49 protein-coding genes and 1 pseudogene are annotated in these 57,671 nt (G+C 53.4%); 10 read left to right on the top strand and 40 right to left on the bottom strand.

Going from position 1 to position 57,671, the window contains the following annotated elements:
* Positions 1-90 precede the first annotated feature (90 nt).
* Together WKI47_RS16420 and WKI47_RS16415 are read right to left on the bottom strand one after the other, a co-directional pair.
* Positions 91-1,470 carry a uracil/xanthine transporter gene (locus WKI47_RS16420; protein ID WP_340228244.1) on the bottom strand — a complete coding sequence of 460 codons (1,380 nt, stop codon included), beginning with the start codon at positions 1,468-1,470 and terminating at the stop codon, positions 91-93.
* A 131-nt stretch (positions 1,471-1,601) separates the two neighbouring features.
* Complete coding sequence (locus WKI47_RS16415; protein WP_340228243.1) at positions 1,602-2,849, bottom strand: alanine--glyoxylate aminotransferase family protein; 1,248 nt, start codon at positions 2,847-2,849, stop codon at positions 1,602-1,604.
* Positions 2,850-3,132: 283 nt separating this feature from the next.
* Between WKI47_RS16415 and WKI47_RS16410 the strand changes: the two genes are divergently transcribed.
* Positions 3,133-4,764, top strand: a complete 1,632-nt coding sequence (locus tag WKI47_RS16410) for a PucR family transcriptional regulator (protein ID WP_340228242.1) — start codon at positions 3,133-3,135, stop codon at positions 4,762-4,764.
* 78 nt (positions 4,765-4,842) lie between these two features.
* Here WKI47_RS16410 and WKI47_RS16405 read toward each other — a convergent pair whose 3' ends face one another.
* From WKI47_RS16405 to WKI47_RS16395, 3 genes are all read right to left on the bottom strand, one after another.
* On the bottom strand, positions 4,843-5,307 hold the full coding sequence (locus tag WKI47_RS16405) for an SMI1/KNR4 family protein (RefSeq protein WP_340228241.1): 465 nt from the start codon (positions 5,305-5,307) through the stop codon (positions 4,843-4,845).
* A gap of 100 nt (positions 5,308-5,407) precedes the next feature.
* Positions 5,408-5,809: a hypothetical protein gene (locus tag WKI47_RS16400; protein WP_340228240.1), complete on the bottom strand. Its 402-nt coding sequence runs from the start codon at positions 5,807-5,809 to the stop codon at positions 5,408-5,410.
* A complete protein-coding gene (locus WKI47_RS16395) occupies positions 5,806-6,306 on the bottom strand; it encodes a hypothetical protein (RefSeq protein WP_340228239.1) in 501 nt (166 codons plus the stop codon). Before WKI47_RS16395 ends, WKI47_RS16400 begins: the two co-directional genes overlap by 4 nt.
* Positions 6,307-6,498: 192 nt before the next feature.
* On the opposite strand from WKI47_RS16395, the gene WKI47_RS16390 reads away from it, so the two are divergent.
* Positions 6,499-6,903, top strand: a complete 405-nt coding sequence (locus WKI47_RS16390; RefSeq protein ID WP_037288880.1) for a CBS domain-containing protein — start codon at positions 6,499-6,501, stop codon at positions 6,901-6,903.
* Between the two features lie 39 nt (positions 6,904-6,942).
* On the opposite strand, the gene WKI47_RS16385 is transcribed toward WKI47_RS16390, so the two are convergent.
* Positions 6,943-7,848, bottom strand: coding sequence for a hypothetical protein (locus tag WKI47_RS16385; protein WP_340228238.1), 906 nt, complete (start codon positions 7,846-7,848; stop codon positions 6,943-6,945).
* 137 nt (positions 7,849-7,985) lie between these two features.
* On the opposite strand from WKI47_RS16385, the gene WKI47_RS16380 reads away from it, so the two are divergent.
* Positions 7,986-8,933: a zinc-binding dehydrogenase gene (locus tag WKI47_RS16380; protein ID WP_340228237.1), complete on the top strand. Its 948-nt coding sequence runs from the start codon at positions 7,986-7,988 to the stop codon at positions 8,931-8,933.
* Between the two features lie 104 nt (positions 8,934-9,037).
* Here the strand turns inward: WKI47_RS16380 and WKI47_RS16375 are convergent, their stop codons facing one another.
* From WKI47_RS16375 to WKI47_RS16355, 5 genes are all read right to left on the bottom strand, one after another.
* Positions 9,038-10,927: a bifunctional homocysteine S-methyltransferase/methylenetetrahydrofolate reductase gene (locus tag WKI47_RS16375; RefSeq protein WP_340228236.1), complete on the bottom strand. Its 1,890-nt coding sequence runs from the start codon at positions 10,925-10,927 to the stop codon at positions 9,038-9,040.
* Positions 10,927-13,365 (bottom strand): 5-methyltetrahydropteroyltriglutamate--homocysteine S-methyltransferase, encoded by a 2,439-nt coding sequence (metE, locus tag WKI47_RS16370; RefSeq protein ID WP_340228235.1) that lies wholly within the window; start codon positions 13,363-13,365, stop codon positions 10,927-10,929. The genes WKI47_RS16375 and metE overlap by 1 nt, the downstream gene beginning before the upstream one ends.
* A gap of 444 nt (positions 13,366-13,809) precedes the next feature.
* Positions 13,810-19,218 (bottom strand): diguanylate cyclase domain-containing protein, encoded by a 5,409-nt coding sequence (locus WKI47_RS16365; protein WP_340228234.1) that lies wholly within the window; start codon positions 19,216-19,218, stop codon positions 13,810-13,812.
* A 169-nt stretch (positions 19,219-19,387) separates the two neighbouring features.
* Complete coding sequence (locus WKI47_RS16360) at positions 19,388-20,290, bottom strand: DUF6612 family protein (protein WP_340228233.1); 903 nt, start codon at positions 20,288-20,290, stop codon at positions 19,388-19,390.
* A gap of 208 nt (positions 20,291-20,498) precedes the next feature.
* Complete coding sequence (locus tag WKI47_RS16355; RefSeq protein WP_340228232.1) at positions 20,499-20,849, bottom strand: immunity 51 family protein; 351 nt, start codon at positions 20,847-20,849, stop codon at positions 20,499-20,501.
* A 55-nt stretch (positions 20,850-20,904) separates the two neighbouring features.
* Here WKI47_RS16355 and WKI47_RS16350 point away from each other — a divergent pair.
* Positions 20,905-21,832 (top strand): annotated as a pseudogene (locus WKI47_RS16350) (DMT family transporter).
* Between the two features lie 102 nt (positions 21,833-21,934).
* On the opposite strand, the gene WKI47_RS16345 reads toward WKI47_RS16350, so the two are convergent.
* The 12 genes from WKI47_RS16345 to WKI47_RS16290 form a co-directional block, all read right to left on the bottom strand.
* Entirely contained in the window at positions 21,935-22,543 is a 609-nt protein-coding gene (locus WKI47_RS16345; protein WP_340228231.1) for a hypothetical protein, read from the bottom strand.
* Positions 22,544-22,648: 105 nt separating this feature from the next.
* Positions 22,649-23,287 carry a DUF4241 domain-containing protein gene (locus WKI47_RS16340; protein ID WP_340228230.1) on the bottom strand — a complete coding sequence of 213 codons (639 nt, stop codon included), beginning with the start codon at positions 23,285-23,287 and terminating at the stop codon, positions 22,649-22,651.
* A gap of 74 nt (positions 23,288-23,361) precedes the next feature.
* On the bottom strand, positions 23,362-24,207 hold the full coding sequence (locus WKI47_RS16335) for a cytochrome c oxidase assembly protein (protein WP_340228229.1): 846 nt from the start codon (positions 24,205-24,207) through the stop codon (positions 23,362-23,364).
* The gene (locus tag WKI47_RS16330; protein ID WP_425355473.1) at positions 24,197-24,715 is read right to left on the bottom strand and encodes a DUF2243 domain-containing protein; all 519 of its coding nucleotides are present in this window, start codon (positions 24,713-24,715) and stop codon (positions 24,197-24,199) included. Before WKI47_RS16330 ends, WKI47_RS16335 begins: the two co-directional genes overlap by 11 nt.
* A 36-nt stretch (positions 24,716-24,751) precedes the next feature.
* Positions 24,752-25,279, bottom strand: coding sequence for a GNAT family N-acetyltransferase (locus tag WKI47_RS16325; protein ID WP_340228228.1), 528 nt, complete (start codon positions 25,277-25,279; stop codon positions 24,752-24,754).
* A gap of 131 nt (positions 25,280-25,410) precedes the next feature.
* Positions 25,411-25,890 carry a hypothetical protein gene (locus WKI47_RS16320; protein ID WP_340228227.1) on the bottom strand — a complete coding sequence of 160 codons (480 nt, stop codon included), beginning with the start codon at positions 25,888-25,890 and terminating at the stop codon, positions 25,411-25,413.
* Positions 25,887-26,471 carry a nitroreductase family protein gene (locus WKI47_RS16315; RefSeq protein WP_340228226.1) on the bottom strand — a complete coding sequence of 195 codons (585 nt, stop codon included), beginning with the start codon at positions 26,469-26,471 and terminating at the stop codon, positions 25,887-25,889. Before WKI47_RS16315 ends, WKI47_RS16320 begins: the two co-directional genes overlap by 4 nt.
* Positions 26,468-26,986, bottom strand: a complete 519-nt coding sequence (locus WKI47_RS16310) for a MarR family transcriptional regulator (protein WP_340228225.1) — start codon at positions 26,984-26,986, stop codon at positions 26,468-26,470. The genes WKI47_RS16315 and WKI47_RS16310 overlap by 4 nt, the downstream gene beginning before the upstream one ends.
* Before the next feature lie 193 nt (positions 26,987-27,179).
* On the bottom strand, positions 27,180-28,205 hold the full coding sequence (locus tag WKI47_RS16305; protein ID WP_340228224.1) for a phosphotransferase enzyme family protein: 1,026 nt from the start codon (positions 28,203-28,205) through the stop codon (positions 27,180-27,182).
* Between the two features lie 32 nt (positions 28,206-28,237).
* A complete protein-coding gene (locus WKI47_RS16300; RefSeq protein WP_340228223.1) occupies positions 28,238-28,597 on the bottom strand; it encodes a hypothetical protein in 360 nt (119 codons plus the stop codon).
* Positions 28,598-28,639: 42 nt separating this feature from the next.
* Positions 28,640-28,981, bottom strand: a complete 342-nt coding sequence (locus tag WKI47_RS16295) for a YolD-like family protein (RefSeq protein ID WP_340228222.1) — start codon at positions 28,979-28,981, stop codon at positions 28,640-28,642.
* A complete protein-coding gene (locus WKI47_RS16290) occupies positions 28,978-30,225 on the bottom strand; it encodes a DNA polymerase IV (protein ID WP_340228221.1) in 1,248 nt (415 codons plus the stop codon). Before WKI47_RS16290 ends, WKI47_RS16295 begins: the two co-directional genes overlap by 4 nt.
* Before the next feature lie 286 nt (positions 30,226-30,511).
* On the opposite strand from WKI47_RS16290, the gene WKI47_RS16285 reads away from it, so the two are divergent.
* On the top strand, positions 30,512-31,312 hold the full coding sequence (locus WKI47_RS16285; protein WP_340228220.1) for an SDR family oxidoreductase: 801 nt from the start codon (positions 30,512-30,514) through the stop codon (positions 31,310-31,312).
* Between the two features lie 85 nt (positions 31,313-31,397).
* Here the strand turns inward: WKI47_RS16285 and WKI47_RS16280 are convergent, their stop codons facing one another.
* From WKI47_RS16280 to WKI47_RS16230, 11 genes are all read right to left on the bottom strand, one after another.
* Positions 31,398-32,627 carry a glycoside hydrolase family 88 protein gene (locus tag WKI47_RS16280; protein ID WP_340228219.1) on the bottom strand — a complete coding sequence of 410 codons (1,230 nt, stop codon included), beginning with the start codon at positions 32,625-32,627 and terminating at the stop codon, positions 31,398-31,400.
* Positions 32,620-35,946 (bottom strand): alpha-mannosidase, encoded by a 3,327-nt coding sequence (locus tag WKI47_RS16275; RefSeq protein ID WP_340228218.1) that lies wholly within the window; start codon positions 35,944-35,946, stop codon positions 32,620-32,622. The genes WKI47_RS16280 and WKI47_RS16275 overlap by 8 nt, the downstream gene beginning before the upstream one ends.
* A 19-nt stretch (positions 35,947-35,965) precedes the next feature.
* Entirely contained in the window at positions 35,966-38,260 is a 2,295-nt protein-coding gene (locus tag WKI47_RS16270) for a heparinase II/III domain-containing protein (RefSeq protein WP_340228217.1), read from the bottom strand.
* A gap of 83 nt (positions 38,261-38,343) precedes the next feature.
* Entirely contained in the window at positions 38,344-39,957 is a 1,614-nt protein-coding gene (locus tag WKI47_RS16265; protein ID WP_340228216.1) for an extracellular solute-binding protein, read from the bottom strand.
* A 38-nt stretch (positions 39,958-39,995) separates the two neighbouring features.
* Positions 39,996-40,871, bottom strand: coding sequence for a carbohydrate ABC transporter permease (locus WKI47_RS16260; RefSeq protein ID WP_340228215.1), 876 nt, complete (start codon positions 40,869-40,871; stop codon positions 39,996-39,998).
* A 34-nt stretch (positions 40,872-40,905) separates the two neighbouring features.
* On the bottom strand, positions 40,906-41,874 hold the full coding sequence (locus tag WKI47_RS16255; RefSeq protein WP_340228214.1) for an ABC transporter permease: 969 nt from the start codon (positions 41,872-41,874) through the stop codon (positions 40,906-40,908).
* 436 nt (positions 41,875-42,310) lie between these two features.
* The gene (locus WKI47_RS16250) at positions 42,311-43,087 is read right to left on the bottom strand and encodes an RNA ligase family protein (protein ID WP_340228213.1); all 777 of its coding nucleotides are present in this window, start codon (positions 43,085-43,087) and stop codon (positions 42,311-42,313) included.
* A 14-nt stretch (positions 43,088-43,101) separates the two neighbouring features.
* Positions 43,102-43,683 (bottom strand): TetR/AcrR family transcriptional regulator, encoded by a 582-nt coding sequence (locus WKI47_RS16245; RefSeq protein WP_340228212.1) that lies wholly within the window; start codon positions 43,681-43,683, stop codon positions 43,102-43,104.
* A 5-nt stretch (positions 43,684-43,688) separates the two neighbouring features.
* Positions 43,689-44,423 (bottom strand): MBL fold metallo-hydrolase, encoded by a 735-nt coding sequence (locus WKI47_RS16240; RefSeq protein WP_340228211.1) that lies wholly within the window; start codon positions 44,421-44,423, stop codon positions 43,689-43,691.
* Positions 44,424-44,576: 153 nt separating this feature from the next.
* Complete coding sequence (locus WKI47_RS16235; RefSeq protein WP_340228210.1) at positions 44,577-44,888, bottom strand: YtxH domain-containing protein; 312 nt, start codon at positions 44,886-44,888, stop codon at positions 44,577-44,579.
* 108 nt (positions 44,889-44,996) lie between these two features.
* On the bottom strand, positions 44,997-47,456 hold the full coding sequence (locus WKI47_RS16230) for an AraC family transcriptional regulator (RefSeq protein ID WP_340228209.1): 2,460 nt from the start codon (positions 47,454-47,456) through the stop codon (positions 44,997-44,999).
* Positions 47,457-47,649: 193 nt separating this feature from the next.
* Between WKI47_RS16230 and WKI47_RS16225 the strand changes: the two genes are divergently transcribed.
* Genes WKI47_RS16225 through msrB form a run of 3 tightly spaced genes read left to right on the top strand, consistent with a single transcriptional unit; the run spans position 47,650 to position 50,201 of the window.
* Positions 47,650-48,363 carry a cytochrome c biogenesis CcdA family protein gene (locus WKI47_RS16225; RefSeq protein ID WP_340228208.1) on the top strand — a complete coding sequence of 238 codons (714 nt, stop codon included), beginning with the start codon at positions 47,650-47,652 and terminating at the stop codon, positions 48,361-48,363.
* 27 nt (positions 48,364-48,390) lie between these two features.
* Complete coding sequence (locus WKI47_RS16220; protein WP_340228206.1) at positions 48,391-48,930, top strand: redoxin family protein; 540 nt, start codon at positions 48,391-48,393, stop codon at positions 48,928-48,930.
* A gap of 44 nt (positions 48,931-48,974) precedes the next feature.
* The gene (gene msrB / locus WKI47_RS16215) at positions 48,975-50,201 is read left to right on the top strand and encodes a peptide-methionine (R)-S-oxide reductase MsrB (protein WP_340228205.1); all 1,227 of its coding nucleotides are present in this window, start codon (positions 48,975-48,977) and stop codon (positions 50,199-50,201) included.
* Positions 50,202-50,287: 86 nt separating this feature from the next.
* Here the strand turns inward: msrB and WKI47_RS16210 are convergent, their stop codons facing one another.
* Together WKI47_RS16210 and WKI47_RS16205 are read right to left on the bottom strand one after the other, a co-directional pair.
* Positions 50,288-50,512 (bottom strand): DUF1450 domain-containing protein, encoded by a 225-nt coding sequence (locus WKI47_RS16210; protein ID WP_340228204.1) that lies wholly within the window; start codon positions 50,510-50,512, stop codon positions 50,288-50,290.
* Positions 50,509-51,954 (bottom strand): SMI1/KNR4 family protein, encoded by a 1,446-nt coding sequence (locus tag WKI47_RS16205; RefSeq protein ID WP_340228203.1) that lies wholly within the window; start codon positions 51,952-51,954, stop codon positions 50,509-50,511. Before WKI47_RS16205 ends, WKI47_RS16210 begins: the two co-directional genes overlap by 4 nt.
* Positions 51,955-52,088: 134 nt before the next feature.
* On the opposite strand from WKI47_RS16205, the gene WKI47_RS16200 reads away from it, so the two are divergent.
* Positions 52,089-53,645, top strand: coding sequence for an ABC-F family ATP-binding cassette domain-containing protein (locus tag WKI47_RS16200; protein ID WP_340228202.1), 1,557 nt, complete (start codon positions 52,089-52,091; stop codon positions 53,643-53,645).
* A 434-nt stretch (positions 53,646-54,079) separates the two neighbouring features.
* On the opposite strand, the gene WKI47_RS16195 is transcribed toward WKI47_RS16200, so the two are convergent.
* From WKI47_RS16195 to WKI47_RS16185, 3 genes are all read right to left on the bottom strand, one after another.
* Positions 54,080-54,970, bottom strand: a complete 891-nt coding sequence (locus tag WKI47_RS16195) for a fumarylacetoacetate hydrolase family protein (protein ID WP_340228201.1) — start codon at positions 54,968-54,970, stop codon at positions 54,080-54,082.
* Positions 54,971-55,078: 108 nt separating this feature from the next.
* A complete protein-coding gene (locus WKI47_RS16190) occupies positions 55,079-55,663 on the bottom strand; it encodes a VOC family protein (protein WP_340228200.1) in 585 nt (194 codons plus the stop codon).
* A 34-nt stretch (positions 55,664-55,697) separates the two neighbouring features.
* Complete coding sequence (locus WKI47_RS16185) at positions 55,698-56,150, bottom strand: MerR family transcriptional regulator (RefSeq protein ID WP_340228199.1); 453 nt, start codon at positions 56,148-56,150, stop codon at positions 55,698-55,700.
* 210 nt (positions 56,151-56,360) lie between these two features.
* Between WKI47_RS16185 and WKI47_RS16180 the strand changes: the two genes are divergently transcribed.
* On the top strand, positions 56,361-57,212 hold the full coding sequence (locus WKI47_RS16180; protein WP_340228198.1) for an aldo/keto reductase: 852 nt from the start codon (positions 56,361-56,363) through the stop codon (positions 57,210-57,212).
* An 87-nt stretch (positions 57,213-57,299) separates the two neighbouring features.
* Here WKI47_RS16180 and WKI47_RS16175 read toward each other — a convergent pair whose 3' ends face one another.
* Positions 57,300-57,584 carry a hypothetical protein gene (locus WKI47_RS16175; protein WP_340228197.1) on the bottom strand — a complete coding sequence of 95 codons (285 nt, stop codon included), beginning with the start codon at positions 57,582-57,584 and terminating at the stop codon, positions 57,300-57,302.
* Between the last annotated feature and the right edge of the window lie 87 nt (positions 57,585-57,671).

Genomic DNA, 57,671 nt, shown 5'->3' with positions numbered 1-57,671 from the left:
TTGACGCGGCAATTCATTAGCAAAAACGTAGATTATGAAGAAGAGCGACTGTTGATGTTGAACAAAAAAAGTTTACATGGTTCTTACAAATCAACCGAAGCCTTTGTTTTGTTCCTTGCCAAGCACTTCTTCGGGAGTCAGATTGGAGCCGCGCTCCGGCGCAGTTGCTTTTAAACGGTCCAATGCCAAAGCCAACAAAATACCGACTAGCAATCCGTTGCCCAGCAGCGGACGCAGCAGCGGGGGCAACGAAGAAAAATAAGTCGACGGGAAGCCCATGACGATAATGCCGATAAACAAAGGAGCGGACGTTCGATACAGGTTCGCCGTATTCATCCGAATCTGTCCGAAGTAATGCAGCGAAGAACCGATCAGGCGAAGGTACGTGACGAATAGCACCGCGCTGCCGATACTCAGCGGCAAATGGGTCAGCACGCCGCTGATCGGAGGAATCAGACCGATAAGCGCAAAAAGAAGGCCGCCCAGTACGAACGGAAGCCGTTCGCGTATCCGGGTTTGTTCCAGAAATCCGATCGACGAGACGTAAGGCGCGTAAGGTACCATCCCGAGCGGACCCGACAAGACCGCCAACGCGCCGCTGATCGTGAACGAACGCCGATACTGCTGGGCCGAGGCGGCTTGTCCGTAGATCAAATCCGTGCCTTTCAAAGCGCCGAACGTATTCGACGTATTGATCAGGCCCGCAATCACCGCAATCACGACGACGCCCAGATCGAGTCCGTTTTCCGGTCCGCCGAGCGGAAACAGATTCATACCCGGATTCGCCGCTCCCGTACCGTTCGTTTCCGCTCCCACGGCCGCATCCCATCCGAAAAACAACACATGCAGCGCCCAGCCGCCCAAGATGCCGATCAACAGCGCATACTGCGCGATCGAACGTTTGGCTTTGACCGACAGCACGGCTACGAAAAAAGCGACCGCCGAAGCCAAAAAGAACACGGGAGGTTGAATCTGAGAACCTACGGCGGAAGGGCCGGAAGTAATGCCGAGCATGCCTTGCAAAAAGATCGTATTCAACCGGCAGCCGAGCAAAAACATAAACACGGCCATAACGCCCGGGCTGAATAGCTTCGAGAGCAGGCCGGACAATCCGAACAGTCCGATCAATATCGTGAGCACGCCCGAAATCATGATGCCTGCGGCCAAACTCCAACCGAGCTGCGGAAGCGAGATCCCGAGCGAAGGCGCGGATGCGCACAGACTCAAAATAACGCCCCACCACAGACCCGACTGTCCTTCCATCACGGCCCGTTTATGCCCCAGGCCGGCTTGGACCATACAAGCCAGACCGGTCAGCACAAACGAACACTGGATCAAAAATCGAATGTTTTCCTGCGGGAGATCAAAAGCCACGCCTACCGTGATCGGAATGACCATCGTATTCGTGAACAGAAAAAACAACCACTGAAGCCCTGCCAATCCTGACTTTAACGTTAACCTGTTTCGCATGGCTTCACCTTCCGTTTAAAACTTCTCCGCAGTATCGCAGGAAAGCAGGAATATCCGAAAAATCCGAATCTCGTATTCTCACGCAAAAGGACTCCGTCAATGCTCGGAATCCTTTTTGTTGCGATATTTCTTTATAAAGCCAAAGCGCCCGCTTCTACCCGCTCGTACACGTCCAGCGCTTCTTGCACGCCGCGTCCTACCGTGATCGGCGCATGGTGGCGGATCAATACCGCTTCGAGAGCAGCCAATACGAACAACACGTTTTCTTTGCGACAGCTGTAGCCCATCGTGCCGATCCGCCAGATTTGTCCGTGCAGCGGCCCGAACGAACTTGCGATCTCGATCCCGAACTGGTTCAGCAGCATGCTGCGCACCGATTCGCCGTCCACGCCCGCTGGAATTTTCACGCAAGTCACGACCGGAAGTTTCCAGGCGACGTCGTTGAACAATTCGAGACCCATACCGCGAATTCCTGCCATCAAAGCTTTTTCATGCAATTTGTGACGTTCGAAGCGTTCTTCGAGTCCTTCTTCCAGCAAAATGCGCAACCCTTCGCGCAGCGCGTACAGCATCGACGTGGCTTCCGTATGGTGGTTCAGGCGACGCGGGCCCCAATAATCCTGAAGCTGGCTAAGATCGAAATAGTTGCTGCGGATCGGATGCGCCACGTAATGCAGATCGCTTTCCTGCGCGACGCCGCGCTCGACTTTTTTGCGGCTTTCCAAAATGCGTTCCACGCGTTCGTTGTACGTGACCGGCGCCATGCCCGAAGGAACGGAAATACATTTTTGCGTGCCGCCGATTACCGCATCGAGCTGCCATTCGTCCACTTTGACCGGAGTACCGCCGATCGAAGCCACCGCGTCCACTACGGTCAAAACGCCGAGTTCGCGGCAAGCCGGACCGATCTTGTCGAGCGGCTGCATACAGCCGGTGGACGTTTCTCCGTGCACGACAGCGAGAATTTTCGGTTGCACGCGCTCCACTTCGTCAATCACGGCTTGTTGGTCGAAGACTTCGCCCCATTTGCATTCCATCAGATGAACCTCGGCTCCGTTGCGCTCCGCAATCTCCGTAAGCAAATGGCCGAAACGGCCGAAGATCGGAATCAGCACTTTATCGCCCGGCTCGATCAGGCTGCACAGAACGGCTTCGATGCCCGAACGGGATGTGCCGTCTACCGGAAAAGCCCACTGGTTGGTCGTCTGGAACGTTTGCCGGAGCATGTCCATCGTCTCATTCATCATCCGTGTGAATTCGGGATCGAATTGTCCGAGAATCGGCGTCGCCATCGCGCGCAGCACTCTCGGATCGGCTTCTACAGGCCCCGGAGTCATAATCGTTCTCAAAGGTGCATGGATTTCGCGGTACTTCGTCATCTGTTAACGCCTCCTCGATTTGTCCGTCCGATACAGCGCATGTTCTCGACGACGTGCTTTTCGTTTCGACACATGTTTTGCAGGTCGGGTTGTTTCCTTCATGCATGTCATGCCTTTTATAGCCTTTATTCCAACTCTATACGATTTTTAACCGATGTTAGTTTAAATGACTTGGCAAATGCGATTGATTAATTGTAGAATAAAACCACATTGAAATCATTCACGGAATTGTAGAAGAATCAAAAGACTTGTTGTACATGTTAACCAAAGGGGCACGAAAACAATGAAACTCGACGACTTACTGAAACTGCCCGTATTCAACGAAACGATCATCACCGCGGGAGCAAAAGGATTGAATCGCGAAGTCTTTACCGTAAACATGATGGATGCTCCCGATATTATCCCTTATTTAAAACCAAACGAACTGCTGATTACAACCGCTTTTCATTTAAAAGACGATTTATCCGCGCTGCTTGAACTGATTCGGGTTATGAGCCTGCAAGGTTGCGCCGCGCTCGGTATCAAAAGCAAACGGTATCTAGGCAGTATGCCCGATTCCGCCGTGCAGCTGGCCAATGAGTTAAATCTTCCGCTCTTGGAGCTTCCTGCCAATACTTCGCTGGGGGATATCGTCAATAAATCACTCAGTCATATCCTCGACATGCGGACAACCGAGCTTCATAACGCCATGCAGACCCATCGCCAATTTACCCAACAAATTATGAGCGGCCAAGGCATTCCCAAACTTCTCGACCAACTGTCTTCTTTGCTGCACCTGCCCGTTCTGCTGCTCGGTCCTTATTTACAGCCGATTTCGGGACAGTTCTCACAAGCTTCCACAGCGGCCGGACTTGAAGCTTCCGTAGCCGGAGGCGGACATTTTCTGGAGACGCCTTCGATTTGTTCGACATTTTCCCTTTTGGACGAAAAGCGCGAGACATTGACTCTTTTCCCGGTCTATACCCATCGCCAGCTTCATTATCTGTGCATCGAAGGGTTTGTTCCGTTATCCGAAAGCTCTATCATTCTGACGGTCGAACAGGCAACCAACGTCATCGCGTTCGAGTTAATGAAGGAGAACGCGCTCAAGCAGAACCGGCGGCGTATCCAAAACGACTTTTTCGCCAACTTTATCGGAGGCGCATTTTCCGGCAGCGAAGAGATCGCCAGCCGCGGACGCGAATTCGGACTGTCCGGCGACCAACGTTACATATGCGCGGTCGCCAAGCTGGACGGTACGGAAAAAACGACTTCTTTCGTCCAATACAAAGCGGAACAGGATCGGATCGCCGAGCATCTCGAAGCCGAGCTGGCCAACTTCCGCTATCCTCTTCATCTGTTCACCCATGACCGCGCCTATGTGCTGCTCATGCCGCTGATCGACGATTGGAAAACGGTCGAGCCGTCTTTCGTGTCGCTGCTGGAGAGACTGCAAACCAAAATCTCCACGCATTACGGCTCCGATCTCTCGCTGGGCTTCAGCAGTTACGCTCAACCGCTTGCCCATGTTCCGATCTCTTATAAGGAAGCGAACGAAGCTCTCTATTTCGGCGGAATCGCAGGCAAGACCCGTTTTATCGAAATTTATCAGCCCAAAGAAGTGCCGGAAATCCTGCGCATGATCCCGTACGAGCATCTGCGCAAGTTTTACACGGATACGATGCAGGGCTTTACGGACGAGACGTTAAAAGACCACCATATGCTGCTTCAGACGCTGTCCGTGTATATGGAAACACACTGCCAGCTCGCCGAAACGGCCAAGCGGCTGTACATCCACCGCAACACGGTGATTTACCGCTTGGAAAAGTGCGAGGAGATCATCGGCCGCAGTCTGAAAGACCCGGAAGAAACGCTGCGGCTGCGGATGGCGTTTCGGATCAAAGCGTTGCTGCCGGAAGGCGCGACGTCGAAATGACCGATGCAAAAAGATCGCCGCTGATCCGCAAGGATGCAGCAGGCGATCTTTTTTCGTACATTTAACTTGGCCAAGCTACTAATGCCCTCTCTCTTGCAACAACCGATCCAAAAAAGAAACGAAGTCGGCCGCATATTCTTCGGCTTCCGCCCCAAAAGGTTCAAACAGCATAATCGGATATTCGACCGGAACGTCAGGTTCCCGAATCGGCTGCGAGACATCGAAAAAGAATTCCGCATCCGCGTCCGGCATGAATAGGTATAAACGGTCTTTGGGAATCCAATCCTGCTCGATATTCAAACGGTATTGATTAATAAGATCGTCAGGGGCTTCTTCTTGAAATTCCGGCGGCGCCAGCGTAAAGATCTCTGTCCCTCCCAGGCGGAGCATTCCGAATTCCTGAATCCACCATTTATAGGAATCCGGCAAGCGATAACCCAATTCTTTTTCCGCGGCTTCGATCCATTCCGGTTGAACTTTTTCCTTCACTCGGCGTTTGCTTCCGGCGAAGCCGTCGAGTCGTTGGCTTAATTCTTCGTACATGCAATCTGTCACCCTTTCCTTCTATTTAACTACTTCCTAGTTTCAACACTTCGCCCCGCCGATCCTTCTCTATCAGTTTATTTGCCGCTTTTGCTCAATTTCATGAATCCCAAGGCACTTCCGTTTTTCCGATTTCGATTGTTTTGCCGGACTCATTTTGGAAACGAACCAGACTGTCCGTGTTGATCGACTGTTCGTTATCCGCATGTTCGACGATCGCGTTCACCGTATAAAAGAATCCCTCGTCGATGACCTGAACGCGCACTTTTTCGTAGGCGTTGTCCGGTCTACCGTAATACGCGTACGTCCAACCCTCGTGTTCCAAAAGCATCAGACGGTCTTCCACGCCTTCCTGCTTGATCCGATCGGCAATGGCCGGCGGCGCCTCCGTTTCCTTAGCCTCTACATAGCGAACCGGCTCATGACGGATAAAAGAGAGGATAACCGCGATCGCAATCAGTCCCAGCAAAGAAAAAAGAGCCCAATGACGACGCAGACTCATACTTCAGCCTCCTCGTTATAGTCAGAATCGGCTTTAGGCCAATGAAAACCGTCTAATCCGTAAGTAGCACGAATGGTTTCCGCATAAGTTTCCTCTTCAAAGAAAAAAGGACCGATCTCGGGCAACGAAGTCACCCTTGGATTTGAATCCCCTTCACTTTCAATCCCAAAGTCGTACCAAACAACCATCCCCTCCTCCTGCTTGATCCGTAGAGACACGGCCCCGCAACCCAAATCGCCGCATGCCGGACAGATATAAAGAGCACGTCGGTCATCCGGAAAATCCGCAACTACGTTCAACAATAGTTTGTCGATCTGTTTATTTTGAAAAGCTTCGCTCCCGAATCCCAGGCAAGCGATATCATCCATGTTGGGATACAACCTTAGAATCGAATCATACAACCGCTGGCCATCGATCCAAAAATCCGCATGCTTAAAATTACAAGGGAAGCCTTCACGCCGTTGCTCCCTAATGCTCAATACCGATCGGTTCAACAAGTTGATCTCCGCCTTTCTTCCGCATAACCTTTTGTTCAGCCGCTTAAAAACCCTTCTAAATCAAAGACGGTCTGCCCGCTAAAATAGTTACGCTTTTGTCGTATAACTCGCTAAACGTTCAAAAAAGACCTCAACTATGTTTTAATAGGAATAAGGGTTCGGAAATTCGACGGTTAAGGAGTGTATATTTACATGGAAGTCTCGCGTTTTCTTCTGCCCAAAGATCAAGTCAAGCATATCCCCTCTTCCGCTACAATGCTGGAAGCAATGGATTTGCTGGAGAAGAATCATTATTCCGCAGTACCGATTATCGACGAGCAAGGCCGCTACGTAGGCACGTTGTCCGAAGGCGATCTGCTATGGAAGCTTAAAAACACGTTCAACTTCAATCTGGAGATGATGTCCGATATTTCGCTGAGCAGCATCAAGCGGTATCGGCATAATGAATCGGTCGTGATCGATGCGGATATGGAGGATATGCTGACTCTCGCCGCTGATCAGAACTTCGTGCCCGTAACGGATCATGACGGCGTATTCCTCGGGATTATCCGCCGCCGGGATATTATCAATTATTACAATGACGGGATCATGGACTAAGGCACGCCGATCGACAAAAGAGCTTTCCACCGCGCCGCATCAGCGAACGCATGGAAAGCTCTTTTTTTCATGAATAGCAGCCGATCCCGCCAACCGTTCAAACACACGACGTGCCGGATCATCCACCGAGAGAAACGCCACAACCTTCAGTCCATATCGGGTGCCGGTATCCATTCTCACATTACGATAACGAATACGGGTTAGCTCCTGATCGCCTTCCATGTTCGCAAGCCATAGCTTGGAACCCATCGATTCCACCGGAGGTTGTGTCTTATTCTCGCTCCAGTATCGATTGAACTCTGTATACTTGCGATGTCGATCGATCCAATGTCCACCATAACGGGACAGCAAGGGGTCTTGCTTCCACGCATGGACTTCACTTTGAATATGTGCTTCCCACAATGTAAACGACTCTGCATCGAATACCGAACGTCCTCGTACCGGAAGCTGCGGGTTAAAGTGTAAGTCGGCCATCGTTACCTCCTGCTGGGTAAATAGATCCGCAGAAAGGTCAAACAAGCGTATAAACGACTCATTGAAGCCTTTGATCCGCAGATCGTCGGTTGCTATCAAGGCCGGAACGGACAGCGTATCCATTAGCGAATGGGCAACCTCCAAGGCCTGCTCCAATTTCGGTCCAGTCAGCGGTTCATATTCAGGAATATAATCAGCAGCTAACAGCAGAGTATTCCGTTCCTCTCCGTCACATTCCAGATAAGCAGCAATTTCAAGCACCGTGTTGCGATCCGGCAAACGGGCGGAACGACCGATGAGCCAATTTTTATACGTGGGACAGGCTTCGTCATTCAACTCCTGTTGAGTGAATCGCTTGAAAGACGGATGCGACGGATTGGCAATGGCTTGTTGACGACGCATCCTGATTTGTTCAGACTCACGCAGAAAAGCTTGTAAAGTAGATCGAACGGGAATTTCGATTGGTTTCATTTTCAATAGCCTCCTCTACGCCCCATCTTGTTCTGTCAAGTGTAGGTCTACTCTTGGTTCCTTGCGTTGGCCCCAGTATACTCTTCCCTGTCAACCACAAGCAAGGCATCACCATTGAGGATGAGGAGGTCATACACATGATCCAGGCTGTTGTTTATGATTCATCGATTACCGGTAGATTTGCAATACGAAAGGTGGAAGCTCCAAAGGCTACCTTATTGGAAGCACTCGTACAAGTCGAAGCCTTTTCGCTTAATCAAGGCGAGGTTCGGGATGCTTCCGATTATGGTGACGGTTATCGCCCAGGCTGGGACTTTGCAGGGATCGTCATAGAACCTGCAACAAGCGGTATAGGTCCAAAAAAAGGGACTCGTGTCTTCGGACTGCTGACTGGAGGGGCATGGGCCGAGCAAATCGCTGTTCCTGTACCTAGCATGACCGAAATTCCGGAGGGTATTTCGGTCACTCAAGCCGCGACGCTTCCGGTTGCCGGACTTTCTGCGCTGTATACCCTTCGTAAAGGCGGCTTATTAATCGGCAAACGTCTACTGATTACAGGTTCATCTGGAGGCGTCGGGCTGATGCTTCATCAGTTGGCTTCACTGAGCGGTGCATGGACAGTCGGCACGGCTCGTTCTCAAGAAAAGGCAGGTTGGGTGCAAGATGCAGGAGCCGATCAAGTCATTGTCGGTGAATTCCCGCCTATCGGAGCCAAAGTTTCAGGTCCCTACGACCTCATCATCGACTCGGTAGGAGGCGATACCCTAACAGCGTTAGTACCAATGCTCAAGCCTGGCGCGACGCTGGTTTCTATGGGATATTCAGCTTCATCCACGGCTCATTTCGATATTCATGCGTTTACCGGGGCAGGCGGGCGGACTCTCTACGGCTTTTTCCTTGGCGAAGAGCTGGGTCGACAAAACGGACCTGCCGATCTTGCCTTACTGGGCCAACTCGTGGTGGAACAGAAGTTGAAGCCCCATCTATCTATTGAAGCTCCGTGGACGGATCTTAATGAAGTCGCGCACCGTCTGTTAAATCGGGAATTTGCGGGTAAAGTCGTGCTTCGAATCGGTACTGAATAAAAACCAATCCAAATAGCAGCCCATCAGAAAAAGGATTTCAAATTGCCCCTTACGGAAGCAGTCTGAAATCCTTTTACAGTTGAATAACCCTATTTCGATTAGCCCTATTGAATGCGATGTCCTTTGCGCTTGGCTGCCGCTTCGTGCACATAACGGGTCAGCTCCGCGGATTGCTCGTAACGCAGGAACGGAGTCATGATATACACCCCGCTGAAGTATTCCAGAATCACGTCGATCAAAGAGCGGGAAATGTTCATCCCTTCTTGCATCGCGGCTTCTTTGTCGTGTTCGTAACGCTGCATCCGGCCCAGCACTTCGTCGGTCAAGCGGATGCCCGGCACTTCGTTATGCAGGAAAGAAGCGTTCTGCGCGCTGATCAGCGGCATGATGCCGATAAAAATCTGCTGCTTGAGATGCTTGGTTGCATGGTACAGTTCTTCGATCCGTTTTTCGTCATAGACCGGCTGGGTCATGAAATAATCCGCTCCGGCGGCGATCTTTTTCTCCAGGCGAAGCACGCCTTTGTCCAGATGGCGCACGTTTGGATCGAACGCGGCGCCTACCGAGAAATTCGCACGCAGACCGAGCGAACGGCCCGAAGGCAGGCGGCCTTCGTTGAACTGTTTGGTCAGCTTGATCAGATCGAACGAATTGTAATCGTAGACCGATGTTGCACCCGGTACGTCGCCGACTTTCGACGGATCGCCCGTGATCGCGATCATCTGATTGATGCCTGAAGCAGCAAGACCCATCAGATGGGATTGAAGCCCGATCATATTGCGGTCCCGGCAAGCAACGTGCACCAGCGGTTTGACGCCGTATTTGTTTTTGACCACGGAGGCCAAAGATTCGTTGGCGATCCGGGGACTTGCCAGCGAATTGTCAGCCAGCGTCAGCGCGTCGATACCGGCTTCTTTGAGTGCTTGGACGCCTTTGAAAAACCCTTCGGTACGCAGCGTGCGCGGAGGATCGAGTTCGACGATCACCGAATGGTCCTTGGCCGCGGTGATCTCGTGGAACAAGGTTTCCGTCGGCGGAGCGTCGTTGGCGCTTGCAAGCTCGGCGACCGTCTCGCGCACTTCGATCCGCTGCGCCTCTGTTTCGGGAAGCGCTTCCGTGATTTTCTCCGTGATCGGCGCGGCGCCTTTTACGGACTCTACCATTGCGGCTACGTGCTCGGGCGTCGTGCCGCAGCAGCCGCCGATCAGACGCACGCCTTGATCGCGCAGATCCAGAGCGCTTTTGCCGAAATAGTCCGCTCCCGAACGGTATCTCAGACGGCCTTCATTGTACTCGGGCAGACCCGCGTTCGGATACGCCGACAGAAACGCATGCTTCGGCAGCGGAACCTGCTTCAAATAACGATTCATATGAAACGGACCGAGCCGACAGTTCAACCCAACTACGTCCGCGCCCAAACCTTCCAAAATAGCAAACATTTCAGCCAACGTGCTTCCGTCTTGCAAGTAACCGGAGTCCTGCGTCGAGACTTGCGCCACGATCGGCAGATCCGTTTTCTTGCGAGCCAAAGCCAATGTGGTGCGCAATTCCTCGGGATCGTAAAAGGTCTCCAGCAACAGACCGTCTACGCCTTCGGATAGCAAAGCTTCAATCTGGCGCTCGTTGCTCCGCTTGATCTCGCCGAGCGAGACTTCGCCGGGCTTGGTGCTGCGGATACCGCCGATCGTGCCCAGAACGTAAGCCCCGGTGCCTTCCGCGGCCGAGCGGGCCAACCGGGCGCCTGCCCGGTTGATCGATTCCAGCTCGTACTCCAGATTATAACGCTTCAGCTTGTGATCGTTCGCCGCATACGTATTGGTCTGGATCACTTCGGCTCCCGCGCCGAGGTACGCCCGGTGGATCTGGCGCACCTGCTCGGGACGGGTCAGGTTTAGCTCTTCGAAGCAGCGGTCGATGCCGTTCAGATACAGCAGCGTGCCCATCGCCCCATCGGCGACGATCACTCTTGTTCGCAGTTCGTCGAGCAGCCCCATTAGATGCGGTCGCCGGTCGCTCCGGCGCCTCCTGCTGCTCCTGCTTTCGCGAACTGCTCGCGCAATGCGACGGCTGCGGCCACCATCGTTTGAAGCGAAGGCAAGACTTCCTCTTCACGCCGTGTTTTCAGGCCGCAGTCCGGATTGATCCAGAATTGGGCCGGATCAAGAACTTCAAGCGCGCGCTGGGCAATCGACTCGATCTCGGATTGGTCAGGCAGACGAGGGCTGTGGATATCGAATACGCCCAAGCCGATACCTTTGTCGTACGTATCGTCTTCGAACGCGGATACCAGGTTACCGTTGCTGCGCGCCGCTTCGATCGAAATAACGTCGGCATCCAGATCGGAGATCGCTTGGATGATATCGCCGAATTCGGCATAGCACATATGCGTGTGGATTTGCGTCACATCCTGCACGCTTGTAGTCGAAGCGCGGAATGCGTAGACCGCATCGTCCAGGTACGCCTGCCAGTCTTCGCGTTTCAACGGAAGACCTTCGCGCAGCGCCGGCTCATCCACCTGAATCATGCCGATGCCTGCTTCTTCCAACGCGCTGACTTCGGAACGCAGCGCAAGAGCGATCTGGTTTTGCACGACGGCACGGGACAGATCGTCACGTACGAACGACCAGTTGTAGATGGTGATCGGGCCTGTCAACATGCCTTTAACCGGCTTTTGCGTGAGCGACTGCGCGTATGCACTTTCTGTGACCGTCATTGGGCTCAGCAGCTTCACGTCTCCGTACAGGATCGGCGGTTTTACGCAGCGCGAACCATAAGATTGTACCCAGGCAAAAGACGATGTGGTGAATCCGGCCAACTGCTCGCCGAAGTATTCAACCATGTCATTGCGCTCGAACTCGCCGTGTACCAGCACGTCGATGCCGATTTCTTCTTGAATACGAATCCAACGTTCGGTCTCGGCGTGCAGGAACTCCACGTATTGAGCTTCGCTCCACTCGCCTTTTTTCCATTTGCTGCGCGCTTGACGAACTTCGGTGGTCTGCGGCAAGCTTCCGATCGTTGTCGTCGGGAGCAATGGCAGAGGCCAATGCTTCGCTTGCACATCGCGGCGCGTCGCATAAGGCGACAGACGTTCCGGACGGTTGGCATCCAGTTTGCCCAGTGCGTCGCGTACCGATTCGTCATTGCGTTCCGGCGACGCGTTCAGAGCGGCAACCGCGTCCACGCTGGCTTTGATTTCGGCAGCCGCCGCTTCTTCGCCTTCATTCAGAGCTTGAACCAATGTCGCGATTTCCGCCAATTTCTCGTCGGCAAAGCTCAGGCCGTTTTTGATCTTCGCTTCCAGCTTTTCTTCGCTGCGCGTCGTGACCGGTACATGCAGTAGGCTCGAAGACGGTTGAATGAACAGCTCTTTCGCGTTTGCGGCTTTTTCGATCCGGCGCAGCAGCTCCAGCTTCACGCTCAGGTCGGAACGCCAGATATTGCGGCCGTCGATAATGCCGACGCCCAGAATCTTGTCTTGCGGGAAGCCGTTCTTTTCCAGAGCCGCCAGGTTGCGACCACGGTCATAGACGAAGTCGAGACCGATCGCCTGTACCGGAAGCTGTACGACTTCTTCGTAGCGGGATACCGACTCGAAGTACGTTTGCAGCAGGATGTTCAGCTCAGGCGTAGCGGTATTGAAAGCTTCGTAGATTTTACGCAGGCGCGCCACGTCTTCGTCGCTTGTTTCCAGAACCAGGATCGGCTCGTCGATTTGTACCCATTGTGCGCCGGCTTCGCTCAGTTCTTTCAGCACTTGCACGTACAATGGAATCAGTTCGTCCAACAGGGAGTCGAAACGATCGTTTTCGATACCGCGTGCCAGTTTCAGCAAAGTCAGCGGGCCTACGATGACGGGTTTGCCGTCGATACCCAGCTCTTCTTTGGCTTCCAGATAGAAGGCCAGCGGGCGGTTAACCGTGAGCTTAGGCGACAGCCCTTGCAGCTCAGGCACGATATAGTGGTAGTTCGTGTCGAACCATTTGGTCATCGGCGAAGCCGCGAATGCTTTTGTGCCGCGTGCTACCGCGAAGTAAGCATTGAGAACGTACGCGCCGTTTTCGTCCGGAGCAAAAAATGCCGTGCCCGCATCCGCTGCCGTCGTCGGCTCTTCGTCATGTCCGCCGCTTGCGCAGTTGCAATTCTCGTCATGCGAAGCGGTGTTGGCGCCGCCCGTAAAGCGTTGCGGCACAAGACCGAATGTGAATGCCGTATCGAGAACATGATCATAAAGCGAGAAATCGCCGACCGGAATCAATTCCGTTTTCAGGTCGCGCTGTTTTTTCAGATACTCCAGACGAAGTTTTTTCGTTTCGCTCTCCAGCTCGGCTGCGTCGATCTTACCCGACCAGTGTGCTTCCAGAAGTTTTTTCCATTCCCGTTTTTCGCCGATTCTCGGATACCCCAAATTCGAACTTTTCGCTTGCGTCATGTTGATCTTCCTCTCTGCCGGTTATTCGGAGGTGCCTGCCTGTCGGCGGCCCGTCCTGGACTTTGAGTATGATATTAGGCATCCGGAAGGAAAGTGTCAATCGCTCTCAAAAGCCACTAAGACGGCGTTATAGTCAAATTCCATGCTCAGCCCTCGGAATTCCTGATAACCAGTTCCAACACCCTTTTTGCGCCGAAAAGGAGCAATCCCTTGTCCGATAAGGATTCCCCGTTCTCCGGCTTCCAAAGACGGCTATACCGGTTTGGGATCGTCTATATCCTCAGGCTATGACGTACTATAGCAAACGCGCATAAGCCCAAAACCGGTAGATCGCGTCAAAACGCACGTCGCTTCGCGATAAAACGGTATGCCGTTCGCAAAAAAAGGATGCCTTGAGCGGTCCTATTCGCCCGCTTAGGCATCCTTTTCGATTCCGAAAATAGATCAATCGTATTCCAGCACCGTCACTTGGTTGCGTCCCGTATGCTTGGAAGCGTACAAAGCTTCGTCGGCCGTTTTGTACAGCCGTTCTTCTTCGATGTCTGTCCCGCCTTTTGCCCATACCGCGCCGACGGACACGGTTAAAATGCCGATCCCGGGGTTCTGCACATGCTCAATGTTTAACGCGGCCACCGCTTGGCGCACTTTCTCCGCGAACGCTTCGCATTCTTCCCGCTCGATGCCGGGCAGCAATATGCCGAATTCTTCGCCGCCCAGCCGAAAAGCGAAGCTTTGCCCTTCCGAAGTGCTGCGCCGCAACGCTTCGCCCACGAGTTTCAACGCCTGATCCCCTTCGTAATGCCCGTACGTGTCGTTGTACTTTTTATAATAGTCGACATCCAGCATCAGGCAGGCCAACGAATTTCGCTTTTTGTTGGCGCGAGACACGCTTCCGGCAAAAACGGCGTTGAAATGACGACGATTGTAAAGCCCGGTCAATTCGTCCGTGATGGATAACCGTTCGATCAGGCTCAAGGAACGGTTCAGTTCTTCGTTGTTGCGTTTAAGCTCTTCGGTGCGTTCGGCGACGATCTCCTCCAGGTTTTCTTTGTGAAGCCGAAGCTCCTGTTCCGCTTTTTTTCGGGCCGTGATGTCTTTAACGGTTCCTTGAACCGCCCGCTTGCCCCGGTAAAATACGCCGCTCACTTTGTGTATCGCTGTCACGATCCGAACGCCGTCGCGGTGCGCAAGCGCGGCCTCGTATTCGGACGGCGTTTCCGCCCCTTCGATCCGGCTGCGGTAATAACGCTCCACCCGCTCCGCATCCGTCGGATGAATAAAAGCGTCGTACGGAGCGCCCAGCATCTCGTCCGCGCCGTAACCCAACATTTCGGCCAAAGCGGCGTTGACGTAGACAAACCGTTCTTCCTGAATCATGAAAATGCCGTCCTGGATATTATCGACCAGTTCGCGGTACTTGGCTTCGGATTGCTCCAGTTCTTCGTACAGGCTGGCATTTTCTAAAGAAAAGACCATATCCCGGGACAACAGATTGATGACTTTCAACCGTTCTTGCGTAAAAGCGCCCGTGACCAGATTGTTTTCCAAGTAAATGACGGCAACGGTCCGGTTCTGGTTAATGAGCGGCATGCAGACGATCGAGCGGGGACGATGCAACCGGATATAAGGATCGCCGACCAGCGAAGGTTCGGTACGCGCATCGTCTACGATCAGCGTTTTGCCGCTTTCTTCGACGGACCTCAACAGCGTTTCGGGCAAAGGATCGTATAAGGTTGTTTCCCTCACTACCACCGAAATCCGGTCCGCGTCGGCGATATACCGTCCTTCGACCATCATCGGGCTTTGCCGGAGCAAAATGCAGCCTCGCTGCGCTCCCGCGTTTTTGATTACGATCTCCATAAGCGCCTGAAGCAGATGATCCAGTTCGATCTCCCGCGAGATCGCTTGCGAAGCCAACATCAATACGTCGAGATCGATACTGTCCGACGAAGCGGTGAACGAACCGTGCTGGGCGCGTTCATGCGTACGCGAGACGGTGTGCTGCGGATAACGCTGCGCCAACTGCCGCACTTTCCCTTCCGCTCCCCAGACGGCGTAATAATATACCGCTTTGCCCAGCAGATACGTCCCGTAGTCGATATGCCCTTGTTGAAAATGAAAAGCGGCGGCCAGTTCGAATCCCAGCGCTTTGTAGCGAACGGGACCCTGATTTTCCGCTTCCGCGCAGGCCAGATCGTACAATCGGGCGGCTTCGTCCGAACGCTCGGATATTCGTGCGCGTTCCGCTTTCAACAGCAATTCATGCCAAGCAAAGTTGTGCGGATTGTGCGCAGCCCAACTTCGAATACGGCGAAACTCGCGGCCCATGACCGTTTGCCTGCGGCGATTCGCTCCGGCGTTGAGCGAAGGGCTGGCGTAAGCGCTGATCAAAAAACCGTACAGCGCATACTCTTCCATAAAAGCCGAACCCGCCAACGCGCCTGCGTAGACTTCGGCTTGTTCCCTGTAACGTTCCGCTTCATTATAATGTCCGGCGGTGAAGTACTGTTTCATTTTATATAAGTGGTAGATCGCGATTCCCGATTGATAGTCCGCGCTTTCCAACTGCGCCAGACAAGCCGCTTCGCTAAAATGCGGATCATCGAACGACAACGGATTTTCCAGCAACCCGGCCAGTCCTTTCCATTGTTGCCGGGCAAGCTTGGCTGTCGCCAACGCTTCATGGTGCCCCGTATTCGCGATCAACGCAATATGCTTTTCGCTTTCTTCGATCTGCGCTTTCATGTCCAGCGCGGGATGCCATAGGTTAACATAGTAGCACGCGTGCGCCAGGTACAGCAGATTGCCCGAACGCAAACCGGAGTCGATCGCTTCGCCGAAAGCTTCCGGCAATCGGCGCCAGGGTTCTTTCCAGATGCGCGTGAATAACGCCGTCAGCACCTGCGTCGCGCTGCGCGATCGCAGATCGTCGAAACGCTCGTTAAGACGAAGCGCCAGATTCCCGAAAGTCCAGGCGCCTTGAATGTCTCCCAATCCGGACAATAACAGCGCGTAGCCGGTAAAAGCAAGCGCCGATTCCGGCGCGATGCCGTATTTGAGCGTAAGCGCCGTTTTTTTGAGGACGATCAAGCCGAATAAAGGCTGCTCGCCCGAAATAAAAGCCGGCGGAAACATCCCGATCAACAGACGCATCGCCAGCTTGACCCGGGGATCGCTCATTTCGCCGCTTTGTTCCAGGCGCCGGAGCGGAGTGGCGGCAAGCTTCAGCTTCACTTTGCCCAATTCGGCCGCGACCGCGGTCATTCGGACATGATCCGGCAAGCGAATACCCAACAAGGCCAAGCCTTTTCGCCCGGAATCCAACGATTCTTTCATCAGGCCCAGGTAGAAGTAAGACGCCGCCTGCATCTCGTAAAGCCCGGCGGATTCCAACGGATTTCGGGTTTGGGCGATCCATTCCGCGCAAGCTTGATCCGCTTCTTCGATCCGGCGGCACAGATAACCGTATTCCGCATACCGGAACAACGCGGAACGGGTCAACTCCGGACGCAAAGCCCAACGCGCGTCGCCCAGCAAGTCCGTTGCCACTTTTGCCAATGCCCATGCCTTGTCGTAACCGTAGGCCGCTTTGGCGATTCCGGCCGCTTCGATATTCAAACGGATCAAGCGCTCGCGCTCGGCCTCGTTTTCGATATAAACCAGACCTTTGTTCAAATGAGCCATCGCTTCAAGCAAGTCTTTTGCATGCTGGGAGGGATCGGCGCCTAGCCGTTCAAGCCAGACTCGCCCGATCCTCAGATGCAGTTGAACGATCTCTCCCGGCGGTTGCAGCTCGTAAGCGGCTTGCTGAATCCGGTCATGCCGGAACCGATACCGCGCCGACGAATCGGCGGAAGCCGTTGATTCGGGAAAAGGGTAACGAACGATCAATTCTTCTTCGAACGCTTGTTCCAAGCAGCGTTCAACGGTCGCGCGATCGGCTTCTCCCGTACGTTCAAGCAAGCTTGCATCGAATCCGGCGCCCAGCACCGCCGCGAGCGTCAAAAAACGCCGCATATCCGGGCCGAGATCCGACAGACGTTCCATCAACAACCCGAGCACGTCTTCGCTGACCGGCATTTCCGCGATGCGCTGCGCTTCCCATTCCCAGCTCCCGCTCGGCGCGTTGAATACGATCAGCCCGTCCCGATGCCATTCACGCAAAATTTCCCCGGCGAACAAAGCATTGCCCCGCGTTCTGAGACGCACCACTTCTCCCAGCGAACGAACCTTTTCCCGGTCGGCTTGCAGGGTGTCGGCAACCAATGCTTCGACCGCTTCTTGCCCGAGCAAGCCCAGTTCGATCTTGCCGACTTCGCGGACGGCGCGAATCCGCTCCGTCGCTTCAAGCAAAGGATGGCCTTCGCCCAGCTCGTCGGGACGATAAGCCCAGACCACGCAAAGTCCCCGCAGCTTCGAATCGAGCATCAACCGTTCCACCAGCTGAATTTCGGCATGATCCGCGCGGTGCATATCGTCCAAAAACAACAACAGCGGCCTTCCGTCGTCCAACAACCCTCGAACAAAAGCGGCAAAGCTCAGAAAAAAGCGGCTTGTATCTTCGGCAGGCGCAAGCGTACGCAGCTCAGGCGAAGCGCCGATCCAAGCTTCAAGTTCCGGAATCAAGCGCGTGATCAGGATTCCGCTGCCGTCCAGTTCCCTGCGCAAGTTTTCGGCCATTTCCGAATGCCGCACATCGTTTCCCGTTTCTTCGGCCGCCATTTGGACGATCAGCCCGCGGAATGCCTGAATAAGAGCCGCGTGCGGAACGCTTCGATTGTAAGGATCGCATTTCCCCTCGGCCCAGCGACCGTTCTCCCCGGAGACCGCATTTCGCAGCCCATCGACAAAAACGGTCTTACCGGTGCCGGCCTCGCCCACTATCTTAAGCAATCTCGGCGGCCTTCCGGCGACGGAGTCGAAAAAAGCTGAAGCCTGAACAAGCTCGGCTTCTCGCCCGTATAACCGCTGCGGCAAGCGGAATCGTTCGCGACGATCCTGGCCTCCCGGTTCAAAGTCCGTTTCTCCATGAATGCAGCGCAACAGATCGGCTTTGATACCGTCCGCCGTCTGATACCGTTCTTCGGGAGACTTGCTTAACAGCTTCATGATGATATGGGATAAAGCGGGAGAGGCATGTTCGGGTGTCGCCAGATGGGGTGGAACGGGGTGTTTGGCCATTAATGAAAAAAGATACTCCGGCGCGTTGTCTTCCCGATAGGGCCGAGATCCGACAGCCAGTTCGTACAAGGTGACCCCGAAAGAATAATAGTCGGTTCGGAAATCGATACTCCGATTGATCCGTCCTGTTTGTTCGGGGGACATGTACGAAAGACTGCCTTCCGGCAGCGCAGTCTGCTTTACGGATTCGATATCGTTCGATACCGAGTCTTCGGACAATCCGAAATCGATCAGCAGTAGCTTGTTGGTTGCCGTATTCCAGATCAGGTTGGCAGGCTTGATGTCTTTATGGATCACGCCTTGCGCATGCACCTCGCCCAAAATCCCGATAAAAGATACCATGGCGCGCAGGAAAGATTGGGATTCGGGTCGTTTTTCGGCCCATATGCGATCCAGCGAATATCCACCGATATCCTCCAGCTCCAACAGCAGCATGCCTCCGCGTTCTTCAAGTCCGATCGGGCGTACGATTCCTTCTATTTGGGCACTCAACTTTTCCAATAAAAGATATTCTTTTTTAAAACGAATCACTTCTTGCGAATCCGCCGATCTTGAACGCAACAGTTTCAAAATCACGGTTTCGTCGGAATGTTGATTTACCGCGCGATAAACCGCTTTGCGGCCATTGTCGGAAAAGGTTTCGATAATAGTAAAATGGTCAATTGTTGTCATGGTCCGATTCCACCTTTGGCCGCTAATCTTTTTTATTAATTTCTAGCATATCCCATATTATCGCTTGTGGGAAGCCGATTCCGGGCAGACGAAAAAAGCCGGCCGCGAAATCGCAGCCGACTTTATCCTTTTATTCCGGTTCGTGCGCATATGCGCAAATCATAAAAGCTTATTGCGCGCTGTCTACGACGTCTTGAGGAACCGTGATCTCTTTGATCTCGTTGTGTTTCGAAATCGTGCTGTCCATGACCATGTGCATCGACATGCTCATCGCTTGGTCGCCTTCTCCGCTGTCCGCCGACATCGTCATATCAATCAGCGATTTGGTCGGATAGAACGTTTCCTTGTTGAGCGCGTAAGTCAGGTTCATTTCTTCGATGTTCATTTGATCGAGAGCCGCCGCGGATTGTTCGTCGCTACCGCCCAGCATGTCCGAAGCCATCGATTTGATCTTGTCGCCCGACAGCGAAGCGGTCAACACGTAATCGTCGCCTTCTTCAGTCACTTTCATGTCGCTGGCAACGGATTTGAATTGATCGAACGAAGCTTCCAGATTCGATCCGCTTTCCAGGGTGCTCATCATTTGCGCGCGCTGTTCTTCCGGAAGCTTTCTCCATTGGCCTTCCACTTCCATGTAGATCGCGTCAGCCGTGATGTACTGCTTGATATCCGTCGAAGTGCCTGCCGCGTCCGCTTTAATTTCTTGGTACCCGCTGATCGGATCAAGCACGATATCCGTATTCATCGTCGTTTTGGACGTGTTTTCTTCGCCGTTAAGCGTCATGCTTTGGTCGATATCCGCTACCATGTTGTAACTCTTCAGCTCTTTGGTCGCGGCTTGAGCTTTATTCAACAGTTCTTCCGCAGACATTGACGATGCCTCAGCCGCCGGTTCTTCCGCAGCAGGCGTTTCCGTTGCTTCAGTCGCAGGCGTTTCCGTCGTCGTTTCCGCAGGTGCCGTCGTATCCGTCGCCGCCGGAGTTTCGGTAGTCGCTGTTTCCTCGTTGTTTCCACACGCTGTAATGCTTACAACCAACATAGCCGAAAATACGGCCGTCCACATTTTTTTCATTATGTACCCTCCTGGTTTCTGATAAATATGTCTCTTCGGCTTATTAAACCAAAGCGCCTTGTTTTTAACGCTTTTCCGACAATTTAACGCGTAAAGTGATAAATAACAAAGCTTTTTCATAGTATCAATACACCTGGTGGGGGAATACCCGTCATTCGAACGAATTATTAACCGGGGCTTTTCTCATGCAAGATCGGGACTTAGGTCTTTAATCCAATTCTGCCCGGGAAAAGAGTTCTCGAATCAGTACGTCATCCTCGCAAGCGTCTTTGAACCCGTAAACGAACAGTTCCAGTGCTTCGACATCATCGGAATAAGCGGCAAACATATCGGCTTCCGGATCGAATTTGACACGGTCGGCCAGATGCGGCATTTTCTCTTCCAGAAATACGGAAGCGAGAGAAGCCCAATCGTAACCGTTCCCTTCAAAGCCCTCGTCTGCACGCTCCGCAAATACTTCATCCTTATAAAGTCCGGCAGTCAAAATCACCGAGGCTTTGCCTTGACCGTGGTCTACCCATTTGAATGGTTCCATACTGCGCTTTGCTTCTTCCGCCATCTTCTGTTCCTCCTCGATCTTTTTTTGGTAAAAAACTTCCCCGTATCAGTTTACTATATCCCGACTATCGGACACAAAACGCGTCTTGGTATTGTTCCTAATCGTTGTCTGGGGAATCAACTGGCCGTTAAACAAAATGGCGCTGCCGCATACGCCGCCTCTGCTCTTTTCCGGCATGCGTACATTGATCGGCGGCCTAATCCTTCTCCCTTTTGCGCTACGCCGAATGCCTACGTTACGCTGGAAGCACAATGTCGGACATTACGTGCTGCTCGGTCTGCTGAACGTAAGCGGATATTACGGCTTGCAAACGGCCGGAATCGCTTATTTGACAGCCGGACTTTTCTCGACGCTTGTATTTTTGCAGCCGATTCTACTCGGAGTGTTTTCCCGCATTTGGCTCGGCGAGGAATTAAACCGATTCAAAATTGCAGGGCTGATACTTGGATTTGCTGGCGTCGCGGTCATCAGCATCGGCGGACTTGAAGGTCACCTTTCTCCGCTCGGAATCGTGCTCGCGTTATTGTCTGCTCTATGTTGGGCGCTCGGTACTGTATACTCGGCACTGTATATATGAAGAAACAGGGAGCGAAACTGGACTCCGTCTGGGCGGTAACGATGCAACTGATAATCGGCGGCGCGGCCCTTCTGCTCTTGGGTACAGGTACGGAGAGCTGGCAGGCTATCGAATGGAATACTGAATTCGTCAGCATTTTGCTTTTTATTTCCGTCTTCGTCATTGCGGCTGGCTGATCTACTTCCTTTTGATCGACGCCGGAGAAGTCAGCACGGTCGGCGCGTATACGTTTCTGATCCTGGTTCTGTCGAATCTGTTCAGTATCCTGCTGTTGGGTGAAAAAGCGAATTTTTCTTTGCTGGTTGGCCTATTGATGATTGCGGGCAGCATTGTACTCGTCAATCGCAGGAAAATGCCGGGACCGATCACAACGATCTCGTCAAACTCCGGAAGTTGTAGCGATTGAGTCGGACATGCCGATGCAGGCAAAAGCGCCGCTCTATCATTTTCAAAAAAAGAAAGCAGACCTGCTTCGCCCGGAAAACCGGCAAAACAGGGCTGCTTTTTTTCAACCTTGTTTGGGAATCAGGGGAAGGCGCTTCAGCTTCTCCGATAGTTCGGCGGGCAGCGGTTCTTCGAGAATTCGGGCAACCGCCTGACGATCCGCTCCGTTTTGTTGAAGATAGCCCTCCAGCAGATTCGCTTTTTCCGTTCGTCCCATCAGTGCATAGGCCGCCATCCATACTTCCGGACTGGCGATCCGCAGCCCGTCCCGAACGCCCGCCGTCAAAGCCGGCATCCGGCAGTTTTGCCCGTCAAAGCGAATCGCGAAACCGATGATGATCTCTACTTCGGGATTCGTCTTTTCGATTCGCAGCTTGCGGCCGCTTCCGTATAGCTCGCTTGAACCGTTTTCTTCGACCAGCTCCATACCGGCAAGCGCTTCGCGCACTTCGGCTTCCGGCGCATCCGTCATCAGGTCCCAATCGCGTACGTTATCCGTCAGCCCCAGTCCGAGCAGCATTCCGCTTCCGCCAACGACGTAGTCGACTCCGGCACGTTCCAGCAGCAAGGTGACATGTTGCAGCGTGCTTCTTTTTTCGGACAGGCTCAAACCGGCTTCGGCGCTGTCTTTTCTCGCATATTCCGGGCCTTGCTTATGTACCGCTCTGTTCATGATCGAACCTCTCCCTGTTCGGCTTTTCTGCATTGTACCACGAAGAATGGTGCAACAGACAAAAAAGCGCCGGGAAGACGTAAAGCCTCCCGGCGCATCAACCTTTTATTCCGCTTGATCTTTCTCGGCGTCGCTGTCTTGCACCACCTGGAAATCGGTCAGCAGCGACACGACTTCGTCGTGTTCGTCGATTCCCCAATAGGAAGCGTAAAAACCGTCGCCGAAGCCCGAGGTGAACATGATCACGTTTAATCCGGTTTCTTCGTCCGAGGTCAGGTTGCCCCATACGTCGTCGTGCTCTTCCAGCACATCGGCGATCAGGTCGTCGTACAAGCTGATGTATTCGTCGCCGAGTTCTTCCTGAAGCCGACCATCCAACGCTTCCAGCGCGCGGATCGCGTCTTCGTCGGCGAAACTTCCAATGCCCGCATCGACCGGATAGCCGAACAACTCGTTTTCTTTCAGCGTGCTTTTGTCTTGACCCGGACGCACGGCCAATTCCCAGCGCACCGGTTTATTTTCGGAAAAACGAAGCTCTGCTCCGGCGACCGTTCCTTTCTGTTCGCTATGCCACGCAAACACCGGATACGTGCCTGGCTTGACCTCGTACTCGAACGCTTCGAGCGTCGAGGTAAGCGGATCGCAGGCGACGACGCGCCCCGATACGATCTTCAGCGGATCGAGCGGCTGCGGACGCAGCGATCCGTTCGCGTGATCCAGCAAATCTTGCAAAAATTTCGTCATGGTTGTTCTTCCTCTCTGCTTCGGAATAGGCGGCTCCGCGCGAACGTCCGCAGCGGCCGCCGATCAAACAACGTTCACCTATGTATACCCGGTTTGCCGTTTTCCGAACGATACCACCGGTAACAAAACAACAAGATCAGCAGCAAATCCACGCCGTCACCGCCGTAATACATCAACTGCGCGCCTTGCCGGGCGTCTTGAATATCGGTGCCGGCCGGCGGAAAAGCATACAGCGTTTTGCCCAGTATCCCGTGCGCCGCGAAAGACAAGATCATCACGCAGCCTCGCAGCTTCATGCCGGTTCGGTGAGGAGACGGATCGACCGGCAGGATCGAAGACGTAAACAGATACCCGGCGGCGAACACGTGAACATGAATCAGCACATGCAGCGCGACGGACGCGTGCATGGCGGCGTACAGATCGGTCGTGTACAGCAGCCATAATCCGCCGACATTCAGTGACGCTGCCGTAACGGGGTGCGAGATCGCGGCGGCAAAGCGGCTGCGCAGCAAGCGCGTCAGAAACCGAGCCGCCCGGCGCGGCAAAGCGCGAAACAGCAAGGTGACCGGCGCGGCGTATACGAGCAGCAGCGGACCCAACATGCCGAGCAGCAGATGGCCGAGCATATGCGCGGTGAAGCTGCTATGCGCGGCTTGCGCCAGAGGTCCCGCGACCGCCGACGCACAGAGCAGGATTCCCGCGCACCCCGACAAAGATCGCGAAGCCGGCCAACGTCTGTATCGCTTGGAAGTCCAATACGCCAGTGCCGCATACGCCAGCATCAACGGCAAAGCGAGCAGCGCGAGAGAAATCCAATCGCCTAAGCCGTCAGCCGCATGGTAAACAGGGCCTATCGTCGGCGTATCCGATCCGTGACCGTGTCCGGCATGCGCGTCAACGAAACTTCGGCTATTCTGCACGCATCGTTTCCTGTTCGCGGGTTTCCGATTTTTCGCCGCCTGTCCGAACGATCATAGCGATGCCCGCTACAAGCAGCAGCGCTCCGGCTATGTTCCATGTCCAATCGTACACGCTGATTTCCACGCCGTACCGGATCTGATGCAGTTGCATCAGTTTATGGTGCACGATGCCGTCATAAAGTTGGAAAAATCCGGCTCCGAGCAAAATTCCGCCTACCCAGCGAGAACGAATCCATGCCCTTTTTCGGCGCAGATCGGCTAACAGAAACAAGGAAGCGACAGAAGCGAACCAACTGAACGCATGCAGCAGACCGTCCGACACCAGTCCTGCCGCGGTGGTGGATTTATCGTAAAAATGATGCCAATGCAGCAGTTGATGGAACACGACTTCATCCACGAATGCGATGCAGCCGATGCCGAACAGAATGCCGGATACCAGACTTCTCGATCGACCGTTTCCGACTTCGCGCGGCGGCTGCTTTTCGGCGGTGCTTGAGTATCCGTTCACGGCTTATCCTCCTTTTGTTAAAAACACCTTCCCTCTCTATAACCCTTTTTGCGCCATTCCAAATTCCAACCGGCTGGCTTGAACCGAAAAGCCCAAAGTTTCGTAAAAATCCGCCGCTTTGCCGTTGAATCCCGCTACGTTTAGTTCGATCGTATCGACCGACGCTTCGCGGGCTCGTTGTTGCAGTAGCCGGATCAGATCCGTGCCGATTCCGCTTCGCCGCAACCGTTCGTCCACGACCAGATCGTCGACGAACAGCACGTGTCGGCTTTGCAATGCGCAGTTGCCGGGCTTTTTTTCGAAATGATATAGCAGGTAAGCCGACAATTCGGGAAACGATCCCGGCACGACGTTCGATTCGGCGGTGATTTCCGCGACCCACAAAAAACGTTCGGCGTCGCCGATCCAATCGGTATAACTATCGGCAGGCAGCGCCTCTTCCGGCATTCGGTACAAATCCGGCCTTGCCTGAGCATGAAGCCGCTGAAGCTGCGTATTCAAACGGGCGACTTCCGCATAATCGTTTTCAAGCGCGGCGCGTATCACGATTTTGCTATTTTCCATTTCGACTTGCCTCCTTACGATCGATTGTAAAAGTATACCGCAAAGCGAGCAAGCAAAAAAGGTTGCCGCCCGGGAGCCGAATCTCCCAAGCGACAGCCTTATGCAAGACAGGCAGTCTTGCCGAACATCTTTCAAAACAAATCAAACCGGATCGAATCGGCCGCTTGCCGTTCCGACGCCGCTTCGATCGCAAGCGGCGAAAGTTCCAATACGGCGGCGATCCGTTCGTTGTCTCCGATCCCCCATTCACTCAACCGATCCGATGTCCGGGTCCAGGATTCGAGAGTGCGCGTCGCGTTCCAACCTTGTGCAAGAGCCAGCAGACGGACATTTTCCGCCAAACAGCAGCAAGCCGCAAAATCTTCGATCTGCTTGGCCGGGTCCGGCGACAGCGGCGCGACGACGATCAAGCAGGCTTCGACGCTGTCCGGCACGTCCGGCAGCGCTCGCGGATCGGCCGCATAAACAAAACGCCATGGTTCCCGGTTTTCGTCGTTGGGCGCCCATACCGCATCGTTCAGCAAATCAAGCACGGCGTTTTCCGAGATCGGCCGGACGGAAGACGGCGCAGCGATTGCGGATAATGCCGATAGACGCGGAATGCCGCTCATTGCGCACCTCCTTGCTTGCCGATCACGGTCCAGCGTTCCTCGGCGCGCGTACGCGTGCGTCCGCGGGGAACTTTGGCGAAATAGCCCATATGCAAAATGCCCGCGAACGTTTCTTCGTTTTCTATGCCGATCTTCGCTTGAAAAGCAGGTTTTTGCAATTGCGGTTCCGTGTCCCACAACATGCCGAGTTCGCGTTCCCAAGCAAGCAGTTGCAACGTTTGCAACGTGCAGCAGGCTTCGGCGAAGTTATTTTCCCCGGTTTCGCGGCTTTCCCCTTTATGTACGAACACGATGAGATTGGCGGGAATCGCGGCGGTACGTTTGCGGAACGATTCGGACAGTTTTTTGGGAAGCAGACGTCCCAGCTTGCTGTCGGCGAAACTTTCCATCATCGCGGCCGCCAACCGATCGCGGGCTTGTTGCGAACCGGCGAACACGTAACGCCAGCGCCCGCCAGAAGGCACGCCCCGCAACGACTCGGCTTGCTCCAGCAATTCGCGAACTTCGGCTTCGCCGACGGCGCGGCTATCGTATTTGCGAATGCTGCGGCGTTCCCGAATCAGCGAGCTTACCGAATTCATCGCGCGTTTTCCATCGAAAACTGCTGCCGTTCGAATTCCGCTCCGGCGTGGCGCAGGAACTCGCCAACGAAGGCCAATTGCTCCCCGCTATAACCGCCCAGGAAAGTGCGGAAACGTTCTTCTTCGCGCTCGTGCAATTCGCAATGCGTATCGAACACTTCACGACCCGCAGGCGTCAGACGGTAATAAATTTCTTTGCGGTTGTGGCGCATGCGCTCGCGCTTGACCAGACCTTCGCGCACCAGACGCGTGCCGATCTTGGTTACGCCTGCACGCGACAGACCGATCTTCTCGGCAATCGTCGTTCCGTTGATCGGCTCATGCCGACCGATGCACTGGATCGCGTTCACGACGGTCAGATTGCCCACGCGGCTGCCTGTCTCTTCGTCTTCGATCATCGCACGAAGTCGGGAAGGCTCCGTTTGTCTGTGGCTTTCGTACCGATGCAGGAAATCCAAAATCTGTCCGTAAAGTTCCGTTGGTGCTGTATGTTGACGGTAAACGCTTGCTTCCATAGCATTCACTCCTTCAGGATATATAGGATGGTTGATTCATAATCTTGTTGCTGCTGAGAACAATATATCCTAATTGAGAATGATAATCAACAGGTTTTTAGAAAAAATATTTTCCTCGTATACATAAAAATTTGGCTTAAATAAAGGAAAACCGGCTTTTAAAGCCCCAAGGCCGCCGGTTTTCCATTCTCAATTAGATTAAAATATTCGATAATAAACGCTTCAACCTCTGTTCGCTCGCTCGCATACGTTCCAGATCCCGGGATAGCGAACAGGCTTGTTCTTCCAGCACTGTGAAGTCATCGATTCCTTCCCAATAGCGGGTAAGAAAATGCAGGAAAACATCCACTTTACGCAAACGCATGAGCAAAGGAATCGCTTGAAGCTCCTCCTCGCTCAACGCAACGTTTTTACGAAACCCTTCAGCAAAAGCATGCAGAGCTTCCTCGCCTTCCGGAAGTCCGGACAAGATCACCGCCGCATCCATGGCCCGTATGTCATAGGTACAAAATTCAAAATCCAACAACGCTTCAATGACGTCCGGTTCGTCAGCACGAACCAACAGGTTGGATGCGTTAAGGTCTCCATGTACAAGCTGATGGGGCAGATGCCGAAGATTCCCCAACTCGCGTAAAATCTCGGCGTACGCCTGCGCCATCAGCGTAAGATATGGAGCCGCTCTCAGCAATTCGGCAGGCGGATTCGAACACAGATCGAATACTCGTTCGGGCTTGCACAGCGGATAGGCCTCGCCCAGCTCATAGTAAGGACGGTAAGCGGGCTTCTGCTTCGGGGCAATGACAGCCAAAGCCGCGGACAACTCGCCTGCCGCTTCTCCGAACGTATGCAGCGGACGAATATCTTCATCCGTTGGGCGCAGTCCTTCTATGTAAGCAAATAAACAAGCATAGCGTCCGCTGCTGTCCTTCAGGCGAACCAGCGTTTCTCCCTCCGTCGTAAGTAGCGGCACCGGTGTGCGGAAAGACAGTTCAGCTTCAGCCAAAGCCAGCAAAACGGCATGCTCGAACTTTATTTTGGCCGGATCCCGATGCGTTTCGTACACGCGCAGCACGTAACGCCGATGATCGTGATCGACGAAGCGGGTGGTATTGTTCCAACCCTTAGCTCCTTGTTCCGGCGTTCCCGCATAATGCGGCAAATATTGCCGAACAACTTCCTCCAATATTCCTTCTCCCGCGCTCCCCGCTTTTCCTGTCATACGCTCTCTCCCGTCAGCTTTGATACCCTCCATTATAGCGACGTTATCGCGGCAAGACGAGCTTCGATCATTTCCTCTACATCGCACTTGACCCGACTCCACATCAACGCCATCCGATCATGGTGCCCCCGGCAAATATATTCCGCATATAGCTTATCTTCGAGGCGGGTCTGTTTGAGAATCTTGATATTGCGCGAACGCAGCGTCTGACGCAGATCCCGCATCTCGTAACGCGCTTCTTCGCGCATGTGGTCAAGTTGCCTAAGCAGAACGACACGCGTACGCAATGAGGATTTGTCGATCAGCTTCATATCCGCATCCAGCACCCGAATGACGTAAGGAAGTTCCAGCATCGACCGAACCAGGGTAAAATCTTCTTCTGTCGCTCTCATCGTCATGACTCCTTTTGGGATCGGAACTTCGAAGCTTGCGGGTCACTCCTCTGTCGATTCCGCGCCTGTAATGTCCGAATACGCGATTCGCCGCATGCCGGACCCGCTTTGCAAACGAAGCGTTCCCCGCATCGGGCTTGCATCGATCACGATGCCTTCCACCCATTCATCGGAAGAATCCCCATGCACCCGAAACCGAACGGATAACCGGAGCGCGAGCGACCGTTTGATCGCCTCGGCAATATGGTCGTGTTCATCCTGATGCAAAATAATACGCGGCTTCTTATCCCGTTCCGCCGAAGCCCGGATGATCCGCTCCCGGTATTCCGGCAAAATCATGCGGCTCGATTCCCAAATTCCGTTGCCTTCGAGTTTTTTGGTCATTTGTAGTGTCCTCCGATCTTGCCTGCCCGGTCTTGCGCCTGACTCGCTTTGGTCAAAGAGTATCCCCGTACGATCGCCGTCTCGCCGAAACGGTCTTTGATTCCGTCCATGGCCCGGTCCAAAAGTCTTTGACGTTCGCGGTCTTCGAACAGAGACGGTTGGTAGATCTCCGAAGAGACAAGGCCGCCCAATGACAGATGAATGCGCTTGACCGGCGTGCCGTCCCAACCCTCACGGAACAACCGCAACGCTTCGCGATACAATTCCGCCGTAATATCGCTGGGATCGGGCAATCTGCCGCGCCGGTGAAACCCTTCGCTTCTTCGATACCCGCCTTCGCCGCCCGCTCCCACGGATAACGAATCGCCCATTCGTTTCATTCGTCTGGCCCTGCGGCCGATTTCGGTGCATAGTTCGAGCAGAACCGTCCCGACCTCATCGGATTTATGATATAACCGGGGCAGCGTGATCGTGGTGCCGATCTGCTTTTGTTCGCGTTTCGCCCACGGCGAGACCGGCGAATCATCCATGCCGTTTGCGACTCTCCATAACACTTCCCCGTTGACTCCCCACCGTTTTTTCAGCTTCGAGAGCGGGGTTTGCGCCAGTTCTCCGATCGACAGGACGCGAAGAGCAAGCAAATGCTTTTCCATCCGCGAGCCGACACCCCACATGTGCCGGATCGGCTCGGGCCAAATCAACGTTTCCCAGTCTTTTTTATTATGTATACGAACGATGCCTTGCTCCGTTCGCTTGGCAACCAGATCGCAAGCCAGCTTGGCCTGCACTTTGTTCGATCCGATGCCGAATCTTGCCCGTACTCCGGTCTCGATCGCGATCCTTGACTGAACAAGCCTCGCCAATCGTTCCGGACTTCCGCCGTGCAGATGCAGCGAGCCCGTCACGTCCATAAACATCTCGTCGATCGAATAAGGCTCCACAAGATCCGTATACGCTTCAAGAATCCCTGCGATCAACGTGGAAATTTCGATATATTCGCCCATCCGGGGACGAATCGCGACCAGATCAGGGCACTTGGCTAGCGCCGAACTCAATCTTTCTCCCGTTTTGATTCCGTGCCTTTTGGCAACATTACAAGCCGCCAATACTGCACTTGAAGGAACGGAAGGCTCTCCGACCACCGCAACAGGACGATCCCTGTAGGCCTTGGTTCTGGATTTTTCCACTCCGGCATAAAAACTTTCCATATCGACCAGCATGACGGTTCGACTTGTCATCGGCATGGCGTTTTCCCTCCCGATAAAGTCAAAATAAACAAACCGGCTACACGGGGACAAACCGTTTCTTACTTTCATATTATACACCGAACATCAGTTCTGTAAACTTGTTTTTTGCGCCTTTCTCAGGAAGTCCGAATCCGCGGCTCCGAACAAGCGGTGGGTCATGCGTTAAGATCAAATGACCCTTCCGGGCGAACGATTTGATTACCGCGGCGTATTCTCGGGTAAATCCACAAAAGCATGATGGATAAGAACTTTTGGATCACATACATCTTGGGAGGGCGACAACATGGCTATTTTTTCGAATAAAAAAACGATCTTGATTACGGGTGCCGGCAGCGGGCTGGGCAAAGGAACAGCGATCGGATTGGCACGTGCGGGTCACCGCGTGATCGCGACCGTGGAGACCATCTCGCAGGTGCCGGAATTCCGCGAATACGCAAAGTCGGAAGGCTTGGATATCGAAGTATTCAAACTGGACGTCAATAATCCGCTGGACCGGGCGCAAATCGAAGAACATGATTTTGATATCTTTGTCAACAATGCCGCGATCGGCCACACAGGTCCTTTTGCCGAAATTCCTGTAGACAACGTGCGCCAGGTATTCGAAACGAATTTCTTCAGCTCTATCGAACTGGCCCAAATCGCGGCTCGTAAATTCGTTGCCAAAAAGAAAGGGAAGATCGTGTTCACCAGCTCGATCGCCGGCCTTAGCGTCAATCCGTTCCTCGGCCCTTACTGCGCGTCCAAACATGCACTCGAAGCGCTGGCGCAAGCTTTGCAGCAGGAATTGGAACCTTACGGCGTACAGGTCGCGACGATCAATCCGGGACCGTTCAAAACCGGCTTCAACGATATGATGTTCGAAGAAAAAGAAAAATGGTACGACGAAAAAACGAATTTCACCAAGCGCTCGGACCTGCTCAAAGGCGAGCAGATGCTGGCCCAGCAATTCGACCCGCAGGACATGATCGACAAGATGGTCGAAATCATTCCGCAGGATAAGCACCATTTCCGCACCGTATGGCCGGAAGCGTCGGAGCAGCAGGTCAAAGAGTATCAGGCGAAGCTGTGGGAGCAGGAGATCTAATCGCGCCCCAAGTTAAAAAAGACTGTTCCCGAAGCCGTTTTTCGGCTTGGGAACAGTCTTTTCAACTTTCGGGCGTCTTCGCTCTTTATTTATCCCATAAACTCGGCTTCAACACCCGCACCAACGCTTCAAAATAATAATAGTCCCCCCAGATCGTACACTCATCTATCCCTATGCCGCGAGGCTTATTGTAGACGCTATGCTTCAGCACCCCGTTCGATCCCGGCAGATTGCGGGTGGTATAGCCTGCGTCCAACGCGGTCAGGATCGCCAGCGCCTGCCGCTTTGCTTGTTGCCGTTGCTCACCGGACGGAAGATGCCTCGCCAGTTCCAATAGACCGCAAACCGCCACGGCAGAAGCAGACGAATCTCTTTCCTGCGCAGTTCCTGTCAAAAACACAAGATCCCAATATACAACACCGTCAGGCGGCGTACGCTCGGCGAAATATTCGGCCAATGTCTTCGACAACTCCATCAGATCCGTTTCCTGCGTATACAAATAACTGAGCATGAAGCCGTAGATCCCCCATGCCTGTCCGCGCGCCCAGCACGAATCGTCCGCATATCCCTGATGGGTCGTGCCGTACTTCGGTTCTCCCGTCTCGGCATCCATATAATAGGTATGGTACGTCGTCCGATCCGGCCGCACCAGAAAACGCGCCGACTGCCGCACATGGCTGCGAGCCTGATCCGCATAGCGCGGATCGCCTGTTTCTTCGCTAGCCCAATAAAGCAGCGGCAGATTCATCAGACAGTCGATAATCATGCGGCCCCGCTCCTCGGGGTCATTCAGATTGCCCCAAGCCTGTACAATCCCGGCCTCCGGAAGATAGCGTGAAGACAGCAGCTCCGCCGCGACGAGTCCCGCTTCCCGGGCTTTCGGATTGCCGGTGATCCGATATTCGTTGACTGCGGACAGACTGTATAAAAAGCCCAAATCATGCGTATCCGTGCCGATGCGGTTGTCCAGGCGCGCCCGATAATCCGGAAGCTGGCTTTCGGCCGCCTGACGGTATTTCTCGTTGCCCGTCAACTCGTAAGCCAACCACAGCATCCCGCTCCAAAAGCCTGACGTCCACTCGAAATTGGCGATTGCCGCATATACGCCGCCTACGCTGGAAGGAGCCGGGTAAGCACATGGACCGAACGTTTCAAGACCGGCATCGATTCGTTTCAGCACAAAAGCGGCGGCATGTTCGAAGATCGCGGTTCGATGACGCTCCAGTTCCACAAAAGATTTTTCTACGTCCGTAACTTGCTCCTCTTCTGGCTGAACCGGATACCCCGCCGCTTCTTCGCCGTTCTTTTTAGACATCCGCTCGGCCTCCTTTTTTTCCAGTCGTTTCCCCGGTCTCCCTGGCAGTTGCGGCTCCTGCTACAACTCCGACAAAGCTCAGCCGGAACGTCTTGATTTCGTACGGCTTAAGTATAAACTGCCAAGCTCCGGACTGCTCTTCGCCGATCGGACGCTCCAGCAAATCCGTCTCCTGCCAACGCGATACTCCAACGAAGGACGACATCTGCGCTTCCCCGCTCCTCCCTTCGCATTCATGCAGACGCACAATCCATCCTTTTCCGTCCTCCGCTACTTTAAAAGCATCGAAGCCCACTCGCATATCCGATCCGTTCAGTCCGGTAGCGCGCAGTAGCGAGCGACCATGCAGACCGCAACTCCCTTCCCACGCTATAGGCGGACTATTTAAGCTCCAGGCTTGCCGAATGGTGCTTCCTTCCGCCCAATCTCCCGCATGCGGGAACAGCGAGTACGTAAATACATGCTCACCCAAATCCGCTTCCGGGTCCGGATATTCCGCCGACTTGATCAAGCTCAGCCGCAGCGTATGGTCTTTGATATCATAGCCGTACTTGCAATCGTTGAGCAGACTGACGCCGTATCCTCGTTCCGACAGATCCGCCCATTGATGGCCCACCGTCTCGAACCGGGCATAATCCCAGCTCGTATTCCAATGGGTCGGACGCTTGACGTTGCCGAACTGGATATCATACGTGGCTTCGGTCGCTCGAATTGCCACGGGAAACGCCACCTTAAGCAATTGTCTGCGCTCCTGCCAATCCACCGCCGTACAAAAATCGATGCGGCGACTTCCCGTATACAAACGCACTTCCTGAGTAATCACCGAATCGCCATACGCCCATTCCAGCTCAACCGAAGCACGCAGCGGGCCGTTTTCTTTTAGACGCATGAATCGAAGAGTGTCCACAGTCCGCATTTTGTCCCGGTAAAACAGATCGATATTCCAAGCATCGAATTGCAGCGGTTTATCCTCGAATACTTGAAACGCGTTGCCGCACTCGCCGGATGCCAACACCTCGCGTCGATGCTCACGGTCATAAAGACGGCGCAGCCGCCCTTGCTTATCCCACTCCACAATGTAAAACGGCGTCTCCAAACGATCTTCTGTCCACGCAAATCCAGGCTCCGAAGCAATGGCATAGCCTGATGCTGACGGATAGACCGGATCAAATACCAGCTCGCTAAAGCCCAACGAATCCACTTCCCCCGGATCGACCAACCAGCCCTTTTCCGTCCGTTGAAAAGCAAGCTGCCGCCCATCTGCCGTACGCCAGCTACAACCGGCCACTTCGATAATTCCGCGCTTTTCTTGTTCGTGCAATTGTTCAGGCGCATCCCAACCCATGATCTCGACAGGTTCTGAACTGCTCCAGGAAGAATCATTGAATACGGTATACCTTCGGGACTGCCGCGATTCCGGTTCGTCTCTTTCCGCCCGCGTTTCTGTAGAGATCAGCGCTTGAATCGACGCCCGATCGGCTGACAGGATTAGCGCATTCGCTTCTTCGTACTCCAAGCGTGCATCCTCATAGACCTCTCCAATCGAAGAACCGGGAATAATATCGTGAAACTGATTGCGCAGCGCGATTTTCCAGGCTTGATCAAGCCGCTGCTGCCCCGCTAGCGCATCGTGATCGCCTAGCAGCGCCGCAGCGACATTCCATATTTCCGAGCGCCGAAGCTTCAGTTCCAGACGCCGGTTCGCTTTTTTGATCCATGCCTGACTGGTATAGGTTCCCCGATGGTTTTCCAGATACAATTCCCCGTCCCACGTATGCACGTAACCTTCCGTTTCGTTCGCCGTACGTTCCAATCGCTCGAAATAGCCGTCCGCTCTGCCCGTCACCGTTCGCGGCAGTCCCGGCATATGCTCCAATCTGCGCCGCATTTCCAGCATGTCCCGATTGACCCCGCCGCCTCCGTCCCCGTATCCGTAACAGAGCAGCAGCTCGCGGTTCATCTCCCGGTCTTGATACTGCTCCCAGATTCCTTGTACCGTTTTCGGCACGATATATCCGTTATACGTATAGTAAGTCTCTTCCGGAAACTCGATCTCGGGCGTCGTGATAAAATGGGTCAATACCTCCGAACCGTCGATCCCCCGCCAAACGAAGGTGTCATGCGGCATCCGGTTATACTGGCTCCAACTGATCTTGGTCGTCATAAAAGAAGTGATGCCCGATTTGCGCAAAATCTGAGGCAGCGCCCAACTGTATCCGAATACGTCAGGCAGCCATAAATAACGATTCTCTACCCCGAATTCGTCCCGGAAAAAGCGCGTACCGTGCAAGATTTGCCGTACCAACGATTCGCCGGAGCTTAGGTTGCAGTCCGCTTCCAGCCACATGGCTCCCCCGGCTTCCCAGCGTCCTTCGGCAATCTTTTTTCCAATCTGTTCATATAGCTCGGGGTAGTCCTGCTTCACGTATTCGTACAACTGCGGCTGGGTCTGAAGAAAAACGTAATCCGGATAATGCTTCATCAGCTCCAGCACGGTGGAAAACGATCGGGCCGCTTTTTCCCGCGTATGCCGCAGCCGCCACAGCCAGGCCACATCGATATGGGTATGTCCGATGCAAGTTACGGTAACCGGATTGGCCGATTGCGTATAGTCCGCACGCAGTTCATCCAAACGATGTTCAAGTTCGGCAAGCGCTGTTTCGACCGAGGCGTAAAAAGTATCCGCGCCCGGCCTCGACCAGTCCAGTAGACGAAACGAGCGATCCAATGCCTGCAACAGATCGCCTTTTTCCGCCCGGGTATCCGCCAAGACATCCACCGTCTCCAGCATCGCGCGTCCCGTATAATAGAGATCGTCCGACGCCGTATGCAGCAAAGCAATCTCTGCCTGCCCCAGCACATGCTCCTGCGGCGTCTTCGGCCCTCCGCCTTCCAGACCCGACCAGAGCCGAAAATGCAGCTTGGTTTCCGTACCGGCCAGATCGTCGAGAAACACTTCGCGGTGATTGGAATCGACGCCTTGGCGCGGCTCGCCGTTCACGAACAGCAGCGATTCGAATCCCCGGCTGTTCCCGTGCGGCGTCGTACCGAAGTCGAACCGGCCGACAAGGCGAAAGCCGAGCGGCGCTTGGGGAAGCATCGTCGATAGACGCAGCCACAAATAGCGGTCCCGTCCTTCCCAACGCTGTCCTAGCGGCACGACGGCCCACTCGGAGTTGTCTGCCTCTGGAGGAAATGCGGCAATGGCTCTATCGGGGTCAGGCAATAGTTCCAGTTCTTCGAAGATCAACAACCTTCGATAGCGCAGCGATTCCAATTCGGCCAGGCGTGCTTTCAGTTTTTCTTCGGTTTTGAACATGAAAGGTCCCTCCGTTCGGTTATAGAATGGTGGCTGAAAATCGCGAATGCCCGGCCTGCATTTTCCGTTTCCACATGCCGGAATCCGCATCGTATCGCAGTCCCGATTCGAATTCCTGATTGGGTGCTTGATCGAGCGCAAAATAACACCAAGCCTCGGCGGACAGCGACGTTGCCGCCTGTAGTCCTTTCCGATAATCCAACACGGCACTGCCTTTGAGCAAACAACTGAATAGGCAGCGACCGTCTTGCTTAATGTAACTTCCGTTATGCAGAGCGACCCGAGTCAGCGAACCTTTTGAATCGTAGAACAAAATCGCGAGAAACGCATCCGTCTCCAAAGCACCGAACACGGTATGCGAATTATCGTGCATCACCCGGCCGTCCGCCCGAAGGTTCACGAAGATTTCGATATGTCCGCCTTCCGCGCGCTTGATCGAAATCGCTTGCACATCGGCTTTTTTACCGGTATCGGAATTTTGTGAACGTTCGACCTTCCAGTCCTTCCCTTCGGAATTCGGCAATAAAAACACGCTCACGAACTTGATTCTTCCATCCTCCGATGCTGAACGAATTTTGGCATACTTGGCTTCGGGAAACGTATCTTCCAACCCCGACTCCCGGTAAAAAGAAGTGAGATATCCTTGTTCCGACCTATACTCTTTTTGCTCGGGATAGGGATGCAGGACTCTCAACTTGATCTCTGCCTGTTCCAAAAACAAAAACGGTTCCGCCGCTCCTTCTTTGATCTTCATTCCGGCAGGCATATGCAGCAACCATTCGAACGTTCCGTTCTTTTCGGCTTGCAGATCGTCCACGAGAATCATGGCTCCTTCCACGCAGATAAAATGCCGATAGAACCGCCGGTACAAGCCCGAATACGGACCTGTACAATCCGCCAACAGATATTCATAACCGGGCATATGGAGCCAATCGGGTATCGAGCCGGGGAACTTAGTTCCTTCTTCGATCAGTGCCGGAGGTTGGCCATGACCGTTGAACAGCACTACGTTATGCGCGGCAGACTGGCGATAATACGCGTTATACAGCGGCTTGGAATACGCACAATGTCCCGAATCGTCAACGAAAGGATGTCCTCCGATCGTCAGAATGAACGTGCCTACATCCAGATGGTTATGATTCCAGCTTTCCCCGGTCTTTACCGCCAACACAATCTGCTCCCCGCCGCTCCGCCAACGCACGAAGCCGTAACCGGAGTGTTCCAGCACGACGATTCCTTCTTTTTCAGCCGATACGGGAGCTTGCGCAGGCAGATTCTCCGGGTAAAAAGCAAACTCCGGCGCCTCGGACGGATCTCCTTTGACCGCTGCGAACAAGCCGATCAACTCTCTGCGCTGCTGCAATTCCGCGACCCGCAGCCAGACATAAGCGTGCTTTTTCCGATCTCCTTCATCTCCGAAATGAAAGGTTCCGATCTGACCGTCCTTTTTGCCATAAATCGTCTCCAAATACACATCCGGAATTTTGTTCAGCACGTCCAATTCGCCGAGCGCAGTGTCTCCTGTTCGTTTGCGATAAGCGGCTTCGAACACCAAGAAGTTGCCCAGCGCATAATCCAGGTAACCCATCGTTTCGACATAATCGCCGTCCGCTCCAAAATTCGCCTGTTTGTTCTGGAGCACATTGCCCGGATAGGCAAACCAGGCGCGAATGCTTTCCGTGATCGTATGCAGCGCTTCGTCCGCATGCGGCATATGGCCTTCCAACACCAGCAACAGCAGGCCCGCTGCGGACACGCATACGATCCACCAATTATGCCCCATCGTATCCAGCGCATGAATCTTCTTCGCCGGATGCAGCCAGTCTTCATAAAGAGGCAAATACGCTTTGCGGTACAGCATCTCCTCGATCCGGCGGCGCTCTTCCTCATGGCACGCGTTCCGCACCGCATCATACGCCGCAGCCAAATAAAGCCCAATATCCGCTGTCCATAGATCCGATTGCCGCCCGCCGCCGCTCTGATACACCCAACGTTCTTCTTCGCCTAACAAAAAAATCAGTGCCTTGACCGCTTCTTCCGCTTTCCGGCTATCCGTCATGCGCGCGTAAAACGCCAGATTCTGCGCTTCTTTCGCCAGCGTACGCACTTCATTGCCCAACGTAAAAAGCTTGCTCCCGCCGTGAGTCAACCAGCGTTCGCGCAGCGCAGCGATTCGCTGCTTCGCATCCCGCACCCAAGCGTCATCCCGGGCTTCCATCTTTTCCGCGAAAACAGTCCAGCCCCGCCCCATCGCAGGCTCGGATTCAACCAAGCGCCGGATTCGGGCCAACGTTTCTTGGTCATAGATCAGCATGGTCTTCCTCCCGCAAGCGGCCTCGGAGCGAGAATCCGCCCGAAGCCGTTTTTTTCATTCTATGATTCCTGCGTGATTACTTCTTACTCGAACTTCATCGTGTACAGTTCCTTCATGAAGATCCAAGAGTCTTTGTTGTCTTGATACCACTGCTTATACCAGTCTTCGAGCGCTTGGCCGCCGGACGCGTACCATGATTTTTTCACGTCTTCCACGCCCTGATCGACCGTATACGCGTCTCCGCTAACGATTGATTTGGCCATCGTGTCGTTCATCGTGTTCCAACCGTCGTTGAACGTCGTCGTCATCGCCTTATCGAGCGACGGACGGAACTTGGCGTGCGTGAAGCCGGGATGCGGATGTTCCGGGTCGAGGTACAGCTTGTCCATCTGCTCGGCGATCGCGATCCATTCCCGGTCGATCGGATCTGTAGAGTCCGCCGGACGTCCGCCGATCGTATTCGTGTCGAGGATATACTTGGGCATGAACATGCGGTAATCGTTGGTGTAACCCATCTGCGTCTCGTTGGTCGCTTCGTCGATCGGTTTGAACGTTCCGTCGCTTTCCTTCGTGTAGTTCTCGCCTTCGATGCCATACGCGAATGTCTCCACCGTCGAAGGCGTCACCATGAAGTCGATATACTGCATAACCGCTTCCGGATCTTTGGCGTTGGCGTTCACGGCCCCTGTCATCTGAAGCGCCGGGTTAAAGTCGGGACCGAAGCGGCCGAACTGCGTTTCCGGGAACGCCATCGCGGTCACTTTGGCGTTCGGATCGGTGCTTTTCAGCGTATCGAAGTTTTTGCTGATGACCGTGCTGTACGCCAGATAGATGCCCAATTTGCCGCTGGCGAAATCCTGTTCGGCTTTTTGGCCGTTTTTGTCCGACAGGAAGTCTTTGTCCACGATGCCGCCTTCGAACAATTTCTTTTTAAAATCATATGCGGGCTTGATCCGGTCGAACTGGCGCACCAGCTGATCGTTTTCCACAATGAACATCTCGTTCTGGAACATGGCGTCGATATAATAGGTGGCGAATTGGCTCAAGTTGATGCCGTACGTGTCTTTTACGCCGTTGCCGTCGGGATCTTGGTTCGCGAACGCGTCCGCCACCGCATACAGTTCGTCGATCGTTTGCGGCACTTCAAGGCCAAGCTTGTCGAGCCAATCCTGACGGATGACCATCGCGCCGAGCACTTCCGGTTTGGTGACCATGCCGATCAGGTACAGTTTGCCGTCCGGCTTGGTGCCGAGCGTTCGGAGTGCCGGAACCTTTTCCAGCAGCGCCTTGTATTCGGTACTGTTATTCGCGATCAGATCGTCCAGCGGAAGAAGCTGCTTTTGCGCCCAGAGCGAGTTCAGAAAGTCGGTATCGTATTCCAACACCAGATCGGGCGCGTCGCCGGAAGCGAACAACATGCTGTATTTTTGCTGCGACTCGTTGCGGGGAATCGGGATGAATTTGGCGTTGACCGGGCCGTTCCCGTTGATCCATCTCGTCCAGCGGTTGTCGGCGTACGTGCCTTCTTCTTTGGGAATTTGGCCGCGATCGTAGATCGAGACGCTGACTTCTTTTTTCCCACCTTCCCCCTCTGCGTTCTGCTTGTTGTTCGTTCCGCAGCCGCCAAGTACCATCGACAAAGCCATAACCGCCGCGAATCCGCCTGCCGCTTTTTTGCCCCAGCTTTTTTTGCCCATACTCTTACCCCTCTCTGTTTGTAAGCAACATGGCCGTCTCAACCTTTGACCGAACCGATCAGCATGCCTTTAACGAAGTATTTTTGCAAAAACGGATACACGAGCAGCATAGGCAAAATCATGACGATGATCCCGGCGGAACGAATAGATTCAGGTGCAAGCTTGCGGAACGCGTCCGGGTCCAGCATCGCAAGTTCCGACATGAGCGACTGGCTCTGAATCATATTTTGCACGAGCACCGATAAGTTGAAGCGCTCGGGGTCGTTGATATAGATCAGGACGTTGAAGAAGGAATTCCAGTGCGCCACGCCGTAAAAAAGAGCAATCGTCGCGATAACCGGTATCGACAGCGGAAGCACAATCTGCAAAATGATGCGCCATTCCCCGCTGCCGTCGATGCGCGCCGCGTCTTCCAGCTCCTCGGGAATATTTTCGAAAAAAGACCGCAGCACGAGCAGATTGTACACGCTGACCAGTCCCGGTAACCATAACGCGCCGTAATTGCCGACCAGTCCGAGCGATTTCGCCAACAGATAGTTCGGGATTAGCCCCGCCGTGAACAGCATCGTGAACACGATCGCCAGCGTCAGAAAACGTCTCGCGTAGAAATGTTTGCGTGATAGCGGATAAGCCGCCAAAATGGTGAACGCCATATTCAGCCCCGTGCCGACGAGCGTGATGACCACACTGTTTCGAAAAGCGCCCACGATATTGGTGTCTTCGATCAGCTTGCTATACGCCGTCCAGGTGAAATCCTGCGGCCATAAGCTGACTTTGCCGAGCGTGATTGCTTCGTTGCCGCTGAGCGACAGCGCCAGAATATGGACGATCGGCAACAGACAACTTAAAGCGGCCAGGACCAGAATGAAGTAATTGACGCCGTAAAACACTTTTTCTCCGCTTGTGGACTTCACCGGGCTTCTCCTCCTTTTATCACGCAGCCGCCGTTTACCATAATCCGCGTCCCGAACGTCTGGCGATGCCATTGACGACCAGCACCAGTGTCAGCCCGATCAGCGATTCGAACAATCCCATCGCCGTCGCGTAACTGAATTGTCCCGAGCCGAGACCGACTTTGAAGTTCCAGGTGCTGATGACCTCCGCCACGTTGACGACGACCGGGTTTTGCAGCACGTACACCTGATCGAATCCGACGTCCATCACGTTCCCGATATTCAAAATAAACATGAGGATAATCGTCGGCATCAGGCCGGGCAGCGTAATATGAAGGATTTGCTTCCATTTACCCGCACCGTCCATCCCTGCCGCCTCGTATAGGCTCGGGTCGATCGAAGTCAGCGCGGCCAGGTAGATGATCGCCGACCACCCTGCCGTTTTCCAGATGCCCGAAGCAACGAAGATCGTGATCCACGAACTTTCTTTGAACAAAAATGGATACGTGCTGCCGGTCAGACGCTCCAGCATAGTGTTGACGAAGCCCGTTTCGATCGAGAACAACATCAACACCAGACCGCCGACGATGACCCAGTTGAGAAAATGCGGAAGATACAGCAGCGTCTGCGCCCAACGTTTGAACCAGGAGCGCCGGACTTCGTTGAGCAGAATCGCCAGGATAACGGGAAACGGAAAGCCGACGAACACGGTCAAAGCGCTCAGCACCAGCGTGTTGCGGATAATGCCGAGCGTGTCGGGATTTTGGAACAGATATTTATAATTCTCGAAGCCGACCCACGGACTGCCGAGAATGCCGTCCGCGAAATTGTAGTCTTTGAAAGCGATTACGAAACCGAACATGGGCACGTATTTGAACAAGATAAAAAAGATCGCGATCGGCAGGAACATAATCAGGAGCGGCTTGTTCATATTCCATCTTCTGCGTTTGCCGAGAGCGCTGTTCGTTCGCAACCGCTCGGCCTTCTCGCTGTTCTTTTTCGCTTGGATGTCCAGACTGCCCATGGCTTCACCTCCGGGTGGATATCGAATAGCGGGTAAAAAGAAGCGCTTTCCCCGTTGAAGGAATAGGGATGGGGTCCGGATCGAAGTGTAAGGAGAGCGCTCCCTTTTTGGTGCACCGTTAATGTACCGAAAGCGGGAGTATTGGGCAACGGTCAGGTTTCGAGGAGGTAACGTTTTTTGCGATAAAGGCTGTTGGGGTGAGAAAAGATTGAGGAAATCAGGTGGGGTAAAAGGTTCACGTTTTTTGACGGGGTTTCGGAATTTGATTTGTTTGTGGAAGCTTAGACGCTGCGGGAAAGTTCGTTCAAAACGCTGTCTCGCCCGGAAATTTGAATTGGATTTGAACAAGGAATATTTCCGGGCTCAAAGGCGTTTTGAACTGAACTTTCCCTCCGCTTTTTGCTTCTTATTTTTTTGATGATATGAAGTGCTTTGTTTATTTTCGGAACGTTCGTTCATAGTCTTCGAACCGAATCTTCCGAATCACTTTGCGATCCGCCGTTCTGACCACGATGCCTTCGGCCCGGCCTGCGGACTCGATGCCTACTTGCGTCGTCTCGAACTTTTTCAAAAAAGCAAATGTGTCTTCGAACGAGATCGCAAAATCGGAACCGGCGACCGTTGCCAACAAAGGCGCCGCCCGCATATTCAAACGTTCGAACAAAGATTGCTTTTCCTCGTCGGCGTAAAAAGGTTGGTGGCCGTGTTCGCGCCACTCCGCGATTTTTTCCGGCGGTAAGCCAAGAAGGCGTTCGAGTTCGTTTTGCTTCAACGTAAATATGTCGAATGCGCGATAGCTTTGCGTTTTGCGATCCGAATAATTTTTGGACGCTTTCGTTTTGCCGCCGTAGGATTCTTGATAGATCACCGCCAACGCCCAGTCTTCGGCCGCAAAGTCGCTGACGAGCAGTTGTTCGGCCAGCGGTTTTAGAAAGTCCGCGATATTGCCGTAAGGATTGCCGATCCGGTCGCCTTTGGCATAGAGCAGTTCTTCTCTCGATCCGATCAGATAGTCGATCTCGCCATCAGGCGCGCGCAGCAAGATGATTCTGGAGTTTTCTCCGTCGACTTTTTCGTAGATATAAGCGCTGGCGAATTCGTTAAAACCGACGGCATCGGTGAGCGTGTCGTTCAGACGACCGCGTTCGCCGAGTTGGTGGTACGTTTGAATGCTGGGGTATTTGGTGAGGGAGTTGATTCTTTTGAGGTCCATCAGTATGACTCCTTCTATTGATTTTTAGCCAAATAACGCTTATGAAGACCCATCAAAAACGTATCTACCATATGCGTAAAACTTTCATCCAGATCAATCGGTATGCCGAACCCTCCCCGCTGTTCCAACGAAGCAAAGCCGTGCAAAAGACTACGCAAAGTCCGGGCGATATGAATCTCATCAGCTGATCCGACTTGATAAGCCTTCAATACCTGAGTGACCAGATCGACAATTTCTTGACTTACTTTTTGCAACTCATCGTCAAGATCGGTTGGAGCCAGAATAGTGATTTCATACAATCCGGGACGGGTGCGTACGAAATTCAGATAAGATTTAGCCATCTCGCGAATCGCTTCATCACGCGAACGACCGACAGTCGAGCGCATCAAAGCATCGCGAAGCTGTTCCAGACCGGATACGGCGAGTCGTCTGCGAATATCGGGCAATCCTTCCGAATGGTTGTACAGGGAAGGAGAACGGATCCCCAACTTTTGAGCCAGCGAAGACATCGTTAACGCATCGACTCCGTCCGTATCCACGATTGTGGCGGCGGCCTGTAAAATATGGGGTAAAGTCACGCGGTTTCTCGGTACCATTGCGGTTACTCCTTCGTTGGATGCGGCGTGCTCAATGCGGGATGGATCTCCCACTCATCGATCGCTTGCGTCATTTTTTTCAATGGATGTTGGAGCATTCGCCCGTGGCCGACCGCAAGCACAGACGGCTGAAGATCGCGTAACTTTTTGGCACTTTCCAAAGCGGTCGGTTTATGCCAGGTCGCCATCGCGGGAAAAGGAAACCAAGGCTTCAAATGACCGGATACGGCGATTCCGCCGCGCGTCTGAAATGCGTCGCCGGCAATCAGAATACGGTTTCGGGTATCGAGAAAAGCCATAGAGCCTGGCGTATGTCCCGGCGCGTCCAAAGCAAGCAAAGATTCAATACGGTCTTGATCCCGAAGCAACACGTCGGCTTTGGTTGCGACCGTCTTGGGGATTCCGCCTTTGATAGGTACGTTCGGCTCTGTGGGAAGCAACGATGCGTCGCCGCCCAACAAAGCAGCGTCTCTATAGGATATGTACACGACAACATCGGGCACTTCCTTTTTGAGGGCATCCAGCGACCCTACATGATCCTCGTGTGCATGAGTCAATACGATGCGGCGGATCGGTTTGCCGATTTTTCTCGCCGCATTCAAAATCCCTTTCAAGCTGAACGGCATGCCTGCATCGATCAAGGTCAATCCGTCTTGTTCTTCTACAAAATAACAGTTTACCGGAAAAACCCGAGGAAGAAAAGAGAGTTGGTAAACGGTCTGATGGTTGGTCACGCGCATCGTTTTAGCCTCCGTATCGATTAAGTAAAATAAATAAAGTGAAAAGATAAAACTAACTATACACAATAATAAACTAATATTATTAGTTTGTATATATAAAAACGGTCCGCGATGCTTTTCACGCATCTTAACGGACCGTTATTATATATAGATTTAGCTTCTGAACCCCTGAACTTCCTGCTTAATCTCCGAAGCCGAAGAAATCGCTTCTTCTTTGAACTCCTTCACCACGTCCACCGATTCCGCAATCAGGCCTTTGATCTCCTGGCCTTTTGCTTGCAGTTCGCCGCTTTGTTCCTTCAGGCGCTGCCCTTGATCCTTCAGTAGGTCCACCGTGTTCATGAACTTATCGCGCAGCGTAGCGCCTTCCTGTGCGGCAACGAGTACGGCGAGGCCGGCTCCGATCAGGGCTCCAGCTACCGCGCCGACGATGATTGCGTTATTTTCCGAGTTAGAATTTGCCATTGTGTGTTGCTCCTCTCAGCTTTTCGAATAGGCTTGCTGCATCGCTTCTCTTTTAGCTATTACCCACTCCGAGAACGTTTGCAGACGCTTGAGAGATACATTTTCGGATTATTCCGCTTCGGGCCCTGCTTTGCTCCGCGTTCGATAGTCGCCCGGCGTCGTCGACGCAACCTTTTTGAAAGCCCGACTGAACGACATATAATTCGCGTAGCCGACACGCAGCGCAAGTTCCTGAATCGGCTCCGTCGTTTCCCTCAGCAGCTTTTTGGCCGCCTCGATCCGCACGCTTGCCAGGTAATCGACGAAATTCTCCCCGAAAGCATCTTTAAATAACCGACTCAAATAACTGGAACTCAACCCGAAACGATCTGCGATCAAAGACAATGACAGATTCGGATCGCTAAAGTTCGCGTCGATAAATGCCCTGACCTCCTGAAGCGTCACGTGGCTGCTTCGGCTCTCGCGCAGCAGTCGCAGCCGAACCGCATATTCATCCAGCAGGCTGCGTACCTCCGACTCCAGTTCATCCAGGGTGTCAAAATGCTCCAGCACGGCACTCAGCTTCGGAGCCGCCTCGCTGCGCCACAATTGTTTGGCCTCGCCGGGCAGCTCCATCATCTCGCGCAAAAGCTGATACGCCAACACGTTCATCAAGCCGGACAAATCATCTTTGGGCAATAATGCTGTTCGCAGCTCGTCAAGCAGCTCTTCCAGCCGTTCCTTCCACTCCGGTTGCCCAAGCCTGTAAGCCTGAGCCAACTCGCGAATCGTGCGTAGCACCCCGTACAGTTCGGCCGCCGCGCCCTTGCTCAAGTCTCTCCGGGCAATGACCCGCGCTCCGCCGAGCGAAGATTTGTATCCTATCGCTTCATCCGCTTCGCGAAAACCTTTGGCAATATCCTCCGGGCGCTTCAGCTCGTCTCCAAGCGCTATCGTTACGGTACATTTCAAATGAGCAGCAATCCACATGCCCAACTCCTGAGAAATCCCCGACGCCTCCGATACCGTATCCGATTCCGCCATATCTCTGTCCGCAAAACGCAGCAGCAGTCCCAAGCGCCCTCCCGGCAGCCATTCCGCCCAAAGTCTTGCCCCGCGCCCCTCAGCCAATTCTTCTGCCGCATTCGCAAGCGCATAACGAAGCAGGTCGCGACTGCGCTCCGAGTAAGCCCGATTAAATTCGTCCGGCCGGTCGATTTCGAGCAGTCCGACCACGGCAACGCCAAAACCCGAAGTCGCAGAATGTCCGGCACGTTCATTTTCGATGTCTGTACGTCTTACGGCTTCTTCTGTTACTGGGGCTTCACTCGCTCCCAAGCCACGCTGTATCTCCAAACGCAGCGTCTCCGTCTCCCATTCCTCCGAACCGACCACGCGCGAACCGTCCAACAGCTCCCGGAAAAACTCCCGTCTGCGGTACACGATATCTTCCCTTTGCCGCTGCCGATCCGCTTCGGCGCGGGCAATCATGGCGCTCAGCGTCGATTCGATCCGGGCAAACTCATCCGTATGCTGTCCCCGTCGCCCTTTTCGCTCCAAACGTTCTGCTCCACCTTCCGCAAAACCCTTTTCACCGATCTGAGCCGCTTCCGTCAATGCAGCCGCAGCTTGAGCCGTTCCCGGCGGTAACGCTTCCAGACGCTCCAATAGCTGCATCACCGGTTCATAGTTTCGCCTGGAGACGAACACGGCCCAAGCGACACCCGCCAGAACGATCAACGCCGCGCCTCCGATCCACACATACCAAATCCCTGTCAAAATCTGCGATAACGAATCTCCGATTACCCCGCTGCGAATCTCCCATCCCGTATACGCCGACGATACCGCAGACAGCTCCATATTCGAATCGACTTCCGAGCGCGACGCGTCATGTTGCAATTGCTCCGCATCCGCCGAAGGCAAATCCGCCTCGGTTCCGAGCATCATTACACCATCCGCCGTATATAAATGAATAAAGCTGGTCTCTTCCCCGATCATCTCGCGCAGCAGCTCCCGTACCGAATCCAGCGAGACGTTCACGACCATCAAACCCCGTTCTCCCGTTAGCAGCGGAATCCCTTTCACCAGCGTAACCACCGTCCGAGGCTGTTCTCCGAATGCGACAATCTCTCGCGGTTCGGACCAACGTACCGGAACCGACTCGCCGATCACACTTTCCAAAAAGGCGCGATCCGAGAAACTGTCCAGTCGGCCGAACGACAGATTGCTGAGTACCGCTTCATCCGATAGCCGATACACATAGATCGAGTCGATAAGCGGATTGGTGAGCTTCAGTCGTGCCAGACGCCGCGAAGCTTCATCGGCAGCCAGATACGGGTTTTCCGAAGCAGAGAAAAAGGAAGAAAATTCGCCCGACGTAATCTCCCGATTCATCATTTCTCCGATCGAGCGAAACGAATAATCGAGCGATTGCACCGCCTGACGCGAAAAGACTTCGTTGGCACGGGCAGTTTCACGCTTCGACAACTCCGCCGATCCGATAAAAAAGAGGATCATAAGGATCGCTGGCACGATAATCAGAATAGGCAGGTACGAGAACGTCAATCGGTTAAACCAGCTTCTGGACACGCGCACACCTCCCAATCTCCTTATAAAGTTACATATTTTATCATTCGGCGCAACGCTTTTCGTGCTTCCGATAAAAAAGTCCTCACCAAACTCATCCAAACCCCATTATTTTGCGTACAATAGATGTAGACAACCTTTCAAATTTGAACAGAATGTTTCCGTTCTGTATTCCACTACCGGAGGTGACGCTTCTTTGCCTGCTGAATCCTTATATATCGGAAGCGTGCTGGCCGCGGGAGTCTTATCCTTTTTCTCTCCCTGCATCTTCCCGATGCTGCCCGTTTATTTTGCTTTTCTCGGCGGATCGGAAGCGGGTCGCACGGACACCGCCGCCGCTTCGGGTTTCCGAGTCAATCCCAAACTGATCGGCCGTACGCTGCTGTTTATCCTCGGACTGTCCACCGTTTTCCTGCTGCTCGGCTTCGGCGCGGGCGCGCTCGGCGGCGTGATTAACAGTTCCTGGTTCATGATCGCATGCGGCGCGGCCGTCGTCCTGTTCGGCATTCATCAGACCGGCGTGCTCAATCTGATGTTCCTGCAAAAAGAAAAACGTCTCACCTACGATGCCAATAAGCAAAAAGGATGGCTCGGCGCGTTTCTGCTTGGTCTGACGTTCAGCTTCGGCTGGACGCCCTGCATCGGTCCCGTGCTGGCCGCCGTGCTCGGCGTGGCCGCAGGCGGCGGATCGGCGGGTTACGGCGTGTGGATGATGTTCATTTACACCGTCGGCATGGCCGTTCCTTTCCTGATCCTCGCCGTATTTTCCAATTTGCTGCTGCGCCGTCTGAAGAACCTGTACAAACATATGGGCAAGATCAAAGTCTTTTCCGGCCTGATCCTGATCGCGATGGGCATTCTGCTGATGACCAACAATCTCGCCGTTCTGACGGCAGCGTTCCAATTTTAATTTTTGAACTTTAAGGAGATGACCGATTTGCAATCTGTAAAAAAGAAATGGCTGCCTCTATTGATGCTGTTTTCCGTGGTGTTACTGTTATCCGCCTGCGGACAAAACGGTTCGGCGACTTCCGCGTCCGGGGCGACTGCGGCAAGCTCGACCCCGGCGCCGCAGTTCGATCTCAAAGACCTGAACGGCAACGAAGTGAAGCTGGCGGATTTTAACGGGGAAAAAGTCTATATCAAATACTGGGCTTCGTGGTGCTCGATCTGTCTCGCGGGCATGGAAGAACTGAACACGCTGGCCGGACAAGATAATGACTTCAAAGTGATCAGCATCGTCGCTCCCGATTTCAAAGGCGAAAAGTCCGAAGCCGATTTCAAAAAATGGTTCGCCGGCATGGACGAAAGCAATACTACCGTACTGATCGACCAAGACGGCAAATACGCGCAGCAGCTCGGCGTACGCGCGTATCCGACTTCCTTTTATATCGATTCGACCGGCGGCTTGGCGAAAACCGTTCCAGGTCACAACACCAACGACGTGATCGCTTCGAACTTTAACGCAATCCCTTAACGAACGACGGTACGTTTGCCCACTATAACGAGGAGGTTCCATTTATGAAAAAAAGAACCCGGCCCACGGCCTGGCTCTCTCTCGTCTCGCTGGCGCTGCTGAGTCTGCTTGTATCGGCCTGCTCCACGTCCGGCTTCGCCGGCATGAACGCCGCCGGTTCCGTGATGCCTTCGAGCGTAACGGCGGCCAGCATTCCCAATCCGAACGATGACGTGGATTATTCCAAGTCCGACCTGAAAAAGATCTACCTCGCCGGAGGCTGTTTCTGGGGCGTTGAAGCGTATATGGCGCGCATCTACGGCGTTCAGGACGCGGTATCCGGCTATGCCAACGGCACCGGGGAAAATCCATCGTACGAAGACGTCGTGCAAGGCGATCGCGGCTTCGCCGAAACGGTCGAAGTCACCTACGATCCCGAACGCGTGCCGCTGGACAAGCTGCTGACCGAGTTTTTCAAAGTGGTCGATCCGACCAGCGTCAACAAACAAGGCAACGACCGCGGTATCCAGTACCGTTCCGGCGTGTACTACACGGACGATAGCGAGAAATCGGTCATCGAATCGGTCATCTCCAAAGAACAAGAGAAATACAATCAGGACATCGTGACCGAAGTACTGCCGCTGGAAAACTTCTATATGGCGGAAGAATATCATCAGGATTACTTGGAAAAGAACCCGAACGGCTACTGCCATATCGATATGGGCATCCTTAACGAGCAAGAGATTCCGGCCGACGATGCAGCCGATACTTCGGCGGCAGGCGTAAAGTCGACCGGAGAAAAGTCCGCTGCCGCGACGAAAGCCGCAGGCAAAATCGTGATCGACCCGGCGGACTATCCGAAACGCAGCGACGCGGAACTCAAAACGCTGCTGACCGATATCCAGTATAAAGTCGCCGTCGAGCAGGACACCGAACACCCTTACTCCAACGAATATTGGGACACGTACGAAAAAGGCATCTACGTTGACGTCTCCACCGGAGAGCCGCTGTTCGCCAGCGAAGACAAATACGACTCGCAATGCGGTTGGCCGAGCTTCGTGAAGCCGATTACGCCGGATGTCGTGACCTATGACGAAGATACCGCGTATAACATGGTCCGCACCGAAGTCCGCAGCCGTTCCGGCGATATCCACCTCGGCCACGTTTTCGACGACGGCCCGGCGGATCGCGGCGGCAAACGTTACTGCATCAACAGCGCGTCGATCAAATTCGTGCCGCTGGCCGATATGGACGCGCAAGGCTACGGCTATTTGACCAGCGTGGCGAAATAAAGCATTGTTGTATAAAAAAAGCCGTATCCGACGCAGCCGAAGCTGTAGCGGATACGGCTTTTGTTTCGCACAAACGACCGGGACATTTATTTGGCGATTCGTTTTTCCAGCTTTTTTACCAACTTTTTCGGCGTTTCCGCCTGCACGATCTCGCCTTTGATCATCGCGAACGGTTCGGTACGGCATAATCGACATTCTTTGAGACAGGAATCTTTTTTGACTTTGACGTCGTCGCCGTATTTGCTTTTCAACTCTTTATAGGCCGGTTTCGAAAATCGATCCAGGTTTTTTTCGCAAAATTTGATTTTCATCGCCGGTCCTCCCCTATATCGCGCAGCATCTCCCGAACCTGCTTCAATTCGGCGGGGACGCCGCGTTTGATGTCATTTTGCGTAATGAATCCGTATTCTTTCAGCCGGTGCCGGATATTGTGGCGAATATCATGGTCATCTGACGGATTTTGTTCCAACAATCGTTCGTATACCGCCAGCAAGCGCCAATCGGTCACTTTTCTGAGCGATTGAATCGCCTCGTTGCGTATATCAGGATTCGGATCATGCAGCAATATCTCGATAAAATCTTCGATATATTCGGATTTCCGTTCAGACTTACCGGCTTGCCAGAGTGCGATTTCGCGAATTTCGTCGTTGGGATTTTTGAAAGCAGAAAGATATAACGGGAGCGGTTCAACCGCGGCAGCTTCCAAAATATAAGTGATAAACCGGAACGTTTCCTCGTCCGATTCGACGACAGCCATTTTTTTCAACGGTTCGATAAAAGTTTGGCTTTCTTGTTTGCGGTACCAGAGAATAAGCTGCACGGCTGTGCGCCGTTTCTCCGTTTCAACGCTTTCCAAATCTTCCATCAGCAACGGATCGGCTTGCTCGGGCGCATGGGAAGCGAGCAGAGTCAGCGCCCAATAGCGAGCTTTTTCCGCCGGATCGCGAAGTGCATGCCGTGCCGCCAGAATGGTGTCGGCTTGAAGGCTCGGGAATCGCAGCAGCGCTTTCCAGGCTTCGGACCGTTCGTTCTCGCTGTCCGCCGCTTCGGCCGCATGCAGCAGTTCGGGTTCCGATCCGCCCGGCGTCATTCCGAAAACACCGATCTTGAATCCGGCAATGATTTCGTCCAACCAGCGTTCATACCAATCGAGGAAGTTGGATTCGTAAACGAAAAAAGGTCTATAAGAATCCATGTCCATATAAAATACCCGTCCTCGATGATCGCCGCTGACCGACAATAGCATTTCGTAGGAACATCCCTGTGTCCCGATCTCAAGCGTGCCGCGCATCAAATCGGCCACGGCTTCGTCATATTCGTCGTCATCCAAACGATCGTCCAATTCGTATTCTTCCATTGATGCCGATTTCCAATCTTGCGATGCCGGAATCGGTTTGAAATGCGACGGCTGCCCCAAGCGCGTAACATCCGGCTTCAGGCTTTCAATCGCATAGATTCCGTAGTACGGACCTGCTCCGCCTGTATCCTCCGTTCCGCCGTTGCCGATTCCGGTCAAAAACGCCGCGAAATCGTCCGGCAGCTTCACGCCCCAGGATTGTTCCAATTCGTAAAGCTGTTGCAGCGTCAGCGGTTCTCCCAATAGATAGCGATGGCTTTCGGCGCCGAATACTTTGCCTGCTCCCGGAGCCTGCGCGGCACGCGGAAGTTTTTGCCGAATACGTTCAATCTGAGGTTCGAACGCCTGCACCTCCTTGCGTCTTTTCGCGACTTGCGCGTTTTCTTGTTTATTCATATTCGCGATCTCCTTTTTTGCATGAAAAGTTTCTGTTGTTTTCCATGTTTCCATTGAGTTGTACGTCGTTACCTTTTATAATGAAACGGAAAAAGTTTTAATCGAAATCTAACAGAAAAAGGTGTCTTTCATTAATGAGTATACTAAATGTAGAACGACTCAGCCACGGCTTCGGCGACCGGGCTATTTTTAAAGATGTTTCTTTCCGTCTGCTGAAAGGCGAGCATATCGGCTTGATCGGCGCCAACGGCGAAGGTAAATCCACGTTCATGAATATCGTGACGGGCAAGCTGCAACCGGACGAAGGCAAAGTCGAATGGTCGAAACGCGTGCGCGTCGGCTATCTGGATCAACATGCCGTTTTGGAAAAAGGCTTGACGATTCGCGATGTACTCAAAAGCGCTTTCCAATACCTGCTCGATATGGAACAGGAAATGAACGATATGTACGGCCGCATGGGCGACGTGACGCCGGAAGAGTTGGAAGAACTGCTGGAGCAGGTCGGCACGATTCAAGACACGCTGACCGCGCAGGACTTTTACCTGATCGACGCCAAAATCGACGAGACTGCTCGCGGACTCGGCTTGACCGATGTCGGCCTGGACAAAGACGTCAACGACTTGTCCGGCGGACAGCGTACCAAAGTTCTGCTCACCAAGCTGCTGCTTGAGAAGCCGGACATCCTGCTCCTCGACGAGCCGACCAACTATCTGGACGAAGTGCATATCAACTGGCTGACGCGCTATCTGCAAGAGTACGAGAACGCGTTTATCCTGATCTCCCACGATATTCCGTTCCTGAACAGCGTCGTCAACATCATTTACCATATGGAAAATCAAGAGTTGAACCGCTATGTCGGCGACTACGATTACTTCCAGGAAGTCTACGCGATGAAAAAGCAGCAGTTGGAATCGGCGTTCAAGCGTCAACAGCAGGAGATTTCGCAGCTCAAAGACTTCGTGGCCCGCAACAAAGCCAGCGTCGCGACCCGCAATATGGCGATGTCCCGTCAGAAAAAGCTCGACAAGATGGACGTGATCGAACTCGCTCAGGAACGTCCGAAACCGCAGTTCAACTTCAAAGTCGGCCGCACGGCGGGCAAACTGATCTTCGAAACGAAAAAACTGGTGATCGGCTACAACGAACCGTTGTCCCGTCCGCTTGACCTGAAAATGGAACGCAATCAGAAAATCGCTCTGGTCGGCGCCAACGGCATAGGTAAAACAACGCTGCTGCGCAGCATTCTCGGCGAGATCCAGGCGATCTCCGGTACGGTCGAACGCGGCGAGCACCAACAGATCGGTTATTTCGAACAGGAAATGAAAGGCGACGGTTCCAATACGTGCATTCAAGAAATTTGGAACGAGTTCCCTTCGCTCAGCCAATTCGAAGTGCGCGCGGCGTTGGCGAAATGCGGCCTGACGACGAAGCATATCGAGAGCAAGATCACGGTACTGAGCGGCGGCGAAAAAGCGAAAGTGCGTCTGTGCAAACTGATCAACCGCGAAACGAATATCCTCGTGCTCGACGAACCGACGAACCACTTGGACGTTGATGCGAAAGATGAATTGAAGCGCGCGTTGCAGGCGTATAAAGGTACGATCCTCATGATCTCTCACGAACCTGATTTTTATAAGGATATCGTGACGGAGACGTGGAACTGCGAGTCGTGGACGACGAAGGTTTTCTAAGTAGGTCCTATTCGGGAGGAAGCTGGGGCGGCTGCGGGGGAAATTCGTTCAAGACGCTGTCTCACCCGGAAAATGGATTGGATTTAAATAAGGAATTTTCCGGGTTCAAAGGCCAACACTTAAAATGTGTTACCGCAGGTTTTCCTTGAAATCCTGCATTTCACTGAATTCCTCCCTCCGCCTATCGCTTCGAACCGAATAAAACTTTTAAAATCTTCATCTATTTATGGGTAGATGTAAGGCGGAAGAGCTCCTTTGGTGGGAGCTCTTTTTGTGTATGCGTAAAAAATTTTTGTGGCTCTGATTTAGGGCGTGTACGCAAACTCAGGCGACGTGCATCTTGAGCTGCCTTCGGAGTTTGCGTACACGCCCTAGTATCAGAAGATCCAGAACACTCATTGGAAAGCTGTTGTCTTTTTAAACTCTTGTTGCTTTTACTCCCCGACCGTGTTGGTTAGCTCGCCCAAGCCTTCGATAGAGATGGTCATTTCGTCGCCGGGTTTGAGCCAGATTCGATCCGATTCGGGTTGGCCGAGCACGACGCCTTCGGGGGTTCCGGTAAGGATCACATCTCCGGGACGCAAGGTGAAGTGTTTGGATAGGTAGGCGATGATTGCCCGGCAAGAGAAGATCATGTCGGACGTGTTGGAGTCCTGAACGGTTTTGCCGTTGACGCTGGCCGAGATGCGCAGGGCGTCAGGATCGGGTATTTCGTCGACGGTCGCGATATACGGGCCGAGCGGTGCGAAACCGTCGCCTGTTTTACCAAGCAACCATTGTCCGGAGCGCATCTGTAAATCGCGTGCCGATAGATCGTTTGCGCAGCAGTAGCCGAAAACGTAGTCAAGCGCTTCTTCTTCGCTAACATTAGACGCTGTACGGCCGATGACAATAGCAAGCTCCGCTTCGTAATCCAACTGCTTCGTTTCGGCGGGATAAGGAATGATGTCGTGATGAGCAGCTACGGAGTCAGAAAACTTACTGAATACGACCGGCTGCTTGGGGAGCGGCATGTTGGTTTCTTCGGCATGCTTTTTGTAATTCAATCCGATACAGATAAGTTTGCCTGGGTTCAATATCGCAGGCAAAAAACGGATTTCCGTTTGGTTCTTCGACTCGAATCGGGAACGATCCGGACCTAGACGATCCCAAGCATCGCGAATCGCAGCAAGTTGCTCCGGCGATTTTAGCAGTTGATCCGTGGTGGTCGGCAACGTTGTTCCGTTTGCCAGCCATCGGGTAAGCGCGCCGAGCGGGACGATTTTCCCTTCATTGGCGATTACGACCGACGATACGCCGTTACGTTCCACATTAGCAAATTTCATTCCGTTCCCTCCCATTTTCGATCCTATCCAGCAGCCTCGTAAGGATATCGTGAAACTGCACTTTTTTTATGATACGCCAAGTACCGGGCCCGATAGAAAATCCAGCTCTTAGTCGTTCGGTTCCCAACGCTTCGCTTCAGTCTCATCCGGATAACGAACGCCTTTGGGCAGACTCAGCAGCTCGATCAGCATTCCCCACGGCGTGCGTCCATACACAAAACGATTGGGCTCGGACGAGTCTCCCGTTCCGCTTTCCCATCCCGTTAATTCGCTCGGCTCGGACAACAGCGTGCCGCCCGCGTCCTCGAATCGCCGCACCGCTTCATCGAGGTTGTCCGTATAAAAGCCGAAATGCTGAACCCCTAGATCCGAAGCGATCGCAGGTTCGCTCTGCTCGGTATCTTCGAAACGGAACAACTCCAAGTTGACGCTGTTCCCGATTCGAAGCATACGGATCTGCACGACCTTCGCTCCGGGTTTTAGTCCGAGGCGTTGCTCGGTTTGTTTGCCTTGCTGCGGTTCCTGATCCGCAGTCAAGCCGTTATAGCAGACGATAGCTCCGAATGCTTTTTGGAAAAAGGTCGTGGCTTGGTCCATATCAGATACGGTAATTCCGATATGATCGACGCCGCGCACCACAATACTTTCGGCTTCCATAGAGTCGGAAAGTTCTTTTGGATGCTTCTTGTTCATAACGTTCCCCTTCCTTCCGTGTTCGATAAACATATTACCTTCCCGTCCAAGCAGATGACGCATAAAACACATCTCCGTGCATATCCCGCATTCGTTCCCAAGTTCCAGGGTTGGTTGTATCCGGTACTTTCCCGTCCAAAATCTCTGCGTAAAGCGCCATCTTCTCTTCTAAATGTTCCACATGCCGTTTGGCTTCTTCCAATTGCAGACGGGCAGCTTCCCCATACTTTTTCATCATGGCGCCACGCTCGGGAATCGTCGAATCCCCTTGCAGACAAAGATCGATATAAGTTTTGATCGCTTCGATCGGCATACCCGACTGCTTGAGGCAGCGTACGCCGAACAACCAGTTGATCGACTGCTCATCGAACAGACGCACATTATGCTCACTGCGCTGTACGGTCGGCACCAGTCCTTTATCGGTATAAAAACGTATGGCGTGTTCGGTCAGTCCTGTAATCCGAGCCGCTTCTTTGACGGTATGCACGCTGCTTTTCCTCCTTGAAAAAATTTAAAATTCCGCTTGCCTTCGTGTAACACGAAGGCTTTAAGCTCATTGTAAGACAAAACGAACGAAAACGAAAATCGCGGCTGAACCCGACAGGCAGGTCGCTGGATAAATAGGCGTAATCGGGCTGCATTTTTCGATTTTCAGATCCGACCGTTTTGTCATATTCGATCTACAGGAGGAATTTCCATGCACACTGTCACTTTGAACAACGGCGTCAAAATGCCTCTTCTCGGCTTCGGCGTTTATCAAATTCCGGATGCCGAGCAATGCGAAAATGCCGTCTACGAAGCGCTCCGAGCCGGTTATCGCTTAATCGATACGGCCGCGGGCTACGTGAACGAAGAAGCCGTAGGCCGGGCGATCAAACGCAGCGGCGTGCCGCGCGAAGAACTGTTTATTACGACCAAGCTCTGGATTCAGGACGCGGGCTACGAGAGCGCCAAATCGGCGTTCGCCAAGTCTTTGAAAAAGCTCCAGCTCGACTACCTCGATCTTTATCTGATTCACCAACCGTTCGGCGATTATTACGGGGCTTGGCGCGCGATGGAAGAGTTGTATGCGGCAGGCAAGATCAAAGCGATCGGCGTCAGCAATTTCCTCCCCGACCGCCTCATGGATCTGATCGTACACAATAAAGTGGTTCCGGCTGTCAATCAAGTCGAAACGCATCCTTTTTACCAACAGCTCGAAAACGCCGCGTTCATGGCTGGGCAAGGCGTGCAGCATCAATCGTGGGCACCGTTCGCGGAAGGTCTGGGCGATATGTTCAGTAATGAAACGTTAAGCACTATCGCGAACCGACACAACAAATCGGTCGCTCAAGTGATTTTGCGCTGGCTGACTCAACGCAACGTAGTCGCGATCCCCAAATCCGTGAATAAAGAACGCATTGTCGAAAACTTCGATATCTTTGACTTTGAATTAACTACGGATGAGCTTGCTCAAATTGCGGCTCTGGATCATAACAAAACGCTATTCATGTCATATCACGATCCGAAATTCGCCAAAATGCTGGGTACGTTAAAAGTTGATCTGTAATACAGAGAACCCGTCACCGCAAAAAATAAGCATCCGCTCTGCCTTAGGCAGCTGCGGATGCTTTCCGTCGTTATGCGCTGTACGCGCTTATTCGGTTCTTGTCTCGTAGGAGTTCTCCCTGTATTTGTGGTCACGGTTCGGCTCCTGTCGGTCAACATTGGATTCCGGCTCGGTCATGCGAGACTCCGAATGCCAAGCTTCCACTTTCTTTTTCCGCTTGCGCTGGAACCAACGTTCCAAACGATTCGCAGACTGGCGTTCGGCCAGCGTTTTCTTGATTCCCTTCATCAGCAGCTTGGAGCGGTCCTCATTGTTACGTTCCAACTCGTGGAGGTCCTTCAGGAATTCATCGTTCATATTATGCATCTCCATGTACAAGGTCTCCTTTCAGTATATCGAACATATGTTCTTTTGTCGAGTTTGGGTATTTTTTGTATACGGAGAAAATGGTTCATCGAT

Origin of the sequence: Saccharibacillus sacchari (assembly GCF_037722395.1) — a bacterium.
In the GTDB taxonomy this organism is placed as follows: Bacteria; Bacillota; Bacilli; order Paenibacillales; family Paenibacillaceae; genus Saccharibacillus; species Saccharibacillus sacchari_A.
The sequence above is the reverse complement of the archived record's forward strand: the minus strand, read 5'-3'. Positions and strand labels throughout refer to the sequence as shown.

What these genes read in the sequence shown, in the direction of transcription:
- WKI47_RS16420 (WP_340228244.1), bottom strand. Translation starts at nt 1,470, where the DNA reads ATGCGAAACAGGTTAACGTTAAAGTCAGGATTGGCAGGGCTTCAGTGG.
- WKI47_RS16415 (WP_340228243.1), bottom strand. Translation starts at nt 2,849, where the DNA reads ATGACGAAGTACCGCGAAATCCATGCACCTTTGAGAACGATTATGACT.
- WKI47_RS16410 (WP_340228242.1), top strand. Translation starts at nt 3,133, where the DNA reads ATGAAACTCGACGACTTACTGAAACTGCCCGTATTCAACGAAACGATC.
- WKI47_RS16405 (WP_340228241.1), bottom strand. Translation starts at nt 5,307, where the DNA reads ATGTACGAAGAATTAAGCCAACGACTCGACGGCTTCGCCGGAAGCAAA.
- WKI47_RS16400 (WP_340228240.1), bottom strand. Translation starts at nt 5,809, where the DNA reads ATGAGTCTGCGTCGTCATTGGGCTCTTTTTTCTTTGCTGGGACTGATT.
- WKI47_RS16390 (WP_037288880.1), top strand. Translation starts at nt 6,499, where the DNA reads ATGGAAGTCTCGCGTTTTCTTCTGCCCAAAGATCAAGTCAAGCATATC.
- WKI47_RS16385 (WP_340228238.1), bottom strand. Translation starts at nt 7,848, where the DNA reads ATGAAACCAATCGAAATTCCCGTTCGATCTACTTTACAAGCTTTTCTG.
- WKI47_RS16380 (WP_340228237.1), top strand. Translation starts at nt 7,986, where the DNA reads ATGATCCAGGCTGTTGTTTATGATTCATCGATTACCGGTAGATTTGCA.
- WKI47_RS16375 (WP_340228236.1), bottom strand. Translation starts at nt 10,927, where the DNA reads ATGGGGCTGCTCGACGAACTGCGAACAAGAGTGATCGTCGCCGATGGG.
- metE (WP_340228235.1), bottom strand. Translation starts at nt 13,365, where the DNA reads ATGACGCAAGCGAAAAGTTCGAATTTGGGGTATCCGAGAATCGGCGAA.
- WKI47_RS16365 (WP_340228234.1), bottom strand. Translation starts at nt 19,218, where the DNA reads ATGACAACAATTGACCATTTTACTATTATCGAAACCTTTTCCGACAAT.
- WKI47_RS16360 (WP_340228233.1), bottom strand. Translation starts at nt 20,290, where the DNA reads ATGAAAAAAATGTGGACGGCCGTATTTTCGGCTATGTTGGTTGTAAGC.
- WKI47_RS16355 (WP_340228232.1), bottom strand. Translation starts at nt 20,849, where the DNA reads ATGGCGGAAGAAGCAAAGCGCAGTATGGAACCATTCAAATGGGTAGAC.
- WKI47_RS16345 (WP_340228231.1), bottom strand. Translation starts at nt 22,543, where the DNA reads ATGAACAGAGCGGTACATAAGCAAGGCCCGGAATATGCGAGAAAAGAC.
- WKI47_RS16340 (WP_340228230.1), bottom strand. Translation starts at nt 23,287, where the DNA reads ATGACGAAATTTTTGCAAGATTTGCTGGATCACGCGAACGGATCGCTG.
- WKI47_RS16325 (WP_340228228.1), bottom strand. Translation starts at nt 25,279, where the DNA reads ATGGAAAATAGCAAAATCGTGATACGCGCCGCGCTTGAAAACGATTAT.
- WKI47_RS16320 (WP_340228227.1), bottom strand. Translation starts at nt 25,890, where the DNA reads ATGAGCGGCATTCCGCGTCTATCGGCATTATCCGCAATCGCTGCGCCG.
- WKI47_RS16315 (WP_340228226.1), bottom strand. Translation starts at nt 26,471, where the DNA reads ATGAATTCGGTAAGCTCGCTGATTCGGGAACGCCGCAGCATTCGCAAA.
- WKI47_RS16310 (WP_340228225.1), bottom strand. Translation starts at nt 26,986, where the DNA reads ATGGAAGCAAGCGTTTACCGTCAACATACAGCACCAACGGAACTTTAC.
- WKI47_RS16305 (WP_340228224.1), bottom strand. Translation starts at nt 28,205, where the DNA reads ATGACAGGAAAAGCGGGGAGCGCGGGAGAAGGAATATTGGAGGAAGTT.
- WKI47_RS16300 (WP_340228223.1), bottom strand. Translation starts at nt 28,597, where the DNA reads ATGAGAGCGACAGAAGAAGATTTTACCCTGGTTCGGTCGATGCTGGAA.
- WKI47_RS16295 (WP_340228222.1), bottom strand. Translation starts at nt 28,981, where the DNA reads ATGACCAAAAAACTCGAAGGCAACGGAATTTGGGAATCGAGCCGCATG.
- WKI47_RS16290 (WP_340228221.1), bottom strand. Translation starts at nt 30,225, where the DNA reads ATGCCGATGACAAGTCGAACCGTCATGCTGGTCGATATGGAAAGTTTT.
- WKI47_RS16285 (WP_340228220.1), top strand. Translation starts at nt 30,512, where the DNA reads ATGGCTATTTTTTCGAATAAAAAAACGATCTTGATTACGGGTGCCGGC.
- WKI47_RS16280 (WP_340228219.1), bottom strand. Translation starts at nt 32,627, where the DNA reads ATGTCTAAAAAGAACGGCGAAGAAGCGGCGGGGTATCCGGTTCAGCCA.
- WKI47_RS16275 (WP_340228218.1), bottom strand. Translation starts at nt 35,946, where the DNA reads ATGTTCAAAACCGAAGAAAAACTGAAAGCACGCCTGGCCGAATTGGAA.
- WKI47_RS16270 (WP_340228217.1), bottom strand. Translation starts at nt 38,260, where the DNA reads ATGCTGATCTATGACCAAGAAACGTTGGCCCGAATCCGGCGCTTGGTT.
- WKI47_RS16265 (WP_340228216.1), bottom strand. Translation starts at nt 39,957, where the DNA reads ATGGGCAAAAAAAGCTGGGGCAAAAAAGCGGCAGGCGGATTCGCGGCG.
- WKI47_RS16255 (WP_340228214.1), bottom strand. Translation starts at nt 41,874, where the DNA reads ATGGGCAGTCTGGACATCCAAGCGAAAAAGAACAGCGAGAAGGCCGAG.
- WKI47_RS16250 (WP_340228213.1), bottom strand. Translation starts at nt 43,087, where the DNA reads ATGGACCTCAAAAGAATCAACTCCCTCACCAAATACCCCAGCATTCAA.
- WKI47_RS16245 (WP_340228212.1), bottom strand. Translation starts at nt 43,683, where the DNA reads ATGGTACCGAGAAACCGCGTGACTTTACCCCATATTTTACAGGCCGCC.
- WKI47_RS16240 (WP_340228211.1), bottom strand. Translation starts at nt 44,423, where the DNA reads ATGCGCGTGACCAACCATCAGACCGTTTACCAACTCTCTTTTCTTCCT.
- WKI47_RS16235 (WP_340228210.1), bottom strand. Translation starts at nt 44,888, where the DNA reads ATGGCAAATTCTAACTCGGAAAATAACGCAATCATCGTCGGCGCGGTA.
- msrB (WP_340228205.1), top strand. Translation starts at nt 48,975, where the DNA reads ATGAAAAAAAGAACCCGGCCCACGGCCTGGCTCTCTCTCGTCTCGCTG.
- WKI47_RS16210 (WP_340228204.1), bottom strand. Translation starts at nt 50,512, where the DNA reads ATGAAAATCAAATTTTGCGAAAAAAACCTGGATCGATTTTCGAAACCG.
- WKI47_RS16205 (WP_340228203.1), bottom strand. Translation starts at nt 51,954, where the DNA reads ATGAATAAACAAGAAAACGCGCAAGTCGCGAAAAGACGCAAGGAGGTG.
- WKI47_RS16200 (WP_340228202.1), top strand. Translation starts at nt 52,089, where the DNA reads ATGAGTATACTAAATGTAGAACGACTCAGCCACGGCTTCGGCGACCGG.
- WKI47_RS16195 (WP_340228201.1), bottom strand. Translation starts at nt 54,970, where the DNA reads ATGAAATTTGCTAATGTGGAACGTAACGGCGTATCGTCGGTCGTAATC.
- WKI47_RS16190 (WP_340228200.1), bottom strand. Translation starts at nt 55,663, where the DNA reads ATGAACAAGAAGCATCCAAAAGAACTTTCCGACTCTATGGAAGCCGAA.
- WKI47_RS16180 (WP_340228198.1), top strand. Translation starts at nt 56,361, where the DNA reads ATGCACACTGTCACTTTGAACAACGGCGTCAAAATGCCTCTTCTCGGC.
- WKI47_RS16175 (WP_340228197.1), bottom strand. Translation starts at nt 57,584, where the DNA reads ATGGAGATGCATAATATGAACGATGAATTCCTGAAGGACCTCCACGAG.